At 58.5% G+C, this 50,417-nt stretch carries 64 protein-coding genes and 1 pseudogene; 44 read left to right on the forward strand and 21 right to left on the reverse strand.

Going from position 1 to position 50,417, the window contains the following annotated elements; translation table 11 throughout:
• Nucleotides 1–185 precede the first annotated feature (185 nt).
• The 4 genes from BJF87_RS11315 to BJF87_RS11330 form a co-directional block, all read right to left on the reverse strand.
• Complete coding sequence (locus BJF87_RS11315) at nucleotides 186–479, reverse strand: hypothetical protein (protein WP_075863128.1); 294 nt, start codon at nucleotides 477–479, stop codon at nucleotides 186–188.
• Nucleotides 476–1,069, reverse strand: a complete 594-nt coding sequence (locus BJF87_RS11320; protein ID WP_075863129.1) for a DnaJ domain-containing protein — start codon at nucleotides 1,067–1,069, stop codon at nucleotides 476–478. Before BJF87_RS11320 ends, BJF87_RS11315 begins: the two co-directional genes overlap by 4 nt.
• On the reverse strand, nucleotides 1,066–1,263 hold the full coding sequence (locus tag BJF87_RS11325; RefSeq protein ID WP_075863130.1) for a hypothetical protein: 198 nt from the start codon (nucleotides 1,261–1,263) through the stop codon (nucleotides 1,066–1,068). Before BJF87_RS11325 ends, BJF87_RS11320 begins: the two co-directional genes overlap by 4 nt.
• Before the next feature lie 970 nt (nucleotides 1,264–2,233).
• On the reverse strand, nucleotides 2,234–3,235 hold the full coding sequence (locus BJF87_RS11330; protein WP_075863131.1) for a hypothetical protein: 1,002 nt from the start codon (nucleotides 3,233–3,235) through the stop codon (nucleotides 2,234–2,236).
• Between the two features lie 201 nt (nucleotides 3,236–3,436).
• Between BJF87_RS11330 and BJF87_RS11335 the strand changes: the two genes are divergently transcribed.
• The gene (locus BJF87_RS11335) at nucleotides 3,437–4,156 is read left to right on the forward strand and encodes a hypothetical protein (RefSeq protein ID WP_075863132.1); all 720 of its coding nucleotides are present in this window, start codon (nucleotides 3,437–3,439) and stop codon (nucleotides 4,154–4,156) included.
• Between the two features lie 117 nt (nucleotides 4,157–4,273).
• On the opposite strand, the gene BJF87_RS11340 is transcribed toward BJF87_RS11335, so the two are convergent.
• From BJF87_RS11340 to BJF87_RS11355, 4 genes are read right to left on the reverse strand one after another with little or no spacing between them, the layout of a single operon-like run.
• Nucleotides 4,274–4,507, reverse strand: coding sequence for a helix-turn-helix domain-containing protein (locus BJF87_RS11340; RefSeq protein WP_075863133.1), 234 nt, complete (start codon nucleotides 4,505–4,507; stop codon nucleotides 4,274–4,276).
• Nucleotides 4,504–4,785: a hypothetical protein gene (locus BJF87_RS11345; protein WP_075863134.1), complete on the reverse strand. Its 282-nt coding sequence runs from the start codon at nucleotides 4,783–4,785 to the stop codon at nucleotides 4,504–4,506. Before BJF87_RS11345 ends, BJF87_RS11340 begins: the two co-directional genes overlap by 4 nt.
• A complete protein-coding gene (locus BJF87_RS11350; RefSeq protein WP_075863135.1) occupies nucleotides 4,782–4,994 on the reverse strand; it encodes a hypothetical protein in 213 nt (70 codons plus the stop codon). Before BJF87_RS11350 ends, BJF87_RS11345 begins: the two co-directional genes overlap by 4 nt.
• Entirely contained in the window at nucleotides 4,991–5,947 is a 957-nt protein-coding gene (locus BJF87_RS11355) for a hypothetical protein (protein ID WP_075863136.1), read from the reverse strand. The genes BJF87_RS11350 and BJF87_RS11355 overlap by 4 nt, the downstream gene beginning before the upstream one ends.
• A gap of 702 nt (nucleotides 5,948–6,649) precedes the next feature.
• On the opposite strand from BJF87_RS11355, the gene BJF87_RS26085 reads away from it, so the two are divergent.
• Nucleotides 6,650–6,805: a hypothetical protein gene (locus BJF87_RS26085; RefSeq protein WP_158037496.1), complete on the forward strand. Its 156-nt coding sequence runs from the start codon at nucleotides 6,650–6,652 to the stop codon at nucleotides 6,803–6,805.
• A 35-nt stretch (nucleotides 6,806–6,840) separates the two neighbouring features.
• Here the strand turns inward: BJF87_RS26085 and BJF87_RS11365 are convergent, their stop codons facing one another.
• The 5 genes from BJF87_RS11365 to BJF87_RS11390 all read right to left on the reverse strand — a co-directional run bounded on the left by BJF87_RS11365 (nucleotide 6,841) and on the right by BJF87_RS11390 (nucleotide 9,976).
• The gene (locus BJF87_RS11365) at nucleotides 6,841–7,260 is read right to left on the reverse strand and encodes a hypothetical protein (protein WP_075863138.1); all 420 of its coding nucleotides are present in this window, start codon (nucleotides 7,258–7,260) and stop codon (nucleotides 6,841–6,843) included.
• Nucleotides 7,261–7,815 (reverse strand): hypothetical protein, encoded by a 555-nt coding sequence (locus BJF87_RS25750; RefSeq protein ID WP_139319456.1) that lies wholly within the window; start codon nucleotides 7,813–7,815, stop codon nucleotides 7,261–7,263.
• A gap of 3 nt (nucleotides 7,816–7,818) precedes the next feature.
• Nucleotides 7,819–8,058 carry a hypothetical protein gene (locus BJF87_RS11375; protein ID WP_075863140.1) on the reverse strand — a complete coding sequence of 80 codons (240 nt, stop codon included), beginning with the start codon at nucleotides 8,056–8,058 and terminating at the stop codon, nucleotides 7,819–7,821.
• Nucleotides 8,059–8,289: 231 nt separating this feature from the next.
• Entirely contained in the window at nucleotides 8,290–8,880 is a 591-nt protein-coding gene (locus tag BJF87_RS11385) for a hypothetical protein (protein WP_075863142.1), read from the reverse strand.
• A gap of 166 nt (nucleotides 8,881–9,046) precedes the next feature.
• Nucleotides 9,047–9,976, reverse strand: a complete 930-nt coding sequence (locus tag BJF87_RS11390; RefSeq protein WP_075863143.1) for a hypothetical protein — start codon at nucleotides 9,974–9,976, stop codon at nucleotides 9,047–9,049.
• Nucleotides 9,977–10,504: 528 nt separating this feature from the next.
• Here BJF87_RS11390 and BJF87_RS11395 point away from each other — a divergent pair.
• Nucleotides 10,505–11,218 carry a replication-relaxation family protein gene (locus BJF87_RS11395; protein WP_075863144.1) on the forward strand — a complete coding sequence of 238 codons (714 nt, stop codon included), beginning with the start codon at nucleotides 10,505–10,507 and terminating at the stop codon, nucleotides 11,216–11,218.
• A gap of 124 nt (nucleotides 11,219–11,342) precedes the next feature.
• On the forward strand, nucleotides 11,343–11,837 hold the full coding sequence (locus tag BJF87_RS11400) for a hypothetical protein (RefSeq protein ID WP_139319457.1): 495 nt from the start codon (nucleotides 11,343–11,345) through the stop codon (nucleotides 11,835–11,837).
• A 25-nt stretch (nucleotides 11,838–11,862) separates the two neighbouring features.
• Here BJF87_RS11400 and BJF87_RS11405 read toward each other — a convergent pair whose 3' ends face one another.
• From BJF87_RS11405 to BJF87_RS11415, 3 genes are all read right to left on the reverse strand, one after another.
• Nucleotides 11,863–12,099 carry a hypothetical protein gene (locus BJF87_RS11405; RefSeq protein WP_075863146.1) on the reverse strand — a complete coding sequence of 79 codons (237 nt, stop codon included), beginning with the start codon at nucleotides 12,097–12,099 and terminating at the stop codon, nucleotides 11,863–11,865.
• A 786-nt stretch (nucleotides 12,100–12,885) separates the two neighbouring features.
• A complete protein-coding gene (locus BJF87_RS11410; protein ID WP_139319458.1) occupies nucleotides 12,886–13,455 on the reverse strand; it encodes a hypothetical protein in 570 nt (189 codons plus the stop codon).
• A gap of 392 nt (nucleotides 13,456–13,847) precedes the next feature.
• Nucleotides 13,848–14,420 (reverse strand): hypothetical protein, encoded by a 573-nt coding sequence (locus BJF87_RS11415; RefSeq protein WP_139319459.1) that lies wholly within the window; start codon nucleotides 14,418–14,420, stop codon nucleotides 13,848–13,850.
• A gap of 131 nt (nucleotides 14,421–14,551) precedes the next feature.
• Here BJF87_RS11415 and BJF87_RS11420 point away from each other — a divergent pair, with 131 nt between their 5' ends.
• From BJF87_RS11420 to BJF87_RS11465, 12 genes are all read left to right on the forward strand, one after another.
• Nucleotides 14,552–15,181 (forward strand): hypothetical protein, encoded by a 630-nt coding sequence (locus BJF87_RS11420; protein WP_075863149.1) that lies wholly within the window; start codon nucleotides 14,552–14,554, stop codon nucleotides 15,179–15,181.
• A gap of 223 nt (nucleotides 15,182–15,404) precedes the next feature.
• Nucleotides 15,405–15,644 carry a hypothetical protein gene (locus BJF87_RS25755; protein WP_139319460.1) on the forward strand — a complete coding sequence of 80 codons (240 nt, stop codon included), beginning with the start codon at nucleotides 15,405–15,407 and terminating at the stop codon, nucleotides 15,642–15,644.
• Nucleotides 15,645–15,678: 34 nt separating this feature from the next.
• Nucleotides 15,679–16,416 (forward strand): restriction endonuclease, encoded by a 738-nt coding sequence (locus tag BJF87_RS11430; protein ID WP_075863151.1) that lies wholly within the window; start codon nucleotides 15,679–15,681, stop codon nucleotides 16,414–16,416.
• Nucleotides 16,417–16,574: 158 nt separating this feature from the next.
• Nucleotides 16,575–16,871, forward strand: coding sequence for a hypothetical protein (locus BJF87_RS11435; RefSeq protein WP_075863152.1), 297 nt, complete (start codon nucleotides 16,575–16,577; stop codon nucleotides 16,869–16,871).
• A 2-nt stretch (nucleotides 16,872–16,873) separates the two neighbouring features.
• Nucleotides 16,874–17,233, forward strand: coding sequence for a hypothetical protein (locus BJF87_RS25760; protein WP_139319461.1), 360 nt, complete (start codon nucleotides 16,874–16,876; stop codon nucleotides 17,231–17,233).
• A complete protein-coding gene (locus BJF87_RS26090) occupies nucleotides 17,230–17,376 on the forward strand; it encodes a hypothetical protein (RefSeq protein WP_158037498.1) in 147 nt (48 codons plus the stop codon). The genes BJF87_RS25760 and BJF87_RS26090 overlap by 4 nt, the downstream gene beginning before the upstream one ends.
• A 47-nt stretch (nucleotides 17,377–17,423) precedes the next feature.
• Complete coding sequence (locus BJF87_RS25765) at nucleotides 17,424–17,687, forward strand: hypothetical protein (protein ID WP_139319462.1); 264 nt, start codon at nucleotides 17,424–17,426, stop codon at nucleotides 17,685–17,687.
• Nucleotides 17,645–18,025: a hypothetical protein gene (locus BJF87_RS11445; protein WP_075863154.1), complete on the forward strand. Its 381-nt coding sequence runs from the start codon at nucleotides 17,645–17,647 to the stop codon at nucleotides 18,023–18,025. Before BJF87_RS25765 ends, BJF87_RS11445 begins: the two co-directional genes overlap by 43 nt.
• Entirely contained in the window at nucleotides 18,025–18,678 is a 654-nt protein-coding gene (locus BJF87_RS27205) for an HNH endonuclease (protein ID WP_396246699.1), read from the forward strand. The genes BJF87_RS11445 and BJF87_RS27205 overlap by 1 nt, the downstream gene beginning before the upstream one ends.
• 677 nt (nucleotides 18,679–19,355) lie before the next feature.
• On the forward strand, nucleotides 19,356–20,096 hold the full coding sequence (locus BJF87_RS11455; RefSeq protein ID WP_084813182.1) for a hypothetical protein: 741 nt from the start codon (nucleotides 19,356–19,358) through the stop codon (nucleotides 20,094–20,096).
• On the forward strand, nucleotides 20,093–20,398 hold the full coding sequence (locus tag BJF87_RS11460; protein WP_139319463.1) for a hypothetical protein: 306 nt from the start codon (nucleotides 20,093–20,095) through the stop codon (nucleotides 20,396–20,398). The genes BJF87_RS11455 and BJF87_RS11460 overlap by 4 nt, the downstream gene beginning before the upstream one ends.
• Before the next feature lie 371 nt (nucleotides 20,399–20,769).
• Nucleotides 20,770–21,009: a hypothetical protein gene (locus tag BJF87_RS11465; protein WP_075863158.1), complete on the forward strand. Its 240-nt coding sequence runs from the start codon at nucleotides 20,770–20,772 to the stop codon at nucleotides 21,007–21,009.
• Nucleotide 21,010: 1 nt separating this feature from the next.
• Here BJF87_RS11465 and BJF87_RS11470 read toward each other — a convergent pair whose 3' ends face one another.
• Together BJF87_RS11470 and BJF87_RS27210 are read right to left on the reverse strand one after the other, a co-directional pair.
• The gene (locus BJF87_RS11470; protein ID WP_139319464.1) at nucleotides 21,011–21,247 is read right to left on the reverse strand and encodes a hypothetical protein; all 237 of its coding nucleotides are present in this window, start codon (nucleotides 21,245–21,247) and stop codon (nucleotides 21,011–21,013) included.
• Nucleotides 21,248–21,845: 598 nt separating this feature from the next.
• Nucleotides 21,846–21,963, reverse strand: a pseudogene (locus BJF87_RS27210) (DnaA ATPase domain-containing protein); the annotation flags it as partial.
• A gap of 165 nt (nucleotides 21,964–22,128) precedes the next feature.
• Here BJF87_RS27210 and BJF87_RS11480 point away from each other — a divergent pair.
• Nucleotides 22,129–24,903, forward strand: a complete 2,775-nt coding sequence (locus tag BJF87_RS11480) for an Eco57I restriction-modification methylase domain-containing protein (RefSeq protein ID WP_139319465.1) — start codon at nucleotides 22,129–22,131, stop codon at nucleotides 24,901–24,903.
• Nucleotides 24,900–25,223, forward strand: coding sequence for a hypothetical protein (locus BJF87_RS11485; RefSeq protein WP_139319466.1), 324 nt, complete (start codon nucleotides 24,900–24,902; stop codon nucleotides 25,221–25,223). The genes BJF87_RS11480 and BJF87_RS11485 overlap by 4 nt, the downstream gene beginning before the upstream one ends.
• Before the next feature lie 68 nt (nucleotides 25,224–25,291).
• On the opposite strand, the gene BJF87_RS11490 is transcribed toward BJF87_RS11485, so the two are convergent.
• The gene (locus tag BJF87_RS11490; protein ID WP_075863163.1) at nucleotides 25,292–25,495 is read right to left on the reverse strand and encodes a hypothetical protein; all 204 of its coding nucleotides are present in this window, start codon (nucleotides 25,493–25,495) and stop codon (nucleotides 25,292–25,294) included.
• Between the two features lie 319 nt (nucleotides 25,496–25,814).
• On the opposite strand from BJF87_RS11490, the gene BJF87_RS11495 reads away from it, so the two are divergent.
• The 4 genes from BJF87_RS11495 to BJF87_RS11510 are packed head-to-tail and all read left to right on the forward strand — an operon-like array spanning nucleotide 25,815 to nucleotide 29,762.
• A complete protein-coding gene (locus BJF87_RS11495) occupies nucleotides 25,815–26,384 on the forward strand; it encodes a terminase small subunit (protein WP_075863164.1) in 570 nt (189 codons plus the stop codon).
• Nucleotides 26,338–27,567 (forward strand): PBSX family phage terminase large subunit, encoded by a 1,230-nt coding sequence (locus BJF87_RS11500; RefSeq protein ID WP_075863165.1) that lies wholly within the window; start codon nucleotides 26,338–26,340, stop codon nucleotides 27,565–27,567. Before BJF87_RS11495 ends, BJF87_RS11500 begins: the two co-directional genes overlap by 47 nt.
• Nucleotides 27,568–27,586: 19 nt before the next feature.
• Entirely contained in the window at nucleotides 27,587–28,969 is a 1,383-nt protein-coding gene (locus BJF87_RS11505) for a DUF935 family protein (RefSeq protein WP_075863166.1), read from the forward strand.
• Entirely contained in the window at nucleotides 28,944–29,762 is an 819-nt protein-coding gene (locus BJF87_RS11510) for a phage minor head protein (protein WP_075863167.1), read from the forward strand. The genes BJF87_RS11505 and BJF87_RS11510 overlap by 26 nt, the downstream gene beginning before the upstream one ends.
• Here BJF87_RS11510 and BJF87_RS11515 read toward each other — a convergent pair.
• Entirely contained in the window at nucleotides 29,759–30,934 is a 1,176-nt protein-coding gene (locus BJF87_RS11515; RefSeq protein WP_075863168.1) for a hypothetical protein, read from the reverse strand. The genes BJF87_RS11510 and BJF87_RS11515 overlap by 4 nt on opposite strands.
• 154 nt (nucleotides 30,935–31,088) lie before the next feature.
• On the opposite strand from BJF87_RS11515, the gene BJF87_RS11520 reads away from it, so the two are divergent.
• The 5 genes from BJF87_RS11520 to BJF87_RS11540 are packed head-to-tail and all read left to right on the forward strand — an operon-like array spanning nucleotide 31,089 to nucleotide 34,290.
• On the forward strand, nucleotides 31,089–32,303 hold the full coding sequence (locus tag BJF87_RS11520; protein ID WP_075863169.1) for a phage protease: 1,215 nt from the start codon (nucleotides 31,089–31,091) through the stop codon (nucleotides 32,301–32,303).
• Nucleotides 32,304–32,678: a DUF2190 family protein gene (locus BJF87_RS11525; protein WP_075863170.1), complete on the forward strand. Its 375-nt coding sequence runs from the start codon at nucleotides 32,304–32,306 to the stop codon at nucleotides 32,676–32,678.
• 19 nt (nucleotides 32,679–32,697) lie between these two features.
• Entirely contained in the window at nucleotides 32,698–33,624 is a 927-nt protein-coding gene (locus tag BJF87_RS11530; protein ID WP_075863171.1) for a major capsid protein, read from the forward strand.
• Nucleotides 33,625–33,636: 12 nt separating this feature from the next.
• Entirely contained in the window at nucleotides 33,637–33,915 is a 279-nt protein-coding gene (locus BJF87_RS11535; RefSeq protein ID WP_075863172.1) for a hypothetical protein, read from the forward strand.
• 12 nt (nucleotides 33,916–33,927) lie between these two features.
• The gene (locus BJF87_RS11540; protein WP_075863173.1) at nucleotides 33,928–34,290 is read left to right on the forward strand and encodes a hypothetical protein; all 363 of its coding nucleotides are present in this window, start codon (nucleotides 33,928–33,930) and stop codon (nucleotides 34,288–34,290) included.
• Nucleotides 34,291–34,317: 27 nt separating this feature from the next.
• Here BJF87_RS11540 and BJF87_RS11545 read toward each other — a convergent pair whose 3' ends face one another.
• Nucleotides 34,318–35,073 (reverse strand): hypothetical protein, encoded by a 756-nt coding sequence (locus BJF87_RS11545; protein WP_075863174.1) that lies wholly within the window; start codon nucleotides 35,071–35,073, stop codon nucleotides 34,318–34,320.
• 70 nt (nucleotides 35,074–35,143) lie between these two features.
• Between BJF87_RS11545 and BJF87_RS11550 the strand changes: the two genes are divergently transcribed.
• From BJF87_RS11550 to BJF87_RS11620, 17 genes are all read left to right on the forward strand, one after another.
• The gene (locus tag BJF87_RS11550; RefSeq protein ID WP_139319467.1) at nucleotides 35,144–35,620 is read left to right on the forward strand and encodes a restriction endonuclease; all 477 of its coding nucleotides are present in this window, start codon (nucleotides 35,144–35,146) and stop codon (nucleotides 35,618–35,620) included.
• Between the two features lie 114 nt (nucleotides 35,621–35,734).
• A complete protein-coding gene (locus BJF87_RS25770) occupies nucleotides 35,735–36,349 on the forward strand; it encodes a hypothetical protein (RefSeq protein ID WP_139319468.1) in 615 nt (204 codons plus the stop codon).
• A 73-nt stretch (nucleotides 36,350–36,422) separates the two neighbouring features.
• Nucleotides 36,423–38,816 (forward strand): glycosyl hydrolase family 28-related protein, encoded by a 2,394-nt coding sequence (locus tag BJF87_RS11560; protein WP_075863177.1) that lies wholly within the window; start codon nucleotides 36,423–36,425, stop codon nucleotides 38,814–38,816.
• 172 nt (nucleotides 38,817–38,988) lie between these two features.
• Nucleotides 38,989–39,888, forward strand: coding sequence for a DUF1320 family protein (locus tag BJF87_RS11565; protein WP_075863178.1), 900 nt, complete (start codon nucleotides 38,989–38,991; stop codon nucleotides 39,886–39,888).
• 1 nt (nucleotide 39,889) lies between these two features.
• Nucleotides 39,890–40,360: a phage virion morphogenesis protein gene (locus BJF87_RS11570; RefSeq protein ID WP_075863179.1), complete on the forward strand. Its 471-nt coding sequence runs from the start codon at nucleotides 39,890–39,892 to the stop codon at nucleotides 40,358–40,360.
• The gene (locus tag BJF87_RS11575) at nucleotides 40,357–40,848 is read left to right on the forward strand and encodes a hypothetical protein (protein WP_075863180.1); all 492 of its coding nucleotides are present in this window, start codon (nucleotides 40,357–40,359) and stop codon (nucleotides 40,846–40,848) included. Before BJF87_RS11570 ends, BJF87_RS11575 begins: the two co-directional genes overlap by 4 nt.
• A 203-nt stretch (nucleotides 40,849–41,051) precedes the next feature.
• The gene (locus BJF87_RS25775; protein WP_139319470.1) at nucleotides 41,052–41,567 is read left to right on the forward strand and encodes a hypothetical protein; all 516 of its coding nucleotides are present in this window, start codon (nucleotides 41,052–41,054) and stop codon (nucleotides 41,565–41,567) included.
• Nucleotides 41,568–41,945: 378 nt separating this feature from the next.
• Nucleotides 41,946–43,133 carry a hypothetical protein gene (locus tag BJF87_RS11580; protein WP_075863181.1) on the forward strand — a complete coding sequence of 396 codons (1,188 nt, stop codon included), beginning with the start codon at nucleotides 41,946–41,948 and terminating at the stop codon, nucleotides 43,131–43,133.
• Between the two features lie 11 nt (nucleotides 43,134–43,144).
• Nucleotides 43,145–43,486, forward strand: coding sequence for a hypothetical protein (locus tag BJF87_RS11585; protein WP_139319471.1), 342 nt, complete (start codon nucleotides 43,145–43,147; stop codon nucleotides 43,484–43,486).
• Nucleotides 43,487–43,762: 276 nt separating this feature from the next.
• The gene (locus tag BJF87_RS11595; RefSeq protein ID WP_158037502.1) at nucleotides 43,763–45,592 is read left to right on the forward strand and encodes a tape measure protein; all 1,830 of its coding nucleotides are present in this window, start codon (nucleotides 43,763–43,765) and stop codon (nucleotides 45,590–45,592) included.
• A gap of 311 nt (nucleotides 45,593–45,903) precedes the next feature.
• Nucleotides 45,904–46,449: a phage distal tail protein gene (locus tag BJF87_RS11600; RefSeq protein WP_396246700.1), complete on the forward strand. Its 546-nt coding sequence runs from the start codon at nucleotides 45,904–45,906 to the stop codon at nucleotides 46,447–46,449.
• A gap of 2 nt (nucleotides 46,450–46,451) precedes the next feature.
• On the forward strand, nucleotides 46,452–47,558 hold the full coding sequence (locus BJF87_RS11605; protein WP_075863185.1) for a hypothetical protein: 1,107 nt from the start codon (nucleotides 46,452–46,454) through the stop codon (nucleotides 47,556–47,558).
• Nucleotides 47,549–48,055 (forward strand): hypothetical protein, encoded by a 507-nt coding sequence (locus BJF87_RS11610; RefSeq protein WP_075863186.1) that lies wholly within the window; start codon nucleotides 47,549–47,551, stop codon nucleotides 48,053–48,055. Before BJF87_RS11605 ends, BJF87_RS11610 begins: the two co-directional genes overlap by 10 nt.
• 12 nt (nucleotides 48,056–48,067) lie before the next feature.
• Nucleotides 48,068–48,316 carry a hypothetical protein gene (locus BJF87_RS25780; RefSeq protein ID WP_139319473.1) on the forward strand — a complete coding sequence of 83 codons (249 nt, stop codon included), beginning with the start codon at nucleotides 48,068–48,070 and terminating at the stop codon, nucleotides 48,314–48,316.
• Nucleotides 48,317–48,430: 114 nt separating this feature from the next.
• Nucleotides 48,431–49,405, forward strand: coding sequence for a hypothetical protein (locus BJF87_RS25785; protein ID WP_139319474.1), 975 nt, complete (start codon nucleotides 48,431–48,433; stop codon nucleotides 49,403–49,405).
• Between the two features lies 1 nt (nucleotide 49,406).
• Nucleotides 49,407–49,829, forward strand: coding sequence for a hypothetical protein (locus BJF87_RS11615; RefSeq protein WP_139319475.1), 423 nt, complete (start codon nucleotides 49,407–49,409; stop codon nucleotides 49,827–49,829).
• Nucleotides 49,814–50,176 carry a hypothetical protein gene (locus BJF87_RS11620; protein ID WP_075863188.1) on the forward strand — a complete coding sequence of 121 codons (363 nt, stop codon included), beginning with the start codon at nucleotides 49,814–49,816 and terminating at the stop codon, nucleotides 50,174–50,176. The genes BJF87_RS11615 and BJF87_RS11620 overlap by 16 nt, the downstream gene beginning before the upstream one ends.
• The last annotated feature ends 241 nt before the right edge of the window (nucleotides 50,177–50,417 follow it).

Genomic DNA, 50,417 nt, shown 5'->3' on the forward strand with positions numbered 1-50,417 from the left:
CTACCACCGCCGCAGACGACAGGACCGCCTCGGCAGATTGACCCCCATTGAATTCGAGACCATCATCAACCACGAGGCCCCTCAGGCCGCGTGACTAACCCTGTCACCTATCCGTGCACCAGGCCCCGACGTCCGCGTCGTCGAATACGTATGCCTCTTCCAGCCGATACTTTTTGCCATCAAGTTCAAGCATGTCCGTCTACTCCCTCCGGCAAAAGATCAGGCACCGCGTGCAGTAGGTCCGGTCGCTTACGTCGCGTGGCCGGCACTTCGTCCCAGTCCTGGAGTACCTCTCGCGCCTCGTAGGCGAGGTTCAGGAGTCTGGTCGCGGCAATCAACGCACGCGCACCTATCTCGCGGACGTAGGACGCTTCCTGTAGCTCCAGGAAGGCTCGCTCGTCACCGATCACCAGCTGCTCGTCGGAGTCGTCCGTCTCAGGGACGGTGAGGTCGATGTGGAGGCGGTCGAAGGAGGTCATGAGCGTGCCCCGGTCGACTGCTCGTAAGCCCGCTGCACCGCGATGAGGTCAGCTTCACGCCCGCCATAATCTGGATGATGCTTCTTCAACTGTGCTCGGTACGCCGCTTTGATCGTCTCTGGTGACGCGGTGGGGGAGACTTCTAAGACCTCGTGCCACGGCTTCGCTGTGAACGGCGTGACTATCACTTCGGACGGAAGGGCCTTGAAGCCCCGGAACGCCGCGTGCACCATCTCCTTCGCACCCCAGCGATCGAGGCCGCGGAGTGCTTCGATGGTCAGGATGATCGCGCGCAGGTTGTGCTCCACGGTGGTCCATTTGTCGCACGGTATGCATTGGTCCTCGCCGTTGAGCTTGAAGTAGACCGCGATACCGGTGTCCTCTGGTTGACGTTGGCCGGAGTAGGGGAAACCGTCCTGGCGGAGGCGCAGGTTGCTCGAAATGACGACTTCGGTCGCCTTGAGAAGTCGAAGCTGACGCAGCACCTCGGTGCGCACTTGCTCGAAGGTGAAGCGCCCGAAACTTGATCGTGTTGGTGACGCTGCGCGCGGCCAGGCCGGCGGCCACTGAAGAGGGTAGGCGTCGATCATGCCTCTTCCCCCAGAATCATCGGCCGGAGCTGCAGGATCGTCTGTCCCGCGTTCTCCACCGACCGCTTACCTGCCAGCGCCTCGTCCAGCATGTCGTTGCACATCAGCTGGAACGCCAGACGGGCGATGCCTTGGCGGCGCTGCTCACTCGCAACTTCGAGCGGTCCTGCTGTGTCGAATGTTCCTCTCTCCATACATGTTGTCTCCGTTTACGTTTGCTAGTGAGATCAGCTCACTGCATCTTCTCCGAGTAGCGAGGTTTTGGAGAAGATGCGGCAAGCTGATGCCGTGAAGAGCGGACGAGCGAAGAGTTGCGGAGACAACTACTTGGGTGATGGCTCGTCCGCCCACACTCGCGCACGGTGGGTTGAACAGTGCGCAAGTGTGGATGGTTGTGCAGAGTTGCGGAGTCGACACGTCAGCCGTACGCCTAATACATGGTTAAGGCACCGGCGCCCTTGTCTGTTACGTTCGGCGGCTTAGGACTATCGTGCGCCCATCGACGTCAGCCAGGCGAGCCGATGGCAGCGACCCATCTAGCCTCTCCTCAAGGTGCAACCTCGACTGGGCTACTCGTCTGGCCGCAACTCGGCACAACCGTTGAGCACAAGCGATAGACCACCTGAAGCGGCATTCATCCTAACTGTGCGAGCAAGTAGCCGCCACCGTCGTTCCAGAGGACAGGCGTTATCGCGATTCAGCCTGACGTACTTGCACCCTGTGGGCGGTCTATTGGTTGCGCTCAACTCAAAATGTAAAGGTCCCGCGCCCGCTCCCAGGTGCTCGCAGTCACCAAGGAGCGGGTAGATGCCAAGTTCTGGGTTGCCGATGGTGAGAGGCCATCACGGACGTCTGCTTTCGCAGGGGCGGGCAACGCTCTTGACTGCCTATCTACGTCTACGCTTCACCCGCGCCGGCATCGAGAGAGCCAGGGCGGCGATCGGTCGCTGTATGTGCTCGCGCATCAACTGCGCGGTGGTGCGCCGAATGAGCTGGCGCCAGTACGAGGCTTCGTGGATGTCCTCGTAGTAGAGCTTGAACTTGGATAATTCGCTATTGCTATTCACTTATGTTGTCTCCGCTTAGTGATGTATCTAGTATGCGTTTAATGAAAATCATTTGCAATAGTAAAATGTCGCGAAGTGGCTTCCTGGCTGTGGATAACTAGTCTTCGGCCTCATCGTCTCCCTTATCGAGCGGGACCACTTTGCTAGCGACCTTCTTGGAGACGCTATCGGCGTTAAGTAGTCCAGACGCGGAATACACTGCACCAATCACCGCTGCTAAACCGGCCGGCCCAAACATAATGCCGCAGAATATGCCAGTGAAAACTGTCATCCACACGAGTACTCTCACGGCGTTATGTGCCGCTTCCCGGCTCATCTTGAATCGGTCGATCAGGCGTCGTTCGACAACTTCGACCACGTCGGCGAGCGCTTCATCTTCGTCCAGGAGGGCGTTGACCCGCTCGGCGTAGTCCGCCACGAGATTGATCTTGGAGAGTGTCAGCGCATCTATGCTGCGGAGCGCCTCGGAAGAAGCGAAAATCGCGCGAGCCATGTCGGAGGTGATCAGAGATTGTTTGAGCTTCAGTGACTCGTTGAGGCCGGCCAACGCTTGGCTTGCACCAAACAGTGCAGATGAGTTCGCAACAGTGAAGGCGTGAGTGATCTTATAGGTGGAGGCGAGATTCGCGTTGAGCTGTTCCATCACCGGTCTCATGCTGGCGAGCATGTCGGTCTGCTGTGATACCGCGAACCCCGCAGTAATCGCGGCGACGGTTTCGCTCATCTGTGCAGAGACGCCATAGTCGAACGGTCGATACCACCTCATCGACTCAGCCAGCGCTTTCATACCCGGCGAGGTTGCGAGCTGCCTCGTCCCGAAGTTCAGGTTCGACATGGTCGCGGCAACCTGAACCAGCTGCGGAGCTAGCACATTTATTTTGTACTGGTCGAATTGGTTGAAGGCCGCAAGGGTTGGTCCGAGCTGCTTCGTGATGCTGTCTCGCACGGCGTCGAGCGCGGGCGTCATCGATGTGAGGTAGTTCAGCGAACGGATGGTCTCGGGCGGGAGTTTGAACTGAGGACCTGCCTGCACGAACCTACGGACAGCAGCCTTCGTTTCTGGGTCGAGATCGAAGTTGCCTTGGTCAGACGAACTCATGTCCGCCCCCTCCTGTTGCTGTGTGTCCGATTCTATCGGCGTGGTAGGACAGCAATCAGAACGCACAGCACCGCCCGCGCGTCGCGGCGTGCCAACGAGCGCGTTCCCCCGTTCGGCCTAATTCGTGATCTCCCCGTTGCCGGTTCGTTGCCGTGAATGTACTGTTCGACCGACTCTCAAACTGGATAAAGGGGTGGGCGAGTGGGCAACTGGTGGAAATCCATCGTCGTAGTCGTCGCTGTAATGGCGACCAGCTTGGCGTTGGCGGTCACTGTGCCGTCCCAGGCGCGAGCAGACTCTGTAGCCAGCTACACGTCAGACGGCTCGGTCAAGTTCACCTCGAAATCAGGTGGATTTCTCAGCGTGAGTGCAAGCGGGCTCCGTCCGACAGGCAACTTCAACGGCCAGACGTATGGCGCGGAGTGCCTGTTCACTGGACAGTCCGATAACGCTCGCAACGGTGAAGGATTCAACTTCATCAGTGGGTTCGTACCCGTGAAGGCTAACGGGACGTGGAGCACGAAGCCGTTTGGCCCCGACGACCCGAATCCAATTCCTAATGGGGACTATGTCGTGACGGTCACCTGTACTGGACAGGTCCCCGGTTCGGCGCAGTGGCTAGAGATGACTTCACCGTCTCCCGTTGGCTTGAAGATCGACGGAACCGGGATGTCGAGTAACCCTGACAGTGGCGGAGTCAAGGTCGACTGGGGCAAGCTGCTCGCGGATGTCGGCAGCTACCTCCTCTGTCTCGGCGGGTTCGCGATCCTCGCCTTCCCGGCGATCGTTACGTTCCGTATCGGAGGTTGGACCGCCATGCGAAAGTTCTTCACCGACATCGAGCGGCTACCACTCTTTGGTGGCGTAGCTTCTGACACGCTGGAGCAGTGCTCGGCTGCTTGGATCGACATCCCCTCGTAGCCCGGACAGAGCAGCACCCGCCGTGCTCGCCGTCGGTTGCGGAAGCTCAATGTCGATGATCGCTCGGCTTGAACGGCCGGTCCTCGCTGCATCGAAGAGCAGCGAGGACCGGCCGTTTTAATCTTCGTCGCGAAGTCCGACCAACACGAACTCGAACAGCCCGCGGTGTACCCGGTTGGTGACGATGATCCAACCCTCATCCCGGAGATCTTTGATCCGAGCACTGCCGCGGAAAATGCCCATGCTGATCAGCTGACGGTTGGTGATGCGGCGGTGCTTCTTGAGGTGCTTGAGGAGTCGAGCGCACTGGCTGGAGGGGTCGTGGGTGGGCGTGTGGTCGGTGGCGCTCATGATTCAACCTCCACGAACTTGTACGGCACCACGTGATACTCCGCGTTCTGCACGTCGCCGCTGACCTTCGTGTACCAACTGCCCCCATCGATCGAGAGCTTCCCGCATTTGCAGCGGCGCATGTCGTGCCGGTTGCGGCTTCTGATGTACCAGCCGCACGTAGTGTGGCGTACCTGGTTGATGTAGATGTCGCCCACGTCGAGCTTGCGGCGCTCCGCAACCGGCATGTCGTAGGGAGCGAAGTCGATGTAGTCGGTGACCTCAAGTGCCGCGGTCATGACGCGCCCCTCCTCTTGATCTCGTCCACCACCGTCTGGCCCATCTGAGTCAGCGTCGACATCGAGTCTTCGATCATGCCGTGCAGGTCGGTTAGCTCTGTGTTCGAGAGGGATTCAGGGTCGGGGAGTAGCTCCAAGGCGCGGTTGAGCGTGAAGCGTGCGGAGGAGAGAAGGTTCTCATGGGGAGGGCGGATGGGGCGTTCGGTCATAGCTTTGACGCCCGCTCGGTAATCATGTTCTGCATCGCCACTAGGTCGCGGTCAATCTTGTCGATGACGCCGCGAGCTTCCTCTGACGCGACTTCTGGCAGCTTCTCAGTGCGGATCACTTCGAGTGCGCGGGAGAAGCTGAGCAGTTTGTCGCGGTCAGGGGCCAGGCGCTCTCTTCGCTGGCGCTCCCACTCGGCGCGTCTCTCGGCTTCCTCAGCTTCTCGCCGTTCGCGTTCTGCCCGCTCCAACTCTTCGCGCTTCGCCCGTTCGGCGTTGATACGTTCACGAGACTGGCGCTCCAGTTCCGCGCGTTCAAGTCGCTCGACCTCAGCCTGTTTGCGCAGCGCTTCGTTCTCGGCGCGGATGCGCTCCCGCTCCAGCCGCTCCGCCTCCGCCCGGGCCGCCGCTTCTGCTTTCGCCTTTTCCTCGGCGGCAAGGCTATCGTCGCGTTCCTGCTTTAGTCTCGTGATGAGGGATTCAAAGTCGTCGTCCGACATGGCGTCCAGGTCGTACACCGAGGTGTTGTTTGTGAGCGGCGAGAGTGCTTCAATGCGATGTGCCAGTCGAGCAACCTTATGCTCCGCTTCTTTGATCTTGGCGAAGTCCTCTTGCGCCTGGAGGTACTCCTCGGCTGGGGTGATCACTTCTTTGACGAAGCGTGCCACACCGTCGATAGCGTTGCCGCGCTTCACGATGTCGGCTTTGAGTTCCTTGCGTTTGTTCTCCACGCCGATGCGCACCTGGCGCAGCTTTAGACGATGCGCACGGGCGAGCTTCATTGTGGCTTTATCGTCCTCGTCTTTGACCTGGATGGTCTCGAAGGTCGTGAGGATTTCGCCGGCCTCGGTAAACGGTGCGCCGTACTCCACGAGCAGAGCTTGGGCGTCAGCTGGGTCGACTCGGTAAGCCGGGAGCTTGGCTTGCAGGCTGGCGGGTACGAGTTGGTTGTCCATATTTAGTTATCCTTTTCGCCAGGTTGGCGATATTATGTAATTGCTAGGTTTCGTTGTGCCTGTGGAAAACTCGATGTTTGGTGCTGCTGTTGACGTCGCTTTGACGTACCGGCGTGTTTATGGCGTAATGCCAAATGCGTGCTAGCAAGACAATTTTCTTATGCATCTCGTCAAGTAGCGAAGTCCCGAAACCTATGGTCTAGCTGGCTTTCTGAACCTCCACCTCTGTTGGCCTATTGACAGATGGGTCTGAAAATGTGCCTTATGCGATTCGTACAAATACGAACTATGCGATAATGGTCGTAAGTTATGCGACGCCCCTCCTACGACATAGACGAACTCATCATGTGCGCCGAGGCCGGCCTCTCTGCCGCTGAGATCATCGAGCAGCTTGGTTTGAAGGTCGGGGAGCGAGCAGTCCAGCGAGCGGTGCGTCGACATGTCGGCCCGCGGCCGAAGCGCGCGTATGCGACTCGTGACGATCCGCTCCGTCGCCGTGTTGTCGCCTGGATGGAGGCCAACGGTCTCGACCGGCGCTACTGCTACCAGTGCAACCGCGTCTACGTGAGACCCCTCTACATTCGTCAGCTCAAGCACGACGATGACCTAGGGACGTTGGTGTTCGTCTGTCATCGATGCAAACGCTGTGGGGATCTGTGAGAGTTTGCTGCTAGGCTGCGTCCACTCTCGAGGAGGTGGGCGATGGCCAGTCGCAAGCAGCTGGTGTTCCTGATCGCCAAGTATCAGGACAACCCGGACGCCGCTCTGTCGAACAGGATTTGTGAGATAGCGAACGAACTGGTCGAGGCCGGCGAGCTCAGTCCGAAGGAAGCCTCAGAGTACCTGAGCGAATTCTGAGCTACGCCTGGTCCCGGTACAGGCCGAGCCAGGTTCTAGTTCAGTACTCGCACCTTCTCGTCCACGGTCTCGAACACGCGGACCCACCGGTCGCATGTCGACACCGTGTGGTCCTCTCCGTGCTCATCTATGAGCGAGCCCATGTTGTTCCAGCGGTGGACGTACCGACCGCGAACGAGCTTGTACACGTCGGAGCCGACTTCGGCGCTCTTCCTGCGGTCCTTCAGCATGAACTCGACGGTGGCGTAGTTGGGTGGCATCCCGAACCCGTTTGGCCCTGGCCCGTGGTGGCAGAACTCCCGCACACCCTGGTGGTTGGGACTGTCGAGCCAGTCCTCGTACGTCCTGCCGAAGATGCCCCAGAAGCTGCGGATCATGTCACCGGTCAGCTGCGGTACCCACTCGGGGAACGAGTACTCACCGAACGTGTTGGGTTGTTCGTAGTCCCGCGTCATCTATGCCGCCTTCTTGGTCTTCCGCGCAACGCGCTTCGCCGCCGGCTTCGTGACTCGGACTTTCGCCTGGCTCTTCTGGAAAGCCTCCCACAGGTCCAGCTCTTCACGAGTCTGGTACTCGGGGCTCACCTTGAAGACTTCGGCGAAGTTCTTGGGGTCGTTTTCAACGAGTGAGCGGTCGTAGATGCGCTGCGTCTGGCGAGGGTCGCGGTTGAAAGCGGAGTCGAGGAGCACATACTCCTGGTCGCCGTCGTCACAGGCTTCCTGCCAGAGCGCGCCCTTCTTGACGGTCACGCTGTCTTTGAGTTGTTTGTAGGTCTTGCGTTGGTATGGTTTCACCTCTTCTCCTTTGGTTATTAGTTCAAGAAGCACGTCAGTCTCGTGTCCGATACTCCACACGACGCCATCGTCTGTCTCTACTCGGAGTCCGTAATTGACTCCGCTGGTTGATCGCTTATTTGTGAGGACCCCTTGGCGCCCGTTCATACCAAGAGCGCCACTCACCGCCTTGACCACCCTCACGCGGTCGCCCACCTCAAACTTTGATTCTGCCATATATCACCTCGCTTCCTTCTGGTGCTTATTAATTAGTGAGTTGAGCTGCGCTACCTCTAGCTTCTGTGCAGTCTCGCTCAACTTCTTCGTGAACTTCGGAATCTGCACGCCGCGTTTGCGTAGCTCGGTGGCCTTCGCCGCGACGGCGCCCTTTGACCGGCCGAATGCTTTCGCGACCTCCTCGATACTTTCACTGTTCAGCCAGGTGACCACGAACTCTCTGTTGTCGATGCGCTTACTCATCACTCACCTCTTTGGTCGACCCGCGCCGGCTCTTCCTACCGCCCTTGAGGCCAGCGCACTGGGCGACGTGGTGACCGTGCTTGATGAGCTTGCAGGAGCAAGACCGGTAGGCGGCGAACCCACCAGTTCGGCCGACCTTGCCTCCCATGGCGCCGATGCGGGCATAGAAATCTTTGCCGTGTTTGGCCTTGTTTGTGGCGGCAGCTTTCAGCCCTCCTTCAAGTGTCCCGCTCAAGACCGGAACCCCTGGCGGATGCCATCGACGAACCGCTGCCAGCGGGACTTCGTAGCCTTATCGGCGAGCAGTATGTCCGCCTGGCGGTAGGCCGCGTCCTCTTTGGTCAGCCCCCGCACCTCTTTGCCGAGCTTGCCCACCAGCTCCAGTGCACGGTTAATGAGCTGCGCCTGATTGCGGAGGTCACGGTCGTGCTGTTCACGAGTGACGAAGAACTGGTCTCGGCCCTGCTGAGTAGCCGGGCGGTGCGATACCGACCGCTGCGGGGCAACGCGCCCATGGCCTGGCTTCTTAATCTCTGGTGATGTCACGGACTGGGTCTGCGCGACCGGTTGAATGGCCTGAGCCTTTTGAATGGCCTGAGCCTTCTCTACCGGCTGTATCGGAGTGCCGGTCGATTTGCGCTTCGACTGCTGAGCGCGACGCTTCGTGCGCCAGCTGGTGTAGTCCGCCGCGCTCTTAAGTGAGCGGATGGTCGCCGCGGAGTAGCCGTACTTCTCCTCTGCTGCCTTCGCTCCATTAGTGTCGATGTACTTCTTGATCTGAGCGAAGCTCGTCTCATTGATCTTCTTGATGCCCTGCGGCATGTGTTCCTCCGGTGCTGAGCACCGCGTTAGTTTCGATGTGCACGTCGTTGGCGCTCACCAGGCGAGTACCAGGTCGTACGTGTCTCGGTTGATGTACTGACATCTCCCGCATACCCCGTTGGCGTCGTGGTCGTGCTGCTCAGGGCTCATACAGACGACGCAGCGGCTACTCACCGTTCATCATCTTGTCTATCTGCGTCGTACGGAGCTTGGAGTAAACCTGCTCCGCATCAGCTTCGGTTCTTATGAGGGTCGAGACGTGGACGAACCAATCCGGGCCGTGACCAAGCTCCTCCGCTAGCTCGGCAATCTCGTCGAGTTTCTCCTGAAGGGGATCTGTAGCGACTCCCTCGGTTGGCTCGTCACCAACAGCGACTTCTGTGGTCTCCACAATCTCACCCTCGACGGGTTCTGGCTGCGTGGCCTCGATGTCATCTGCAGGCGGTGTAGGGCTCTCGTCGGCCTTCGCCTCGAAGTCCCCACTGATCTCACCCTCCACGTACACAGGCGCGCCGTAGAAGACGTCTGGCGTGTAGATGCGGACGCCGTTGCTGATAGCGCGGGCGAAGTACATATTGCGTGGGAACTTGCGCCAGGTCTGATTGCTCATGAGGCCAGCTGCTTCAGCGTCCGCCTTCTTGAAGCTGGAAACTCCGAGCTTGTCCCACTCTGCGCGTGGTACGCCTGGACGGGGGATCTCGTAGAACTCAATGACGCATCCGTCGTTCTCCCAGTAGGTGACACGGTAGTCGTACTTCGGATGTTTCTTGACCTTCGCGGCCATGAGGTTTGCAGACATCTCGGCGTTGCCGTTGATGATGTTGATACCTCTGATGGCAGCGAACGGCTGAATGCCGAACTCGACACCTGCAATGATCTTGACGCCCGCTTGGTACACCTGCTGAGCCTGACTGACTCCACGGTCACCCTTGAACATTCCGCTCTGGATGAAGATCTTCGACAGACGGCTGATGTCGTCTAGGGAGCGTATAGCGATAGCCGAGCTATTCTCCGCTTCGTACCGGTCTACCGCCTTGTCGCTGATGGACTCTTTGCCCACCTCGTCAAGATGCTCGTCTGTCGTGGTCTCGCTCACCCCGTCTCTCCCGTTTAATGCTTGCTATCTCTTTGCGGACTACCTCCAGGCGTCGGACGCCGGTATAGATGACCATGCTGCCATTGATGCCGTCTCGAGCGGCTACGCGCTCGATGGCTTGGTCAGTAAGTTCGTCAAACCGAGAAGTCCTAATGCGAGTGGCGCGTCCCCATTTGCCGATCAGCTTGAGCCAGGCGATGCCGGTGCTCTTGCCAATCACTTTGATGGACTGTCTACCCATACTGCTTCATAAACGCTTTCTCTCCGCTTATGGTTGCTATACCCAAACTCACAACTCTGTGCTGCGTGCTGTAATGCTGCCCCGCGCCGGTTGTATGTGAATAGTATGCGCTTATTGAAAATAATTTGCAATACTAATATGTTGCGGTCTGTGGATAAGTACGTGCAGTTACAGAGCCACGTTGATCGCTACGGTCGAACCATGGGTCTCGATCCGGTCGCGCGTGCGCACTGACCAGCGGCGACGCGGGGTTGACGGCGCGGGCTGGCTCGCCTCACACTGTAGTTATGATCATCTCGCCACGCGACGGGAGGATTCTGCGTCTCGTAGGGCGGTTCGGACAAGTCACTTCCGGTCATGTCAGAACCATCGAGTTCTCGCAGAACAAGGCGAAGTCACGATGTGGCGAGGTATTAGCGCGTCTCGCGGCAAACGGCTTGCTGCGCACGGTGGAACGGCGGACGGTCGGGGGATGGGCTGGGGGCTCGGGTCAGTACATCTACCAACTTGGACCGAAGGGTTGGCTTTATCTTCGCCGCGAGGGCAAGTACACACCCTTTCGGTCTATCGACCCGCACCGCCTGGCCATCGTCGACGCATACGTCATGACTATCGAGGCGGAGCGGGCAGGCTCTATCCGTATCAATGAGGTTGTGAACGAACCGGACTGCCACGTGCAAATCGCTGGCGTCACTGTGACTCCAGACTTGTATGTGAACGCCGACGTTTTATCTGCACAGACTCGCCGTCGTATATGGGTCGAGGTGGATATGGGTACGGAGCGCCGCAAGCAGATCATCGACAAGATCACCCGCTACAGGCACGCGTATAGGGCTTGGGGTGATGAGCGACCGGGCCAGCCGTTCCCGCGCGTCGTGTTCGTGGCGGTAGACGAGGAGCGCAAGCGCGAGCTAGAGACGATATTGGGGGAGATGCCGGAGAGCGGCCGGCTGTTGTTTGCGGTGTGTACGGGTGGAGGTTTTCCACAAGTGTGGGGATAAGTGGCGGGTTTTCCACGGATAAGCGTTGTGTATTCCGCAACCTTTTCGCTCATATTGATGTTTAAATAACGGGAGTTAAGGCGCATACTAATAAAGTAGTAAAGATAAAAGGAGACAACTGCATATGAATTATCAACCACTTACAAAGAAACAAGTCGGAGCGCTACTGAAGGTGCTGTCGTCCGATATCTCCCGTGAGGTGCTTACTGAGCTGTCGGTATCAAAGGATGAGTCCGGGCACACTGTACTGGTAGCCACTGACGGCTACGTGCTAGCAGTTTTGCCCGCAGGCGACTTCTCTGACATAGCAGACAAGACGATCTCACGTGACGCACTGACACGCTGGTACAAGCTGGCGAGCACCAAGGACCTTCTGACGTCGGAGGAACTCCACGAGTTGGCTGGCGAACCGGCCGGTGTCTATCCGAATTGGCTTCGACAGATCCGTGACGCAACGCCTGGCGCGATTGAGCAAGTGATTTTGAACCCCGACTACCTAGTGACCATGGAGAAGTTGGCTGGCGACGGTCTTGCCTACACTACGCATGGCCAGCTCGGTGCGCTGGTGGCCAGTCGTGAAGGTGCGCGCTACGTGGTGATGCCGAAGAAGGCCGCTTGATCTAACTGAATAGCCCCACGCCGTGCTACGACGCCGCTCCCTCTTCGGAGCGGCGTTTTTTCATCTCTTCGAACTCCCGGCGCCTTTGCGCGCTCCAGCTCATGTCCTTCTCATCCGACAGGCGGCGCAGGTACCGCGTGCGGCCTTCGCTGTCCTTGCGCTCCTTCTGGAGGTCGCTCAGCACGCGGGGGATGGTGTAGTCGGGCACCTGAAGGGTCCGGTTCAGGAGTAAGGAGGGAGAGTCGTGATCGTTGATGCCCATATCTGCCGTAAGTTAATCATGAAACCGGGATATTGTGAATACTGTTTCATCCTGCTATGACTAAGGCAGAAGCACGCTCCGCGGGCTTGGCACCTTCCATCGGTACATACAAACTCCCAACTCCACCTCACATAGGTATCGCATGGCGTCGTACACTGCGCCGTGCGCTTGTAAAATATACATCACTCAACACAGTTGCCGCCCTAATCCTGAAAAGGAGGGGCGGCTTCGCTATTGAAGGAACCGTGTGTTCGTGTTTGAATAGTGAATAGCAAGCTTCTACTTCAAAGTCGCTTGCTCCTAGGATGGATAACCTACGGAGGGTCTTGAATCTTTTTCGCGTTGCTATATAATAGTTAGTGAAGTAGAAGCTGTGGCGCTCCGTAAGGGGCGCCTTCTTTGTAGTCTCGGGGAGTCCCTGACCGTGGCTTCTGGTGGAGACCCTAAACCGCACCAGTAAATCGGCTCAACCTTCTAGGGCGTGGTAAGCCCTGCGTTGCACTGATGATGCACCTTAACAAGAAGTCTAAATCTATACTCTGATCACCTGCGGCACTCGAAGCTATGAAGCTATGAAGCTATGCAGGTGACAGCGTGCCCGAGACTAGCTATCGCCCTAACGGACAGCCGCCGGCCTCCAGGATAGACTCACCGCCGAACCCATCAGGGATCGCTTGACTACCAACTCCCCCCGTAGTTATACGGCTGAAAGAAGGGAGTGCTTAGGGTGCCATCAGACATGTAAAAAGGAAACCAACTAACAGGGGGCCAGAAGCAGCTCGGTGTTCAACCCCAAAGGATTCTCCAACTACCACGCTCAATTACGAAGGTGTATCGCTGGTCTATCTTGTTGTCGTAGTTGACGGTCGGGCCGTATTGCACAACGGTCTGCACCTCGAGTACTGCGGTGTCGCCGTCGCGGCTATGTTCAGTGACGCCGACGAAGTGATAGATGTTGTAGGTTGTGCCGTCCGAGATTGATCGCTGAAAGTTCTCGAACTCTCGTTGATTCTGGTAACCACCTATGCTGCGAGACTTGGTGCTGTATTGGTCACAGAACACGTTCCAATTTAGAGTAGGTATTTCGCTGGCCTTATTGGACTTCTGGACAACTTCGCTCGCGATCGCGACGTAGTCGCTGTGCAGCGTCTCCTTCGGAATGTCGGACGTGGTCAGTTTGCACCCGCGATCTGGAATGTTCGCACCGACAGGTGCGGCAGATTTTTGTGCATCGCTGGACTCGTCGTCTAGGACGACAACGGCCGACATGATCAGCAAAGCCAAGACGACTACCGCGGCCAGCACGCTTAGGACCAGCACGCGAGTGTTTGGTTGCTTGGCGGCACCGTCGCTCACCCACAGCTGCCACCCATTAGGCGCAGGTGGCCAATCCGCAGGCGGCGTCCAGCCGGAGGGGGTGTCCATCCAGGGGGAGCAGGAGGCCAATTTGGTGGAGGGTTGTAGCGCATGAATGGTCCGTTCGCTGAGGTGACAGACAGAACCTATCGGTCACTGGGGCGGTGCGCCTTCGGAGTCGACTCGGTACAGCTGAACGGGTGAACTGGAGTAACAGTGCAGGGAGCGGAGGCGATGCCGTCGGACGGCCGAAACGGCGGTCTATCGCTCATCTGGCGGTAGCGGCCAGTCCCGCCCCCAGTCGTCATCCCAGGCTGGGTTGCCCGCCCGCATGGCCGACCGAGGCGCTTCCGGGGGCATCGTGCCGGCCAGGTCGGTTATCTCGTCGCCCTCTATGTAGACGCGCTGCATCGGCGGGGGCGAGTATCGAAGGAGCCGCTCGGCTTTGCTGAACGCTTGGCTAGCTCGCGCTCATATTGGTCGATCTGCGCCTGGTTGTTGTTCTTCGGATTCACCAGCTCGAACCCGAGACTCCAAGTCTGAATGGGGTTGTGGCGCTCGTACACGCGGGGAAAGCTGTTCTGGATCGTGATGTTCCACATGTCCTTGGCCTCGCGACCGTGGAGCATGATGACGCGGAGTTCGGGCATCATCTCGATTACCCGCGCGAGGGCTTGGGCGCCCCTGAAGACCTCGTTGCTGTCGTCGAAATCAGCGCCTACCCATGGGATGGCGTTCCACGACAGTACGTCGCTGAACTCAATGCCTGCTTCGCGTAGGTACCGCGAGTGCCGCTTCGCTCCTTGGTCACGGTTGTCGAAGTCGAGGAACCCGCTTCCACCCTTCTTTGGGTCAGTCTTGACCCCCGGGGTCTTGTTCACCGCGAGAAGCCTGGCCTTGACGCCCCCGTAGCGTGGCGAGACGCGCGGCACGAACCGTTGTTGCTTGGCTCGCAGCTCCTGCACATACTCGTTGAACGGTCGAACGTGCGGGTCGTCCGCGTGATCCTCAAGCCGATCTAGCCGGGTCTGCCGCGTCCTATGTCCCCACATCTAAGCCTCCCACGGTCGTCGGTCATCTATGTAACTATCGGGCCATGACAACGTCAGACGAAGTCCAGCTTCTACTCGACCACGTCAAGGTCGCCGGCCTCGAGCCCAAGGAGTCCGCCCGCGGGTGGCACCACATCGGCGCAATCATCTGTGACGCGGCGCTCCAGCGGCAGGCGAAGTACAAGACGCACGTGCGTCCCCGTGTAGTCCGACTGATTGAACTTTGGCCCGACGCTGACACTCTCAGTGGGTTCAAACGCCGTATGAAGTCGGAGTCGATCTCTGAGGCACTCGATTGGAAGGGGCCACAGAAGCTCGCCGTCATCGACGCGCTCACCGAGACATTTGAAGAGGCAGGTGTCGAGACCGTCGCGGATCTGGCTGGCACGCTGGCAGACGAGACGCGTGGCCGGGAGTTGCGCAGTGCGCTTCGCCGGATCGCGTACGTCGGCCCGAAGACCGTCGACTACATCGCCGTCCTGGCCGGCTCCGCTGAGCACGTGGCCGTGGACATGCACATCAAGGGCTTCGCCAGGGAGGCCGGCGTTTCGTACTGGAATGACTACAGCCGGGTCTCGCAGCTCGTGAAGGACTCCGCTGAGGCTGGGGGATGGAGCACAGGTGCGTTGGATGCGGCGATCTGGAGCTACATGAGCGAGCGGGGGAACGGCTGAGATGGCGAGAAACGCATGGCCGATCATGCGTCCGGGCCAACGCATGTTCGTAGGTCGACCGGCCGCCGAGGACTGGCGCGATGGCCTGGACGACTTCTGGACTGTCATGGAGGGAGGGACTCCCCGATACGCATGGGATGTACCTAACTGGGACTTCCGGAGAGGAGACATCCTGATTACTTACTTCCAAGCTCGACCCGCGATGGTCGTACTAATTGACCGCTTGACCCAGGACGCGAAGCAGACGCACATCTACATCCCAAGCAGCGGGATGACGCGCTTGAAGCACGGCGTCCCGGTTGGAGTCGTGCTTGACCAGACGACGATCGACCTGCGCGACTACGCAGTGGACGGAAAGTATCTCGACCACCTGCAAGGCCAGTCGGTTCTTGATGCCCTACAGGCTGAGGTACGGCGCGACGTCGGCGTGTTCGGCGACAGCCGTATGTCTAAGTTGATCTAACGATCTTGTCGTCCGGTTTGTCTACACTCATCCTGTGTTCGGAAAGAAGACCGCCTACCTTACCCCTGAGGACGCCGAGTATCTTGCGGCGACGGTCATGCGGAAGCGCCTCGGATTCAGGGATGCAAAGGTCACGGTTGCGAGCGGCGACGGCGGAGTCGACGTGATCTCGAAGCGTGGACTCGCGCAGGTAAAACACTGGAACTCGCAGATCGGCCGGCCAGCGCTCCAGCAGCTTTACGGAGCCCGCGGCAAGGAAGTGAAGAAGCAGCTCCTCTTCTTCAGCTCGGGTGGCTACAGTCCGTTGGCGGTTGAGTACGCCGACAAGCACGACATAGCCCTCTTCGGGTTCGCGGACGACTCGACGTGGTGGGCAGTCAACAAGGCCGGCAAGAAACTGACTCGCAGCACCCAACAGAAGCGCGAGGACAAGATCGATGACATCGCGAAGCAGACAGTGCAGGTCTCCAAGGGGTTGTGGGCCGTTAGTCAAGAGATCAGAGCTGAGGTGGCTCGTCCCGTTCCGGAGCATAAGCTAAAGCGGATAGAGACGAAGCCGATTGAAGACGTAAGTGCGCCAGTATGGTGGCGAACCGGACTCGGACTACTATTCATCCTTATTTCGACCTTTCCCTTCTACCTATGGGATCACGAGACGACCTCACCAGGGTCGCGCATCGCATGGACTGTCATCTGGGCCATCCTTGGAGTTCTGCTTCTCGTTTGGGATTTCTACCTGAGGCGTAAGGCTGAGGACATATTCCCTACTTAGTTATCTACGCCCCTCTGCACTTTACTATTGCATTTATCCGCGATTGCGCGCATACTAAAAGCGTCAATATAAGCGGAGATAACTAAATAATGACAACTGAATACAAGGAATCGAACATTCGGGATGTAGCCCGGAGTCATCCACGCACCACCAAATGGGTGGTCTTCTCACTCGTCTTCGGCCTGGGCTTCGCCCTTGCTGCCACCATCTACGCCAAGCCGTACCCGGTCGACAAAGTCGTGACCAAGCAGGTCGAGGTCCCCGTCGAGAAGCGGGTGACCCAGACGGTTCACAAGACTCCGGATGCGTGTCGCCAGGCGCTCGAGATCGACAACGCCCTGTTCGTGCGTATTGCTGACTCACTGCAATCGCTCGAGTTCGCCGGCCTCGCAGAGGACATCGAAGCTAAGACTCCAGGACGCACCGCGCTGTACTTGGAGTGTGTGGGGGCGTAGGCATGCCGCAAGCCGACTACAAGGTGGAAGTAAAGCCGACGCTATGGGAAGTCGTGCTGGAACAAGGTGCCTACAGCGATAGAGATGAAGAACATCACTTCATTCGAGCCAACGATCGCGAAGAGGCGTGGGCGCTGTTCAAGAGATACTGGGCAGATCAGGTCGATAACCACGGTGCGGGTGAGTGGACGCGCGGCAGCCTCTTGGTCTATGTAGATCAAGATGATCACGAGGTCGAACGATTTGCTCCCAAGAAGTGGGGCGGCTACTCGAACGAAGATGAGCCGAACTACGACTACTCCTACGGCAATGCCTGGCGCGTAACGCTGCATCAACTATCAGTGGTGGAGTTCCTGCGATGACCCGCACCATCCACCTCACCGACCAAGAAGCCATCGACATAGCGAAGCTCTATGCCTGCATCACCGCTGGGGGAACAGACGGCCTCGAAGCCGAGAGCGAGGTGGTGACGTTCTTTGGCGAGAAGCTGGGGGGTGAGGGATGAGTAACCTGCTTAATCTCCCCTACGTGTGTGACTGTGGTTGCAATTATGTGAACGGTGACATGTTCTGCGACTACTTTCAATCTGTAGGTAAAGAACCGGACGAAGCAGATAAGAAGCTGTTCAAAGCTGCCCGTGCAATTTTTGATGCACAACGAGAAGCAAAAGTGCAGAGCTTTGAGCTGGAACGCCTAGAACGAGTGAAGCGTTTGAAAAAGCGCAGCCGCAAATATGTTAAAAAGAGTGACTACTGGGTGAAAAAGGAGGTGATGTGGAACGACCAGACAACAAACAGTCGCAAGACGAACAGATAGAAGACCAACCCCGCTACTCCGACGAGGAACTAATAGAGCGATCCATAGACCGTGCACTCGAGACCGAGCAGCGCATCGACGATGCCACCGCCAAGGTCATTGCATCTATGCTGCACAGCGGCCAGTTCACCGCGCTCTACGCGCTTTCATCATCCGGCGCTATCTCTCACCGCCTAGCCGACGAACTCGACCTAGAGCACCGGCTCTCGATCCAACAGGACGCACCCGAGATACGCCGATGGGTTGAACAGCTCCAGGCGTACGTACAAGGCCGCGAGAGCCACGATCCGGTCGAAGGATGGCCTCAACTATGGCTACAGCAGCCGGAGGATCAGTGATGGCTACAGCAACGGATTCGACGATTGCTGTGTGTCGATGGTGTGGCACACAGTTCGTTCCGTCGAGGTCGTCAGTGCGCGGCAGGGTCCGGACGCAGTGCTCTTTGACGTGTGACAAGGCCATAGCAGCAAAAGCCAATGGGGATCGCTACAGGCAACGGCGTTTGAGTGCCATAACTCAACCCAAGGATCACAAGCTACTCCCCGTGGGCAAAGGTTTGACAGCTCAAGTGGACACCTCGCTTTTCACACAAGCTGCTCAATATTCCTGGCATGTGAGGAGTGACGGCTACGTTTACAGCGCGAAGGCTGGATATCTACACCGTTTTGTGCTTCGAGAGGCTGGACGGTTGTTGGATGGTCGCCTGGATGTTGACCACGTCAACCGGAACCCACTGGATAATCGGTCTGCAAATCTACGCGCTGCTACTAGATCTCAAAATCTGATGAACCGTCTGAACGCGCGCAAATTTGTGGGTGTACACAAGAAGTCGAACAAATGGCAAGCTCGAATCATGGTCGAGCGGCAGACCATATGCGTTGGCTCATTCTCAAACGAGCTAGAGGCGGCCTGGATGCGCGACCAATGGGCTATCGCGCTACACCGCGACTTTGCCTGCTTGAACTTTGAGTATGTGGAGGCAACTACGTAAGTGGCTGATCGTCGTAAACCAGCCGAGCTACCCGAGAACGTCGCCAACCCTGCGTGGGACGAACGATCACGCTCGATCCTGACGTTCATGGAGACGACTTCGGAGAAGGACACCACTGGTCGGTTTAAGAGCCGGTTCCAGTGTGCCTGTGGAAACACCATACTCGCGGCCAGATCAACAGTGCAGGGCAAGAACTACAAGCTCTCGTGCGGATGCCTTAAGTCAGCTGCGAGCCGTAAGAACGCCGCAATCGCTCGTTCACATATTACCCAAGAGTCTTGGCGGAAGCTCACTACTCACGGAATGACTAACACTCGCTTCTATCGTGTATGGCGAGGAATGAAGAACAGGTGTGAAAATCCCAACGTCAAGAGCTACAGACACTATGGCGCTCGCGGGATCAAGGTGTGCGAGCGTTGGCAACGATTCGAGAACTTCGTAGCAGATATGTACCCCGCTTACTGCGCCCATCTAAAGTTGAATACAACGACGACAATCGAACGAGTTGACGTTGACGGGGACTATGACCCAGGTAACTGCACGTGGGCGACCCGAATTGAGCAAGCACATAACCGGCGACCAGCCAGGAGACCAGCTTGATGGCTGGGCGGCGGCGACCACCGGCTGAGCTACCTCCCGAGGTAGCAAACCCAGACTGGAACGAATTGCTTCATCAGATGCTGACGGTAGAGGGAAGCTTGCAGAACGTTTACAGGCGGTTCTACCAGTACAGCACCTCAAACTGCGCCTTCCTTCTCATGCAAGGCTGCCCGATAGAGCCCATCGCCACGTATGAGGGATGGAAAAAGGTCAACCGCCAGGTCGTGATGAAGGGCGCGTACTACATCCGTCGGCCTATCAAGGTGAAGACCGGCGAGAAGGATGAGGAAACGGGCGAAGACAAGTTGATCCAGCGATTCAAGCCGGTCAAGAGCATCTTCCCCGTGAGCATGACCGAGGGTGAGCCGCTGCCTGAACTGGAACTACCTGAGTGGAATCGGAGCCGCGCACTCGCTGCGCTGTCCATTCGCGAAGTGGCGTTCGAGGACTTCCGGGGCAACATGCAGGGCTATTCGGTCAACCGCGACATCGCGATCAACCCCGCCGCCGTCTATCCAGAGAAGACGTTCTTCCACGAGACCGGGCACGTCATGCTCGGCCACACCAGGCCAGAGGATCACTCGGACTACATGGAGCACCGGGGGATGCGTGAGCTGGGCGCGGAGGCAGTGGCGCACATCGTCACTAAGGAGCTGGGACTACTCACGCCTGAGTCCGCGAGTGTGAGCCGTGCGTATATCCAGAGCTGGAGCGCGGGCGAGAAGCCGGAACGATCCGACGTGCTCGCGATCTTCAAGGCCGCAGACCAGGTACTCGAGGCCGGCAGGGAACCAGTCGAGCAGGAGGTCGTGTCATGACCGAGCGCTCTAACATCATCCACTTCCCACTAGAACGTCGTGGAGTACGCCCAAAGCCTCCGAGGTCTCCGAGCGCCATTGAGTTCGATTACTCGATGCAGATGCTCCGTGAGGCGATCGAGCGAGCCGGTGAGCCGTTCCCGGACGCAGACCCCCGCCGCGCTGCACTGGCAACGCTCGCGATGCGGGTGTGCGACCTAGTGATCGAAGCGAAGGGTGCACCGAGCCATGAGCGTGGACGGCTGAGTTTAGAGAGCCAGGCAACGCTGGCTGAGTATTACAAGTTAAGAGAGGAGGAATGATGACTAACCCTACTAAACCCAACAAACCTCTATGTGCTGGTGCGTGGGCAGTACCACCCTCGCCATTGATGGTGAGTAACGGCAACAACTACCACACTTGTAGTGTTTGCGGTGAGCCGTGTGATGCACCCATGGCATCTACACCCAACACAAAGCAAGGAGAGCAACAGTGCCGACACAAGTAGGAGGCGCTAAGCCGCATCCGTCAACTGCACCAGCTGGTACGCCAGCAGTGAAAGGAGCATAGAAATGAGTGACACAAAGCAAGTATACCCCGCTTCACTTAACAAGTCAGGCGGAGATGTAAAGCAAGAGCTGCGAGATAACACGAGAGAGCAACTCCCTAATAAGGAGAATAAGGACAAAGCGGCGTGATCGACTACGACGCCCACCGCCTCAAGCTACAGTCCATCATCTTCGCCAAGGGTGAGCGCAAAGCCCAGGAGCAAGAGGCCAAGGTCGAGACGCCCCAATGCACCCACCATCGCCAACGGTTCACGCAGACCATCCGCCCGGACAACCCGAACTTCAGGGGTGAGGCTCACTTCATCGTGAGTGCCTGCGTCCCGTGCAAGCTCAAGACGTACCTGGAGCTGGTGGTGACGCCGTAGTTCAGAGCCATTCCTCGCCGAACTGGATCATGTCGATCATCTCTTTGACGTTGGCGAAGTTGATCTCGCGCTGCTGCTTGCGGCAGAGGCTGATCGACATTCGCATGTACAGGTCTCGCGTGAAGCGATCACTCGCCCGCCCCGCGACCAGCTGAGCCACGGCATCATCAATCTCGACCTTGCACCCACCGGCCACGTACTTCACGTGCGCTATCCGGCCCTCTTGCGTTTCATCCACGACACCAATTCTCCTGTGCCGCAATTAGGTTGGCAACCAGTGGCATCTAGCTCGCGAAGACAGCCACGGAGCCGTGCGGACAGTAATCGTGAACACGGGGGAGGGGGGCGCGGCGAACTAGTGGTTCACGAAGAACTCGTCGACCGCCTGCACTACCCGTGGGCCGTGATCGTGGATCATCTGCTTCGCGTTGACGATGAGGGTTTGTTTCAGATCTATCTTGGTTTCGCGTGTAACTTTAATCATTTACTGGTTCAGTATACCACATATTGATACAATAGTCAATACAAAGTGCAGCCAGTTGATACTTCAACGAATAGTGACCAGGGCAGTTCGCTCAGGCGATGCTCGCAGCACTCGGTGTGCATGTCCTGGTAGTCCACCTGGCTCGCCGCGACCACCTGCTTGCCGCTGGAGACCATCTGCAGCACCAGCTCATCAACGGCGGTGAAGGCTTCGCAGTCGTGTCGAAGCATCTCCGCGTCGTCGAGCAGCAGGACGTCGGCGTCGGTCATAAGGCCGGCCGGCACCTGATCCAGCAGGCTCTGGTGCTGGACTCGGAGCCACCGCTTCCGGGCGATCTCCGCGGCGATGCTGCTCAGGAGGAGTGACTTGCCGGTGCCGGAAGCTCCGAAGATCCAGAGCGGGTTGTAGGCGCGTGCTGGCGCCTCGGCTACTGCTTGCGCCGCTGCGTGGGCGAAGCGGTTGGATCTGTGGACGTAAAAGGCTGCGAACGCGTCTCTCATGGCCCGATCAAACCGCCTAGAGGCCTCCTCGGGCGGCCCGCCATCCACAGGGCCAGGCATCCGGTCGACGCTTGCCGTGTAGCCCGTTCGGGTGAGTCCCAGAGGCCACCAGCGCTGGGTACTAGTGTGATCTGGGTGGCAAGCCTGTTTGGACGGAGCGCACTGGCTGAGCGTGCGCAGCAGATCAAGACCGAAGACATACTCGAACATGTCGCCCTCGTTCAAACGTGGCTCGATGACTACGAGACCGGGTCGCTCAAGAAGGACAAAGAGACGTCCCGCGAGCAGGACTACAACCAGGACTTCTTCAAGACGATCCTCGGGTACAAGGCGAAGCCGCACAACCCGTACACCTTCGAGCCGAAGGACACGACGGAGAAGAAGCAGTACCCGGATGCCGTATTGCGCTACACGGATCTGACCGATTCGCTGGTAAATAGCGTCTCGGCTGTCGTCGAACTCAAGGGCGCGAGTGTTCCTCTCGACCGACCTCAGCAGCGCGAAGGCAACATGAGTCCGGTGCAGCAGGCTTTCAAGTACAAGCCGCAGTACTCGTCGTGTCCGTTCGTAGTGGTCAGCAACTTCTACGAGTTCCGCCTCTACAACGACAACCTGCTCGACTACGAGCGATGGACCCTGCATGACCTAGTCGATCCGGCCAACGACTACCTCGCGTTCAAGAAGTGGTACGTCCTGCTGCACGCCGACAACATGACGGCTCGCGAGGGGAAGTCCGCGACCGAGAAGCTTCTGAGCGATATCCGTCAGAAGCAGAAGGACATCAGCGAGGAGTTCTACGCGGAGTACAAGCAGGTGCGGCTCGCACTGTTACAGGACGTATGGACCAATAATGAGAAAACGCGATTTCAGTTTGAGGTCGCGATCCAGAAGGTTCAGACAATCATTGACCGTGTTATGTTCGCTTGCTTCGCCGAGGACTGCGGGTTGCTCCCAGACGACACCTTGGGGCGGGTCATCAAGAGCGCGGAGAATTCGGCCTACTCTGAATCGCTGTGGGAAGAGATGAAACTCTTCTTCACCATGGTCGACAAGGGAAGCGGCAAGCTCGGTATCCCGAACGGCTACAACGGCGGTCTGTTCGCTGAAGACTCACTCGTCGACAGCCTGGTCATCTCTGATGCACCCCTGCGCCGCCTGCTTGGGTTTGGGGGGTACGACTTCAAAGAAGACCTGCGAGTTAACGTGCTTGGTCACATCTTCGAGCAGTCCATCACGGACTTGGAAGAGATCAGGCGCCTGGTGTGGGAGCAGAACCACCCACTCGAGCCGCCCCTGCCGGCGCCGAAGCGTGGCAAGCGCAAGCAAGACGCGATCTTCTACACACCCGACTACGTAGTCCGGTACATCGTGGATCACAGCGTCGGAGCGTACCTGCGCGAGAAGGAAGCTGAACTTATCAAAGAGCATCGTCTCAACGAGCGCGTAGGTGAGGCGAACTACCAGAAGCGAGAGCGCAAAGCTTATCTCCAGTATCAGTACGTGCTCCAGACCATCAAGGTCATTGACCCAGCATGTGGGTCGGGTGCGTTCCTGGTGAACGTCTTCGACTACCTACTCGCGGAGAATCAACGTGTGGCGGACATCCTTGGTGAAGACAGCCTGTTGTCGACGGATGACTACGTCCGACTGATCTTGACCGACAACATCTTTGGTGTTGACCTCAACAACGAGTCTGTCGAGATCACGAAGCTAAGCCTCTGGTTGAAGACAGCTGAGCGGCACAAGCATTTGACGAGTCTCGATGACAACATTCGTGTGGGCAACAGTATCTTCGATGACCCTGGTCTGGCCGGTGGCAAGGCGTTCGACTGGAAGGCCGAGTTCCCGGCAATCTTCGCCGCCGGTGGTTTCGACGTGATAGTCGGTAACCCGCCGTATGGCGTGAACTTCAGTGCGGCAGAAAAGAAGTACCTGCTCAAGTACGATGCGCTTGCTCCGGACTTTGAGATCTATGTCTACTTCATTTCGCTATATCGGCGCATCCTGCGCGAGGGTGGCTATCTGTCTTACGTCTTCCCAAACACCTTTCTAGTCAACGTCTATGGACTGCCGTATCGGACCAGACTCTTCGAAACCGCGTCCATCACGGGGATGCTCGACCTGTCCAACGACCCAACCTTCGCTGACGCCTCGGTTCGGACGATCGTGCTGGCGTTGGCCAACCGTGCCAGTGACTATGAGACCGAGATGAACGTGATCGACCCGGTTGACAAGACCATCAGCCCGTTCCAAACGGTGACGAAGCAACAGCTCAAAGACTCGCTCGACAACGTTCTTGCGCTGTTCACGCGTACGCCCGAAGAAACTGTGGTCATTCAGAAGATCCGCAGTGTATCGACACCCCTGGTCGAGATGATGGATGTATCCCAGGGGTACATCCCGTACCGCCGCTCTGACTTGGTGAAGACGTACGGCAAGGTCGCGGGCGAATCGATCGTCGATAACCGAGAGTGGCACTCGCCAACGAAGCTCGACGACACGTACAAGCGTGACCTGGCCGGCAGGGAGCTCTACCGCTACTCGATCCGGAAAATGCCCACCGCTCAGTACGTGAAGTACGGGAAGCACGTTGCGTCCTACGTCGACCCGAAGTTCTTTACGGTCCCACGCATCCTGGTCCGCGAGATCACATCGACTCACCTGTATGCCGCTTTCACGGACGAGGAGTTGTACACAAACCCCTCGGTCATCAACGCGATCCCGATCAACCCTGATCTCGACCTCTATGCCGTACTGGCGGTTGTCAACTCACGCCTGATGGGTTGGTACCACACGAAGACTTCACCGAAAGCGAAGAAGGGACTGTTCCCCAAGATTCTTGTAGGTGACGTTCGTAATCTCCCGATCGTCCTTCCGGAGGCACGTCTGAACTGCACGACCTCGCTGTGACCATGACTGAGACATGGCGTGAGATCCAGAACTGGTCTGACAACTTCAAGACGCTGATCATGTCTGATCTGAAACTGCCCAGCTGGCCACAGAACCTCGGCGAGTGGTGGGCCGTCGACTTCGATGAGTTCATCACCCGTCTGATCAAGAGAAAGCTCACGCTCGCAAAGAAGAACGATGTGATGGTCGTCTTCAACCAGTACCGCGCGGACGTTCAACCCTTGGTAGAGACGTTCAACCGCGCGGACGGGCGGATAGACACCATCGTCTATGACTTGTACGGCCTGAACAGCGACGATATCGCGGTGATCAGTGGCTGACTAGTTCAGGCCAGAGCCTCCGGTGGGCCAAGCGCGGCGCTTCGCGTTGGCCCACCGGAGGGTTGGGGCTACTTCGGCTTACCGGCGCCGTTCTTGGTCGGGTCAACGACCACAACCTTCTGTCCTGGCTTCTGGGTAGGCGGCACGCGATGCCCCTGGATCAGCGTGACCTCGTGACCGGTACGACCGCCGCGAGGTCCGACAACTTCACCCTGTCCTGAGACGGGCGACTTCTGACCTGGTTTGAGCGGTTCGCTCTTCTTGGGAGCCATGTTGGTCTCCGACTTCTCGCGCGATCGCCGTGCAGATCCGGCGACATGGCGCGTCGATTTGTTGGTAGACGTGCCGGAGCTTAGGGTTAGGTTCCTTCCACGGAACACCAGCCCGAAGCCTCGTAGCGTCTTATGCCCGAGGTTTCGGGCACTTCTGCATCTCCAGAGTAAGCGTGAGCACTGACAATCTAGGCGCGACACGCCGGAATGAACACTAGATGTTCCACTTGAACAGTGCGGTAACCACTAGATGTAGCCTCACGGTGAGGCTACTTGGTTATTTACAAAATGCGATTGACGTGGGTAAATAGTGGCATCTATGCCAGACGCACAAGACCCCACACCCAACCTCGGCGGACGGCCACTCAAGTTCGAGACGGTCGCTGAACTGAAGCTCAAGATCAGCGAGTACTTCGATCGGTGCGATCCGCACACAGAGATGCGTCGAGTCGTTGACGGCCACGGCAGGGAGGGCAACGCCCTGTGGGTCGAGCGCGAGGTGCTGACACAAGCTGTCCCGTATACGATCACGGGTCTTGCTAGGGCGTTGAAAACATCTCGTGAGACTCTGCTCGATTATGAGAGCGGTAAGTACGACGACAAAGCGGGCGACATCGACGCCGCGGGGGACAGGTTTTCTGACGTTATAAAAGACGCGAAACTCCGAGTCCAACAGAATGCCGAAGAGTTCCTCCTCTCCGGTGCGCCGGCTACCGGTGCGATCTTCTGGCTGAAGAACAACGCTGGCTGGCGCGATCGCCAAGAGGTCGACCACACCACGAAGGATCAGCCGATGCCTCTCCTCGCTGGCCTGGCCCCCGCGAAGCTAGAGGTGGATGACGATGCTGCTCAAACAGACGACAGCTCTCACGAAGATCAGCCAGCTTAGGCGTCGCCTTCGCATCATCCAGGGCGGTACCTCCGCGAGCAAGACGTTCTCGATCCTTGCCTACCTGATCCATACCGCCCAAGCGAACGACGACCTGCTCATCAGTGTTGTCTCCGAATCGCTTCCGCACCTGAAGCTCGGTGCCATCCGTGACTTCAAGTCGATCATGAAGGCGCAGCACTACTGGAACGAAGACTCGTGGAGCAAGGGCGAGTTCATCTACACTTTCTCCAACGGGTCGGTCATCGAGTTCTTCTCCGTCGACAGCGGTAAGGCGCACGGGCCACGCCGCGACATCCTCTTCCTCAACGAGTGCAACAACGTGACCTACGAGGTGTACACCCAGCTCGAGACGCGTACCCGCAAGGTGGTCATCCTCGACTTCAACCCGGTTGCTTCGTTCTGGGTGCACGAAGAGGTCATGCCATATGTGCCGCATGAGTTCCTGAAGCTGACCTACCGGGACAACGAGGCGCTGGAACCGGCCATCGTCCGGTCCATCGAGAGCCGCAAGCACAACAAGAACTACTGGCGTGTCTACGGGCTTGGCGAGGTGGGCGTGCTGGAAGGGCAGATCTACCCGGACTGGCTACAGATCGATGGTGTCCCCGCAGAGGCGCGTCTACGCCGCCGCGGGCTCGACTTCGGCTACACCAACCACCCGACCGGGTTGGTCGACGTCTACGAGTGGAACGGCGCGTACATTCTGGACGAGCAGCTCTACCGGACGGGCATGAAGAACCCGCAGATCGCCACGTTCATCCAGGGACTGCCCGACCCGGACGCCCTCGTGGTCGCGGACAGCGCCGAGCCGAAGTCCATCGACGACATCTCCGACCACGGCGTGCCGATCATCGGTGCGGAGAAGGGCGCGGACTCAATCCGCAACGGCATCGACACAGTGCAGTTCGTCAAGGTCTACATGACCAAGCGGAGCCTCAACCTCATCAAGGAGCAACGGAACTACGTCTGGAAGACAGACCGGACCGGCAAGGCGTTGAACGAACCGATCGACCTCTGGAACCACCTTCTCGACGGTGCCCGCTACGCGCTTGTCGACCTGATCGGCAACCCGCTCCAGGCGTTCCCCGATGGCGGTGCTGCGGACGAAGATGATGTGTCGTCTGCCTTCGGCGGTGGCGCCGACCCGGTCTTCGGAGGCTTGTCCAACTCACGCATCTGAGTTATGACTAGAAGTACGTATGGCAAGCCAGAATCGCAGAAAGACAACGCAATACAGTACGGAGTTCGGCGACTCTGGCGTAGCCATCTTCTCGGGGATCATCTCGGACAGCGACGAGTACATCTCCACCCTCCGTGGCCCCGCGCTCATGCGCACCATCGAGGAGATGCGCCGCGGCGACGCCACGGTCAAGGCCGGCCTAATTGCTGCGAAGGCCCCACTGATCGCTGCCGATTGGTACGCCCAAGCGGCCGGCGAGGAGAGGGTAGACCTCGAGACCAAGGCGCTCACCGACTACACCATGGTCAAGGTGCTGCACTGGAAGCAACGCCTGCTCCCCGAGATCCTCACCATGCTCGATTTTGGCTTCTCGGTCTTCGAGATCGTTGTGGACTGGGTGGAGTTCAACGGCAAGGAGTACCTGGTCCCGGTCAAGGCCGCCTACCGCAAGCAGACCACTATCCAGTCGTGGGAGACCGCGGACAAGAAGCCCGGCATCCAGCAGCTGACCGCGGCCGGGAAGATCGTCTCGATCCCCGACGAGAAGATGGCCTCGTTCACCTTCCAGCAGGAGGGCGACAACTGGCAGGGTCTCTCGATCCTGCGACCTGCCTATGGCTCTTGGTATTACAAGAAGAACCTCGAACGCATCGAAGCTTTGCAGCAGGAGCGCCAGGGGCTCGGCGTCGTGAAGATCAAGCACCCGAGAAGCGCTTCCGACACAATGAAACAGACCGCTCGCAACGCCGCCCGCAACATCCGAGCCAACGAACAGGCCTACATCGAGGAGCCTGAGGGTTGGGAGATCGAGTTCATGGACATGAAGGCCAACACTGTGGCCGACCCGACCAAAGCCATCGCACGTCACGACCGCAGCATCCTCAAGTCAATGCAGGTGCAGTACCTAGACATCGGCGCATCCGAGTCGTCCGGCTCGTACTCGGCCAGCGATACCCAGAAGGAACTCCTGCAGCAGACCAACCAGGCGCTGGGCTCGCAGATCGCCGCTCGCATCAACGAGAAGCTCGTCAAGCTGATCGTGGACCTCAACTTCACCAACGCCGACTACCCAGAGTGGACGTGCGGCGAGATTGCCAAGAGCAACGTCAAGGAGTTTGCCGAGGTCTACAAGACCCTCACCGACGCCAAGGCCATCACGCCGAGCGACGCTGACGAGGACCACATCCGCACGATGCTCGACCTGCCCGACCGTGTCGACGAAGACGCAGACGATGACGAAACCACAACGAAGTCGAAGAAGACGAAGGACAAGGACCGCGAGGCCGACGAGGAGATTAAGGACCAAGACGAGGTGAAAGCCGCTCGCGTCCTAGCCGACGCCCGCAAGAACAAGGCTGAACTGGAGCAGCTGATCTATGGCCGATCGGCTCTCGCTGCGTAGTGCCCACGCCGAGCTGACCGCCACGATCCGCGCCTCCGAGGAGTGGCACCCGAGCTACAAGGCGACCCCGAAACAGTTCCGCGCGTTGGTGAAGACCGAGGCCGAGCTGCAGAGCCAGGCGGGGGAGTACCTGTACAACCTCTCGCTCCGAGCGGATCGGTATATCGACTGGACTGAGTACGCCAGCGAGCTGGCGAAGCTGCCGAGCGTTCAGGCGTCGATCCACGCCGACGCAGTCGCCAGCGGCAGTGCCGAGGTGTGGAAGGGCGAAGCCGTCGACCTGACGAAGTACATCGTCGAGGCCATCAACATCATCATGGCGATCGGGGTGGATGCAGCGATCGAGCGCTACGGACTCCCGATCTACGTCGACAGCATTCAGGACTTCGTTACCCGCGCAGCTGAGAAGCACGTTGCCGGCCTCGTGAGCGGCGTGACCGAGACGACGCGAGACAAGCTCCGTCTCAGCATCAAACAGTCGCTCTCGCGCGGCGAGACGACGTCGCAGGCCATCGAGCGCATCCAGCGGACGATCAACAACCCGGTGCGGGCGGAGATGATCGCGCAGACCGAGAGCGTGAACGCGTGGAGCCAAGGACAGCTCGGCTACGCCCAGGAAACCGGGGCAAAGTCGAAGGTGTGGGAGGCGTTGGCTGGCGCGTGCAAGATCTGCGCACCGTTGGACGGCAAGAAGGTTGCGCTCGACGAGGACTTCGTGCTGGGCAACGGAAGTGTCCGGTCGGTTCCTTCTGCGCACCCGAGATGTCGATGCTCGGTGTACTACGAGTACTAGTTGAACATCTCGTATAGGCGAGCGACGTCTGGTGATAGGTGACCTCGCAGGTTTGCTCCGAGTCCGCCGCGAAGGACGATCTCAGCGTCAGAGACTGTGATACCTGCGGCCTGTGCTAGTTCTTGTGGGTTGGTGCTGTGCTTTCCGTCTCTGATGATCTCGCCGAGTTTACGGCCGCCCATCGGCGCGAACCCGCCGCTGACATCGGGAATGGTTGAGCGCCCGAGGTAGTTCGCGTCGCGCTCGGCAGACCAGAACGCAGAGGCGTCTCGCTCCGAATTATTTCTCCGATCGAATCTATCCTTATTCTTTCGGAACTCGTCGTACGCTTGATTTCGCCTTGCGTCCGAAATTCTCCGCGACATCGCTTGTGCAGACTTGGGTGCGATAGGCGCCATTACGGGCCAGTACACCCGGTCGAAGTACTCGTTCGCTCTGCGAAGTACCGCGAGGTACTCGCGGGACCTCCAGATCGCGAGGCATCCCGCGGCCAAGCAAACGAATCCCGTTGCCAGCGTCCAGTACTTGACCGCGTAGATAACTCCGAGGCCGTTTAGGAAGCAGACGGCGACAGTAAATATTGCAGTGATGGAGCCGACAAGAGGGAGCTTCCTCAGCGGAAGAAACACAGCGAACATCGCTACGCCGAGCAGAATGGCGGGCGAATAAGACAGGAAGGAAACTATCGGGAATGGCTCGACCCTGAACACGATATCTGGGACCAGCCAACTGAAACTGCTTCGGCGATCAGTATTCCAAGAGCCAAGGATGCTGATGACGGCAGACATTTCCTCTTCGCTGTACTTGACCATGGACTGTCGTAACGCGCGAAGTACGATGTCTACAGCTGTAATTATCCCGAAACCAATCAACGCCATCGTTATGACTACCCGTGCTTCGCGGACGAAGTACGGCAAGCGATGGGCCGCGTACCCCTGAACGTTGCTGCCACTTCCCGTGGCAATAAAGAACTCTCTTCGACCGAACAGCCAGGTCGGCGCCCAGGTCTTCAAAAGTTTCGGATACTTAGAGTTGTCTCTGCCGTCTATGTAGTCGGTGACGACTGGTTGCTTCACGAGGTCCTGTTCGAGTGCCTGTATGCGCTTCACTGGGTCGTTGGAGTTCGAGAACTCTTCCCGCAGCGCGGGGTCGAAGGGCGGTGTGCCAGCCATTTTGCCTCCTAGGCGTCAGCGGATGCTAACACGCCAATCGACCTGTCGCGCAGCACAATCCTCGGTTGTCGGGTGGGAATCTCGCTCGGCACGACGGGTTTCGTCCGAGTGGACTCTTGACAAACCATGACTGCTTCCGCATGTTCAGAAGCAGATGAGAAGCTTCGTCACCAAAGCACCAATCAAGGCTGATCAGAACGGCAACGCTCCGACCACAATCAACTTGCTCAAAGCGGGTACGTGGAACACGCCGTGGCACGGTGACTTCGAGTTGACAGGCGAAGACCTCGAAGAGATGGTCTCCCACTTCAGCGAGGGCGTCGGCCTGGTCGCGGAGGACCAACCTCGCGCCCCGGTCAACGAAGGCCACAACATGGGCGGCAAGGCCTCCGGCTGGATCACTCGCCTCTACGTCGATGCGGTCAACGGGACAGCCGCGCTCATGGGCGACGTCCAGTGGACGCCCGCCGCCGTCCAGGCGATCAAGGACCGGGAGTGGTCCTACATCAGTCCCGAGTTCAACCCCCGGGGCTACCCGTGGGAGGACCCCGAGCAGGAGTTCACCTTCGTGGACAACGTGCTGACCGGGGCAGCACTTACCAATATCCCCCTCTTCAAGAAGCTTAAGCCGATCACGGCATCGCGCGTCCCGCCTAGCAAGGCAGTGAAGGCGAGCCAGGGCTCGGACGAGAGCGACAAACATAACCAAGGAGAACGCATGAACGTAGAAGATCTACGCACCAAGGAGGTGAAAGACCTCAACGACGAACAGAAACAGTTTCTCTCGGACAACAAGTCTGAGCTAACCGACGACGAGCGCGCGAAGTTCGGCCTCGAAGACAAACCGGCCGAGACCGCTGCGCCTGAGACTCAGGCTCCAGAGACGCAAGCACCTGCACCGTCAGGTGACGATCCATCGAAGATCGAAGCTAGCGCGATCGCCGGTCGTGTGACCGAGCTAGAGAAGCAGCTCAAAGCATCACGCGACGAGAACGAAGCACTGCGCACGAAGATCGAGACCAAGGAAGTTGACGCGTTCCTCGAAGCCCGCGTGAAAGCCGGCCAGATCAAACGGGACGCGAAGGACTCATGGTCCAAGACGCTGCTCGCTTCTCGCGGTGATGCACGCACGGCACTCGAGACACAGCTCGCTGCACTGCCAGCCAACGAGAACATCGGCAAAGAACTTGGCGACGCAGGCACTGACGCGAAGATCGAAGCCAGCCAGGAGCTGCACAACCAGGTCACCGCGAAGCTGCAGGCGTCACGCGAGGCCGGCAAACAGCTGTCCTACGCAGCCGCACGTAAAGAAATTCTCGCCAGCGACACCGCCCTTGCTGAACGAGTTAAAGAAGAGGAGGAGGCATAGATGTCATACCAACCAGGCGATCGATACACCGAAGTAGCTGGCGCTGATCTCAGCACCAAGCGCTACCACCTAGTCAAACTGAACACCGATGGTCAGGTCGTACTTGCCGCTGCCGCAACCGATGCGATCATCGGCGTCCTCGACAACGAGCCGAAGCAGGGCGAAGTCGCCGAAGTCGTGACCATCAACGGCCAGGGCACGTTCCGCGTAAAAGCAGCCAACGCGACCATCGCGAAGGACGCGTTCATCACCAGCGATGCGAACGGCAAAGCGGTCGCTACGACGACCACCGGCAACCGCGTCATCGGTCGAGCCGTCCGTGCGTTCGCTGCGAACGAGATCGGTGAATATATCAAATCAAACGAAAAGTATTAGAAAGTAGAGACAACTGAATATGGCAAACCGACCAGTATTCCAAGATCAACGGCTGACCAACGTCAGCACGGCTTGGCAGAACGCAGACAGCGACTTCATCTCTGACATCATCTTTCCCGAGGTGATCGTTAAGAAACCAACCTTCGAAGTCGGTAAGTACCTCAAGGACTCGCTGATCATCCCGACTAGCTCTGTCCGTGCCGGTGAAGCGAAAGCGAAGCGCGTGTCGCTCAACCGCGGTGTCGATGTCTTCGGTCCGCTCAACGAACACGCACTGAGCGACTTCGTGACTCGCGCCGACTACCAGCTCACGGACGATCCGTTCGAACCGGAAGCTGACGCAGTCGAGAACCTGCACACCAAGATGGCTCTCATCGACGAGAACGCCCTGGCTACGCAGCTTGCTGACACCAGCGTCATCACTCAGAACACAACCCTCAGCGGTACCAGCCAGTGGAACGACTCGAACTCGAATCCGTTCCAGGATCTGAAGACTGCGGCGCAGACAGCGAGCTTCAAGAAGTACAACACGCTGTTCATGGGCTCGGAGGTCTACGACAACCTGATCCTTCACCCAGAGCTGCTCGACCGCATCAAGTGGAGCCAGACAGGTGTGATCACCGAGGAAGCGATGCTCGCACTCTTCCGTCCGTTTGGCATCACCCGCATCGTCGTAGGACGTGCGCAAGCCAACACCGGCAAGGAAGGCGTCAACGACGTGTTCACCAGCGTGTGGGGTAAGAACGCGTGGCTCGGCTACATCACTCCACGCCCAGGCCGCAAGGAAGTCAACGGTGGCTACAAATTCCGCCTCGAGAACGCTCGTGAGGTGACCAAAGAGGCATTCAACAACCCTCCAGGCACAGAGATCGTGGTCCGCGACCAGTACGACCACATCATCATGAACACCGAGTGCTTCTATCTAATCCGCAACGCGGTGGCGTAGGAGGCCTGGCTCATGGCACGTAACGAACCAGCATTCCGCGGCGCGAAGCTCGTCGGCGCCAAGATCGACGCGACCACCAGCGTTGTGACCAAGACCGTCACGGTCGCTAGCTCGGCAACGAGCGGCACCGCGACGGTGGTCGCGGGCTCGGTAGTCCTCGGTGTCTACCCGGCCGGCAACCAGGACCAGTTCGTGGACAACGTCGCGATCAGCGGCACCACGCTCACGATCACACTGGCGGCCGCTGCTACTGCGACAAACTCGTACAAAGTAACTCTGATCGAACCGTAAGGAGGTCACCCGATGGCACAAGCGAAGGTAATCAACAACATCAACCACGACGGCGTCGCCTACAAGAAGGGTGACACCTTCGAGGGCGATAAGGAGACCGTGAACCAGCTGATCGAAGCTGGCGCGCTCCGCGACCCGAACGCTCCGAAAGAGGATCAGTCCACCGACTCGGCAGCCGAGGACAAGGCGAAAGCGCTCGTAGCTCAGGCTGAGAAGGCGCTCGCTGATGCGAAGGATGAGGCGGAGAAGATCCGCAACGACGCCAAGACTGATGCCGACAAGGTGGCTGAGGCTGCCAAGCAGGACGCAGTGAAAGTCGTTGCCGACGCGAAAGCTGAGGCGGAGAAGATCAAAAAGGCTGCGCAGAGCAAGTAGACAGCGATGCTGGAACGAAGGACCCGCTCAAGATTGAGGGCGGGTCCTTCGCGTTGAAGAGCCGTAAGGGTTGTGTACGCGGCCTTCAGACATGTCACGACGAGCCTCGTCTAGGTACTCGTCGACCTGCTTCTTCAGGTTCTCCATGAAGCTCGCTGTCTCACGCTGTGCTTCTTCAGCGCCGTATGGGTCGAGCCCAAGCTCTGCCCGTACGGCCTCCACGAAGTCATCGAGCGCTTTGCCGAACTGCTGCTGCATGTGGCCCTTGGCGAGCGGATTGGTGATCGCTTTCAAGACTGTCATCGCCGCGAGATTTAGATCCATCGCGCGGTCCATGATCGGCTTCGAAGCCACGAGTCGGAGCTGGTTGTAAGAATCAGAGATTCTCATGGTCGACTCGGCTTGCTCCTGGGCATAGGCAAACTTGTCGTCGGCTTTCGGGTCTGGCAGATCAGCGTTGTTGTAGAACTGATCCCGCAGGAGGTTGAAGACTCCCTCGATGTCGGCCGACTTGTTGAAGATGTCGGTACATACTGCAACGAACTCACCGGCTCGTTCGCGTGTCAGCTGATCACTTCGTATTTTGGCATCACGTGCCGCCCGGTCAGCGTCGAGTTGCTTCTCGTGCTCCTCTTTGCGCCCTTGAACCTTGTCCTCCTGAGCCGCCTTGCGCTTGTCGCTGGCTCGCAGCGACAGCGCACCGCCACCTGCGGTGACGACCGCACCCGAAATTACACCCCACCAGTAGGAACCCTGGGTCAGGAAGTCTGACAACCCGCTCATAGGTTGGATTCTAAGTGCACCACCGACAGCTCTAGTCGGACGCGCTGAGTTGTGTTTCATTAGGCAGCAGATGCACTACATCACCACACCGCACCAAGCCGAACTGAACGCCCAGGATCAGATGCGCTCGTGGGGCTTCGTCGATGCCGTCGCAACAACCGGCGGCTCGGACGGTGGCATCGACGTCCGCTCCTCCCGTGCCCTCGCTCAGGTGAAGTGGAAGGGTGGAGTCACCGGTCGTCCAGACGTGCAGAATCTCTACGGGGCGAGGGGTGCAGGGACCGAGCAGCTTCTCTTCTTCAGCGCTTCTGGTTACAGCGACCAGGCGACCACCTACGCAGACCAAGTCGGCATCTTGCTCATGACCTACGATCCGCTCGGGGCGGTAGAAGGCGTGAACCCGGCAGCGCGACGGTTCCTCGCGGCGGTGGTGGCGGAGCCGGCCACATTGGAAGCTCCGACCGACTGGCGTCTAGTGAGCATCTTGACGGCGGTATTGATCTTGGTGATCAGCGCAGCGATCCTACTTTCGTGGCCTTCGCAGTAGATACTCCGGAAGCAGCACCGAGCGGGCGCGGTCAGGCATAGGCTGCTGCCACTCATTCCTTACCGTGGGGGCGCCATTATGACCGTAGTTATTTGGCAGGTCGACTCTAGCGACTTGGAACAACAAGTCTCGTTAGAGCGTGCGGGCTGGTCCTTAACAAACCTAAAACTTAGGGGCGCTAACTCAGACTCACTTCTGTTTGCTAAAGAATTTGGGTCGCAGCAGGCAGCTGAACAGCTGGTTTCCGCGGTGCCCACGGCGGACTTCGTTCGGGATAGTCAGTTCATGCACGCACTCCATAGTGAGCCCAGCGGAATCGGCGAACTCTGGCCGAAAGATATTGCAGTAGAAAAGCTATCTCCAGCCGATGCTGCGGTGCGCAGGCGGTACTTAAGGGCGGTAGCGGAGATGGCCGAGGAGATGGTGAGTCAGGTCAAGGTCTGGAAAGCACTAGCATGGGTCGCGGTGCTGATCGTGGCGCTCACACTCACCTTCGCTGCGGTTCAAGTCTCGCATGTAGTCGGAAAGGTGACGTCAAGCGACGCAACAGGTTACCAACTGATCGGCATTATCTTCGGTCTGGCTGTGTTTGTTGCTTCGCCCGGCGTCCTGTTCCTGCTGGGGCGGCCTCTCAAGGGCATCGACGAGTGGACCCCCGATGGTGTTCTCAAGAGCGAGAAAGAGGGGGATGACGGCGGCGACGGCGAAGGGGAAGACCCAAAGACCTAGCAAGCCTGGCGCTGCCTAGCCCACCGTGCCGCCGCCTTGACCTGCTAGTCCTCGCGGTTCATATTGAGGGCAGATGCCCTTTGATCCACACATCAATCTCCTCTCGGGGATCATCCAGGTCCCACCCACTCCCGCACTGACCGGCGAGACCTTCGTGCTGCGCGAGGGTCAGGGGAGTCGCTTCGAGCCTGACGTCCCCGTGACCATCTGTCACCCTGCAGCTGAGCCAACGCCGGACACCGCTGAGATCGGTTACGTCGCGGATGTGGCCGGCGATGTGCTGACGATCAAGCGAGCGCAAGAAGGCAGCGCAGCGCAGCATGTCGTGGCCGGCTGGAGGATCTCGGCGACCATCACCGCGAAGGTCCTCACCGACATTGAAGAGGCCATTGAGACGAAGGCCGACGCTGAGTCTATGCCCGACATCAGTGGGAAAGCAGACACGACCTACGTGGATGAGCAGCTCACCGAGGTGTCTGCGAATGCGCACGCTGCGCTCCAGCAGGAGACCATCTCGCGGGTTGATGCGGACACCGAACTGTTCACGCAGATCGACGAGGTGACCGCCGCAATCGAGACCAAGGTCGATCAGGAGGCTGGGAAAGGCCTCAGCTCCAACGACTACACGACGGGCGAGAAGACGAAGCTGTCCGGTGTGGCGCCAGGAGCCACGCAGAACGCGTCTGACAACGCTTTACGGGACAGAGCGAATCATACAGGCACTCAACCGGTCTCGACCGTCACAGGGCTTCAGGGGGCGCTAGACGCGAAGCAGACGAACATGATGTTCAACGTCCGCGATTATGGAGCGATAGGCGACGGGACCACCGACGACACCGCACCTATCCAGGCGGCGGTTGATGCAGCGGCGATCGGTGGGGGATCAGTCTTCGTACCTCGTGGCACCTACCTCGTCAACGGGACCGTAAACATCCTGTCTTCGGTAAGACTCACTGGGGCGGGGATGGACAACGGCAGTACCGTTGTCGGCACGACCTTCAAACGCACGACTTCTACCGGCTCGCCTTTGTTCTCGGTGACAGGCGGTGTGCCTGGATCTGGCGATGCGGTCTCGACGAGCCCGGTCAAACGGGTGGTCCTCAGCGACTTCACGCTCCGGGCCTCGGGCAGCTCGGACACGCTCCTGCGGATGTTCTACACCAACCGCAATCACGTGGCACGGGTCCGCTTTATCGGTACAACCGGTCACGCCGTGCACGGCGTGGAGTTCTGGGACACGACCTTCGACGCATGCACCTTCGATTTCACTGGGAGTGCAACGAAAGCGTCTGTGTTTCTACAAAATCGGTCGACAAGCACCGCCGGACAGATCGGGTTCTCCAACGACAACTGCAACAGACTCAGCTTCCGAAGCTGTACATGGGAGTCGTTCGCCTCGAAGTGCATCGAGATGGACGGGGCAAGCAATGGCAGCACCCACCTGATGAACAACATCACTATCGACGACTGCAAGTTCGAGACGAGCACGTTTGAGCGGCCGTTCATCCAGACTGGCGCGAGCGTCGCGTCGGTCTATATCAAGGACAGCTACTTCGCGTCCAATGCGGGCGGCGCACCCGCTGCGCAGATCGCGCTTGGTGGCTCCAGCGCATCGGTGAAGGACTGCCGCTTCTACCAGGGGGCCGCGGGCGTTGTTGAGTGCGCGATCAAGCTCGACGGGCACGCGGGGCAGAACACCGTGGATAGCATCACCTGCAACTGGCTCGGCTCGGCACCGACCAGCGGAGCAGCGGTTGTAATCGGGACGCCGGTCACGCCATCCGAGGACTCGATGAGCAACGTCAAGGCCAACACTGGCAAGAAGGTGGTCGACGCTACTGCGTACAGCTCGTTCCGTGCAGCGCAAGCGATCACCGCCACTGCCGACCAGGAGCCGAAGCTGCTCCTCGAACAGACCGGTGCGAACCCGAAGAAGTTCAGCCTCGGCATCTCGCCGAGTGGGAACCTCTCGCTCCAGCCGGACATCGGTGCTCTCTGGACCGTCAAGAAGCCGGACGGAGCCAACTTCGCGGTCTTCGACATGAGTAACGGCCGACTGGGAGTGAACAACGTCAGTCCGTCCGTGACGCTCGACGTCACAGGTGAAGCAAGAGTTTCTGTCGCCGGTACGAACACATCGAGCGTCGTGACTGTAGGTGGGGCCCAGGCCCTGACGAACAAGTCGCTGACGTCCCCGACCCTGACCGGGACGCCGGTTCTGCCGGCCACGATCACTGCGAACTCGTTCAACGTGACGTTCCCGGGTGCGGCGACCACTATCGTCGGGCGCTCAACTGTCGACACCATGAGCAACAAGACACTGACCTCGCCCAAGCTCACCTCAGGCAATGCTCCCGCAACATCAACATCACCTGGCGCGGCGGGTCAGGTCGAGTGGGACGCGAACTACCTCTACGTGTGCACTGCTACCAACGTCTGGAAGCGCGCTGCGCTGGGGACCTGGTGATGTTTGGAGCCTTCAGTATCGGCTCAGTATCGCTTGGATCGCCGGTCGGGCGGTTGATAGGCGTGATCGCCACTCGTGCAACCGTTCTCCTTGCTCCGGGGCAGTCGTCGACGCCCTTGACCGCAGTGGCCGACGAAGTCATATTGAGGGGTAAGTAACTGGAACACATTGCATGGCAACGCTCAACATCGAATCATTCAGCGACATCAACATCAAGGAACGCACTGAGCTGCTCGAGCCCGCGGCTGCTGGCGACTCCGTGATCAAGGTGCTCAGCACGGATGACTATGCGACCGGCGACATCCTGTATGTGGGCTCGCTGTCGCGTGAAGGCTGCGAGAGAGCTGTCGTCGCGTCAGTAGACACTCCAACTCAGCTGGCGCTCGTAGCTGCACTACAACACGCTCATATCGCTTATGACTCGGTGTGTTCCGTTCTCGGTGACACCATACGGATCTACCGGGCTCCGAACATAGACGGCTCCATTCCACCCACCGGCAGCTTCGTCGCCCTCGCCACCCGGAAAATCGACTCGGAACAGATCAGCACGTACCACCGGGATAGCACCGGATCATCGGCGTACTGGTACCGCTTCACCTATACGAACCTAGACACGGGCGACGAGACGGCGCTGACTGACTCGACCGCTGCTCGCGGCGAAGACTTCGGCAATTACTGCTCCCTGCGCGAGATCCGTGAAGAGGCAGGAGCGCTCAACGCGTACACCTTGCCCGACACCACCGTCGCTCAGTGTCGCAGCAACGCACAGAACGAGATCAACGCTTCACTGCGCAACGTCTACGGCAAGAACGTGCCGTTCAACCCGGTCCCCGGTGCCGTCAAGACGCTGACGATCCAGTTGGCTGCGGCTCTGCTTCGCAAGATCCGGTTCCCGGGACAGAAGTCTCTCTGGGAAGACGACCTCGATGCAGCCAGGGAGTCTCTCGAAGCGCTCCAGAACAAGGACTCATCACTGACGGACGATGAGGGCGAGGAGATCATCGACTCGTCGATCGGCTTCTACCCAGGTGACAACGACTATCGCGCCTTCCGCATGGACATGGAGATCTAGCGTGGCGAACTCTCTCGACATGCGGCTAGAGGTCGACGGTGACGCCCAGTTGAAGGCGATGCTGTCCGGTCTGAGCTTGGATCTACGGAACCTACGGCCAGCAATGGACGAAGTAGGTCGCGGCGCTGTACGGATGTTCAGCGGCCCCGTCTTCGCTTCGCGTGGACAGCGTCTCGGTGAGTCGTGGCCTCGCTTGAGTACGGACTACGCAGCCCAGAAAGCGAAGCGCTACGCGGGTCGACCGGTCTTGGTTCGTACAGGTCAGATGCAATCGAGGTTCGCCCACCAAGCAGCGGCAACCAGTGTGACGATCTACAACCCCGACCCCAAGTTCAAGTTCCACCAGTCGAGCGCCCCACGCTCGAAGATCCCACGCCGCGCGATGATCGGCATCTACCAAGGGCTTGATAACGATGTTCGCAACACTGTCGCTGCAGTCATCGCTCGCAAGATCAAGGAGCGCTCGACATGAACGACCCCACCGCGGCCATAGTTCAATTCCTCCGCCGCGAGTTCGTCGGCAAGTCCGAGATCAAGGCGGTCTACGACTCAGACCCTGATCTCATCCCAACAGACGCGCTGCCCTGCATCACGGTGGACAAGCAGGGGGATCGGTCTCAGTACGGCGCTACCGGCTACCTCGATGTCACCGAGGAAATCGTCGTCAAGGTCATCCTGGATAAGCAGGTGGACTGGAAGGACGATGTTGACCACGAGCAGCACGTGAAGAAGCATCTGCGCCGGCTGGTCGAACGTCGGACTGATGACGGGCGCGCTTACGCGCCGGGGACGATTCGCTTCGCGCTCGCGAACCGCCTGGAGATCGAGAGGGTGGTGGTCAGTGCGGCCATCGGTGTGGACTACGGCATCGCCGCTAGGAACGCGGAAAGCATGGTAACGGCAGAAGCGCATCTGGCGATCTCGTGCACGTACAGCATGAGGGCACGCACCGGGAGCTGAGCTTCAGTCGAACGGGTGACGCTAAAATCGTCAAATTGCGTGTTACGGTCAGCGATTCGACGATGGAGGGACTACAGATGACTTACCAAGGGCCGCCCGGCGCTTACCAGCCCAACCAGCCTCCGCACGGTGGGTGGGACCCGCGGTACCCTCTGCCCCCGCAGCCTCCCCGCAAGAAGTCCCGGAAGGGCCTATGGATCGCCTTGGGCAGTTCGCTTACTACACTGCTGCTCTTGTTTGGTGGCTACACCGTGTACAAACTTTTCGAAAGCGATGGCGTAATCGGGAGGGCAGATGCACTTTCACCTTCTGAGTGTTATGAGCAGGTTACGAAGGATGGTGGAAAATGGTCAAGAATGGGTGCTACCTCCCTCAATGCCACAGAAAGTCTACAAGATCCTCTTTTCGCAAGTGTTATGGATATTGATAACGCAACGATTATAAACACGTACACGCCTGAACAAATTGAGCTTGCTCAAGAAAGTATGAATCTGCTTGTAAGCCAGATCAATGCACCAGAGAGTTTTAAGATAGAAGAACTTGCGCGATATAGGTGGGGTGTATATGGTGAGGAGAGCGGCGAACGAAGCGACGGTGCACTTGGTGATCAACAGAACGTATGTGCCTCTTTCGTAACGGATGACTTTGAGTTCTATGAGAATAAAGACCCTAATTACAAACGAGGTGATATACCGGCTCAATATCGCAGTCAAGGGTAGCTGCTAGCTTTACTCTGGATTTTGCATCTCTCGATTTGCTGCGTCGAGTACCTCTACTGGTATGGTTGGGTACTCGGGTGCACCAAGGGTAGTTGCTGGTGGCATTGTAATGGGTATGGGTACAGCAAGAGATTAAAGCAATGTTGGCCGTAGCGCCTTGACCGTTCGCGTCGACTCTGCGAAGTTGAGGATATAAGCAGGAACCAACAATCGATGTCGACAACTACATACAAGAACGTCTCTGAAGCCGACCAGACTCTGGTCGCTTCGGTGTTATCGGGGCCGGTGACACTGTCGAGACGGACCGAGAGATCAACCACCCTGCATTCGAGCAGGTTGAAGCCGAGGAGGTGAAGGGCAAGAAGGAGGTGAAGACGGATGAACAACGGAATTAGTGGCAACAGCGGCTATCTCACGCTCGGCCGAGAGGCTGACAACGCCAAGGGCGTGCCGGTCGCCGCGACCCATGTCGTCCCCATGACGGACGAGTCCCTGACCTCGGAGCTGAACTCAAACGGCGAATCGCTGGTCTTCGGCTCCAAGGCAGCACGGCTTCTCACCACACCCGGCATCCGCTCTCACGGCGGCGACATCACGGTGCTCGCGGAGCCGACCAGCACGGCGCTTCTCTTCGATGCACTGCTTCCACGCACCAGCATCACCAGCCTGGGCGGAGGCTTCTACCAGTGGCTCTTCAACTCCACCGACTGGACCTCGACAGGCTCGTACACGGTGGACATCAGCAAGGGCATCGCGGTCTCCCGATTCACGGGTGTTCAGGCCAGCGAGATCTCTCCGAGCTGGAGCGACAACCGGCAGAGCTGGAAGGTCAAGGTCTCGGCGCTCAAAGCCTTCCACGGTGCCGTCATTACTAGCCAATCGACGGCAACCCTGACTCTCGACAGCACGAACAACCCGAAGCCAACCGAGCTGCTCCGAACCGGCGACACAGTCGGAATCCGTCACGCCAACGGCACGACTGAGAACAACACGGTTCTCTCAAAGACCGACACGACGGTCACGCTCACGACTACGCCTGGCGCAACAGCCAACGGTGATGTCCTGTATATCCGGCCCACTACACCGACGCTCGAAGACCTAGCGCCGTTCCTTTGGAGCCGTACGGAGTTCCGCTTCGGAGCAGACGCTACGGCGGCGTTGACGGCGACTCACACACCAGCCGAAGACGGCAGCGAGTACTCGGTCACCCACGAGTTCGAGGACGACAAGGGCGCGCAATCTAGCGGATCATTCGGTCCGTCACGACTCGTTCGATCCAAGACCATCGACGCGACTGCGAAGGTCAAGGAGTACTACGAGAACGACGCTGAGGCAGCGAAGTACAACGCCCTCTCTAAGAAGGCCCTCGTGATCCGCTCGTTCAGTGAGGGACAGTGCGAGGTTCGCGTCACGCTCAACAACCTTGCGTGCATCAAGGGTGGCGACAAGCCGATGGTGAAGTCGGACGAGGCGCTCTTCTACGAGCGTGAGTACCAGCCGAACTATGACCGTGTGGACGGCCAAATGCTCTCGGTGACAGTGATTAACAAACTCGCTTCGGCGTAAGGAGGTGATAGATGCCGCAACTACAGAAGTCAAACATTCAGGAGCTGACGTGTCCGTCTCCTGACCCGAAAGATCCGATCAAAGTGACGATCGACCTGGCGCCCTACGGAGGGCTAGCCGAAGACATCCTCGATCCGGTGACACAGACGGTGCGTGTAAGCAGCGGACCTATCGCCGCCGCGATCCTTGACTGGAACCTCATCGACGACGCGGGCAAGAAGGAAGCAATTACATCCGCCAACGTGCGCAGGCTGCCGAAAGAGGCGCTGGAGTTCCTCGCGAACAAACTGTTCGGCGAGTTCCAGGTGGCCGTCGAAGCCAAACCGGTTGGGCCGGACGAAAAAAAAGACTGATCCTGATGCTGTCGGCGGCGTACGACGGGCACGAGAGTCAACACACACCGACCCTTGCCTACATGTCGTACCGATGGCGGAAGGAGATGCACGCTACCCCGGAGGACTTCAGGAAGACGCCGATCGACGTGGTCCGCCGGGACCTTGAGTACATAGCAATTGAACGGACGATCGAAAGGTCCAAATCACAACAGAATTAGGATGCCTAGCCTCTCTGCCAACGAACTAACACTGACGATCAGAGCGACCGACGAAGCCTCGGCCACCTTGAAGCGTGTGCAGAAGGAGTTGGACGCCACCGCAGGCGCAAGCGCGAGGAGCGGCAGAGAAGCAGGCGGACTATCGCGCTTCTGGGGCTCGGCAACCGAGTCGAGCAGCATGCTGGCGAAGGGCGCCGGCCTCGCGACCGTTGCAGTGGGCGCTCTGGGCTCGGTGGGGTTCGGCGGTCTCATGTCCTACGCGATCACCTCCACCCGTGAGGTGCAGGGCTACGTCGCTGGCATCAAGAGTCTCTCCGCCAACTCAGAAGAAGCGAGCGGTGTTCTGAAGTCGATGATCGACTACGTACAGGGCAAGCCGTTCGATCGGATTGAAGTGCTGGGCGCGGCGCGGAACCTGATGACCTTCGGTCGCACAGCGACTCAGACCAAGTCCGACATTGAACTCCTCGGGCGAGCATCGATCGTATCCGGCAAGGACATCGGGTCACTGTCTGAGATCTATGGCCGCGTGGCCTCGTCGGGTCGCCTGATGAACGATGACTTCAACCAGCTCATGTACGCGGGCGTGAACGTCGGCAAGACACTGTCTAGCAACCTTGGTGTGTCGATGGATGAGCTGCGGCAGCGGATGGCCGAGGGTGAAGTCTCCTTCCAGGACTTTCGTACTGCGATGGAGCAAGCACTGCCCGCAGACGCTGTCGAGCAGAACTCGAACACTATCGACAACAAGCTACTCACCCTTCAGTCGTCGTTCCGCAACCTCGGCTTTTCTATCCTCGGAGTGGACTTCTCGAAGGTCGACGGCAACGGACAACCGCTCGTGAAAGAGGGCGGCCTTCTAGATCGCGGCATCAAGCTGATCGACAGGCTCACGACACTCCTCAAGGACCCAGCGATCCAGGCTGGCTTCCAGCTGATCGGGGATGCAGCTGCTAAGGCCGCTGAGGCCGGGCTCACGGCCTTCGGGTGGGCGCTCGAGAAGCTCCCTGGTGTGCTCGGCTGGATCAAAGACAACGCACCGGCCGTTGCGGGTGGTGTCCTGGGTGCTTTGATCCCGGCGTTCATCGCTTGGGGAACCGCCGCGTGGGGCGCAGCTGCGGGGATGATCGCGGCGACGTGGCCGATTCTGCTGCTCATTGGTCTAGGCGCACTGCTCGGTGTCGCCATCAACGAGGTCGTCAAGCACTTCGGTGGCTGGGGCACGGTGATGGAGTGGCTGCGAGGCGTCGGCGACACTCTGTACAAGTTCTTCACCGAAACCGTGCCGGCGGGCTTCACGCAGGCCTTCCAGTGGATCTCGGATCGGGCCACGTGGCTGAAGGACAACTTCTGGGAGACAGTCGGTTTTATCATCGGCTTCTTCGCGACGCTGCCAATCAAGTTGCCTGTGTTCGTCTTCAATGCGATCGGCGCGATCATCGCGTGGCTTGCGAGCATCGACTGGGGCGCAGTATTCCGGTCGATCGGTGATGCCTTCGGCCGGGGCTGGGACGCCGTGAAGAACGGAGCGATCGCAGTCTGGGAGTGGCTGAAGAAGCTGGACTGGGGCGCTATCGGACGCGGAGTCGGTAACGCAATCATCGGCGTGCTCGAAGGCGCGATCAACGGTGCACTCAGTGGTCTACCCGGCAACCTCAAGGTCTCTATCCCTCGCTTCGCCACTGGAACGAACTACGCACCAGGTGGCATGGCGTGGGTGGGCGAGCGCGGTCCCGAGTTGGTCAACCTACCGCGGGGCTCGCAGGTCTACACGAACTCGCAGAGCCGCCAGATGACGGGCAAAGCACAGAGCCGCGGCGACATCCACGTAGAGCAGCACATTCACAACCAGGTCGACTACGACCGGGGCATCGCGGAGCTTGGCTTCATGTTGAGGGCCGCGTAATGCAGGAGTTCAACATCGGTTCGCTGACGATCATGAGCGGGGGAGTACCGGCGCCTGGCTTCACCTTGTCGATACCGATCGAGGGTCTGGATGGCCCGAAACACCGAACGAGCAGCTACTCGAAGCCTGGTCGGCACGGCGTGGAGGTCTCCGCTCAGTTCTACGACGAGCGTCTGGTGACCTTCACTGGGCTGATCTACGGAGAGTCTCTCGAAGAGTTCGAGGCCAACCGACGCGCGCTCATCACTGCGGTCGCGATCAAGAAGGATGACGACGGTTACCCCGAACCGACACGTGTTAGCTTCACGACTTTGGCCGGCGACAGCTACATCGTCGACATCTACTTCGATAAGCCGCTCATGAACATGGAGTCGCCGATCCACGCGACCTACCAAGTCACTGGAGTGTGTGCCGATCCGTTCATCTTCGGAGCTTCGACCGTGACCAGCGCACAGATTCGTCCGCCTTCAGGTGGGGGTTACGCGGTTCCGATGATCGTCCCGTACATCTCGGACGCCTCGGTGGGTGGTTCGATCACCCTCACGAACGACGGAACCGAGACCGCGATGCCGGTCATCACACTGACGGGGCTGCTGACACAGCCGGTTCTGAGCAATCAGACGACGGGCAAGCGACTGGAACTGAACTACGTCCTTCCAGAGGGTGAGCCTCTGACCATCGATATGGAGAACCAGCTCATCATCCGAAGCGGTGCCAGCCAGATTGGCGCCAAGACAATCGCTTCCGACTGGTGGGGCCTCGCACCTGGTCCGAACGCGATCTCGCTCACGACGATGAGTTCGTCCGACACCGGGTATGCACTGTTGACATTTAACCCGCCCTACATGGGGGTCTAGTCGTGGCCTGGTCAAGCAAGTACACCATCGAACTCTGGAGCAAGAACGGCGTCATGCTCGCGGACTTCAGTGGACGGGCAACGGGGCGGAAGATCGTCGAGAGCAGAAACTATCCCGAGTCCATCGAGTTCGCGCTGGATCTCAACGCCTTCGAGAAGTACTGCCGTGACTCAGGCATTGATCCGAAGCAACTGTTGATCACCAACAGCACCGAGGTCCGGGTGCGCCGAGCTGGTACCTACCTCACGGGCGGGCAACTGGTCTACAAGAACGCCAGCATCAGGGCGGAAGCGCAGGGCGTGGTCTGCCGGGTGCATGGGTTCCTGGCCCTGTTTAACAAGCGGCGCACCGGCGACTCGCCCGCGGGATTCGTCTCCGAGGTCTACACGCACGCTGAGGGCACAGCGAAGTCCCGCAAGGATCTCGCATGGCACCTGATCAACGCGACCCAGCAGCTGACGAACGGCAACTTCGGGGTGACCAGAGGACTTACTGGTGGTTCGGACGCGCTCTACGACAAGACCTACAGCCGCACCAATCTGCAAGACGCGCTTCAGGCGATGACGACGTATAAGACCGACCCGATCGACATCGAGTTCACCTACGACAAAGTCTTCAATACCTATGCCCAGATCGGGTCCGACCGGCCCGACATCGTCTTCGAGTACCCCGGCAACATCTTCGAGCTTGACGCCCCTGACGACGGCACCGACGTAACTAATGAGGTGATCGCACTGGGCCAGGGAGCAGCGGACGGAACCCAGAAGCCGGAGTTCGCGCAGGACATTCCTTCGCAGCTGGAATATCAGCTGCGCCAGGACATCGTGCAGTCCAACGGTACGGACAACTCAAGTGGAGGTATCACCGACGCTGCCGAGTCGGCGAAGGATGCGAAGAGCCGGCCGATCAAGATCCCCGCGCTGACAGTGAACGGCAACGTTGCACCCTTCGTCACGGACTACCGGATCGGGGACCGGGTCAGAGTGAAAGTCAACGGGCATCCCCTGATCGATGACATCAACGGAGTGTACCGGCTAGAAAAGCGGACCATCACGATCGACGACAACGATAATGAATCAGTGAAATTGGAGGTGAGTGCATGGGAGTAAATAACGCAGAGAACGGGATTGACCGCGCATTGATCAGTAAGATCAACCAGCTAGAGCAGGACTTCAACGACTTCCGGACTACGCCGCAGAAGATTGGGACTGGCTCGATCGAGTTTGCGATCTTCGGCTCAGACACTTCTATAGATTCCATCCGGTGGAACAGCTTCACCATCGTCGACGGCCAGACTGTCAACCTGTACATGGAGATCGACTATTCGTCTTACGGCGGACTACCGGCAATCCCGGCTCAATCGGTAATGGATGTGTTCGTCGACGTTCGCATTGACACCGACGACGAGGCACACCACTACCCGTTCGGGTCGAACGCTACGACCCGGATCTCCGTGTGGAACAGCCTGACCAAGTCGCACCCGTGGAGCACTGTAGACAAGATCCGGCGTGTGTATATCCAGCTCACTAATGTCTCCGGCGCGAGTCACGTCTATTTCGTACGCGCTAACCTCTTCTGGCCACGTCCACCGCTCAAGAAACTATAACGCTAGGAACTGATGAAGATGAAAATGATTGAAGACGAACCCAATGTAACCGTGCAGGTCACCAAGAGCGGGGAACAGATCGTTATGATGCATCCCTCCGGGGTGGTCTTAGGTATTGAAACGGGACCAGATGATCCAGTCGCGAGTTCGATAACAGTGCCGATGTCGACAGGTGCCAGTGAGTATTTGGCACGTAAGGCCATGACAAATGATATATCTGCTGCTATGTTGAAAAACATAGAGAAGAAGATAGCTAAATAAGAAAGAGGATAGTCTACGACAAGTTTCACCGCGGTACTGAACGACTCCCAGACGGACGTAGAGGGGCACTCTAAGTTCCTGAACCGCCTGTATGGTCCTGGTGTTGCAACTGCGGTGAATGCCGATTCGCTCAAAATTGCGCAGCGTGCGGCTGGTGCGAATATCTCAGTCGATGTCGCAGCTGGCGACGCGCTGCTGGAGCTCCCTTCAAAGCATTACAGCTTCTGGGCTTGGACTGACACCGTCACGAACGTGCCAATGAACGCTGCAAGCTTCACGAATCCACGCTACGACTCTGTGGTTGCTTGGGTTGATACATCAGTCGTCACCACTACTACGCCCAACTCGCCGGGGTCGTTCAAGTTCAAGGTGATCGCCGGGACGGCTGCCGGTTCTCCTGTCGCTGTCAGCGACGCAACAATTCAGTCCGCTCTAGGTGCTTCCATCGCCTGGATACGCCTAGCGGATGTACTCCGCCCAACCGGTGTGGACAACGTCACCAATGCGAACATAGTTGACCGACGCTCTGCTCTTACATCGAAGACACCACTTGCTCCGGCATCTGTGAAGGCTACCAACGTCGACTGGACTTCGACAGGTGGTATTTGGTGGCAAGAAATCGGCCGTGCTACCGCCAATGGCGCGGTGACTTCACTAAGTGTTGACATATCTTCTAATCGTAAGCGCCACTATCAGATAATCGCTAACGGAGTCAGTTCTGCGGCTTCGGACTCGTATTTTCTTCTGCGTATCAATGGGTTGAGCTCTGGGTATCGAAAGATTGGCTATGGCGTCGCGAACGGGGGTTCGGGTGTAATGCCGTTCGACGCCTCTGAAACTGACTCACTGAATACCATGACGGTAACTGGGAACGGCGGCCTGTTCAATATTGAGCAGACCCTTCTCGATACCGGTTCGGGATATGTGCGCGGCATGTGTCAATCGGGCCATCTCGGTTATATGTCAAACTCGTTATCCACCTGGAAACGCTCTGGTTCGTCGCCGCTTATGAACACTATCGACTTAGTCTCAACCGTCGCGAACGGTGTTGGTGTAGGTAGCGAACTAATTGTGCTGGGGCGTGACTAGGATGGCTGCCCTAGGTACTGAACTCAAACAATTATCACCGCTCATCGCGGCTCACTACCGGGGGTTTATCCTACTGAACCTTCTGCTGGGTCCTGGGCTGATTATCGGCATCGCTCGGACCAATGAGTTCTTCATCATCAACGGAGTTCTGACCTACCAGTTTTGGGGTGCGCTGTTTCTGATACTAGGACTCGCTCAGCTTGCAGCGTATGTACGTAACTCCCTGCAGCTTATGCGAATCTTCCTGCTTTGTGGTCTCGGATTGCAAATGCTCTGGTGCGCAGCGCTGACAGTGCGCCAAGTTGAGGAGCTAGACGCGAACGTATTTCTGCTTTTGTTTTTCTCGCTGATTGCCTACTTCAAGTTCTTCGTCTACCTGCATTTCCCCAATAAGCCAGCGAGTCAACCATGGACTCGTCGCTAGCGGGGGTACTGGTCGCGGTGGTCGGCGTCCTTGGTCCGATCTTCGCCGTAGTAATCAAGAAACGGTTACCTCACAAGAAGGATCGTGTGGAGCTGTTCTTTGAGCGATACGACAAAGATAGGGAGACAGACCGTCAAGATATCAAAGACCTACGGGACCGGGTAGAGGAAGTGGAGAAGAAGAATGTGAAGCTACAGACGGAACTCACTCAGGCGTTGAAGTCGTTGGACGACAAAGACGCAAAAATCAAGAAACTCGAGAAGCGCGTCAAAGCGGAGGCCGAGAAGTACGCCCGTCTGCTCAAGCGATTCAACGCGCTTAAAGCGAAGTACGAGGCGAGCGAATGAGCTGGCGTGTAGCAGGTAGCCTGTTAAAACTGCGGGATCAGATCAACGCGGCGTCTCCCGGCAGGAACCGCGCTAGCGATGGCACTATCGGCGACACTGCACACCAGGCACAAGTGAGGTGGGCCCTTCGTAGTGGTCCAGTTGTTGTGCGACTCTGTTGCCCGAGTGTTTGGGCAGGAAGAATCGACGACGACATGGCAGGTAGCAAGCGCCGGCGGCATACGCCGGATCAGATCATCCG

The organism is Gordonia sp. CNJ-863 (assembly GCF_001942325.1).
Lineage (GTDB): Bacteria > Actinomycetota > Actinomycetes > Mycobacteriales > Mycobacteriaceae > Gordonia > Gordonia alkanivorans.

Bases quoted from the DNA above. Each gene is read 5' to 3' on its own strand.
- BJF87_RS11315 (WP_075863128.1), bottom strand. From the start codon at position 479: ATGACCTCCTTCGACCGCCTCCACATCGACCTCACCGTCCCTGAGACG.
- BJF87_RS11320 (WP_075863129.1), bottom strand. From the start codon at position 1,069: ATGATCGACGCCTACCCTCTTCAGTGGCCGCCGGCCTGGCCGCGCGCA.
- BJF87_RS11325 (WP_075863130.1), bottom strand. From the start codon at position 1,263: ATGGAGAGAGGAACATTCGACACAGCAGGACCGCTCGAAGTTGCGAGT.
- BJF87_RS11330 (WP_075863131.1), bottom strand. From the start codon at position 3,235: ATGAGTTCGTCTGACCAAGGCAACTTCGATCTCGACCCAGAAACGAAG.
- BJF87_RS11340 (WP_075863133.1), bottom strand. From the start codon at position 4,507: ATGAGCGCCACCGACCACACGCCCACCCACGACCCCTCCAGCCAGTGC.
- BJF87_RS11345 (WP_075863134.1), bottom strand. From the start codon at position 4,785: ATGACCGCGGCACTTGAGGTCACCGACTACATCGACTTCGCTCCCTAC.
- BJF87_RS11350 (WP_075863135.1), bottom strand. From the start codon at position 4,994: ATGACCGAACGCCCCATCCGCCCTCCCCATGAGAACCTTCTCTCCTCC.
- BJF87_RS11355 (WP_075863136.1), bottom strand. From the start codon at position 5,947: ATGGACAACCAACTCGTACCCGCCAGCCTGCAAGCCAAGCTCCCGGCT.
- BJF87_RS26085 (WP_158037496.1), top strand. From the start codon at position 6,650: ATGGCCAGTCGCAAGCAGCTGGTGTTCCTGATCGCCAAGTATCAGGAC.
- BJF87_RS11365 (WP_075863138.1), bottom strand. From the start codon at position 7,260: ATGACGCGGGACTACGAACAACCCAACACGTTCGGTGAGTACTCGTTC.
- BJF87_RS25750 (WP_139319456.1), bottom strand. From the start codon at position 7,815: ATGGCAGAATCAAAGTTTGAGGTGGGCGACCGCGTGAGGGTGGTCAAG.
- BJF87_RS11375 (WP_075863140.1), bottom strand. From the start codon at position 8,058: ATGAGTAAGCGCATCGACAACAGAGAGTTCGTGGTCACCTGGCTGAAC.
- BJF87_RS11385 (WP_075863142.1), bottom strand. From the start codon at position 8,880: ATGCCGCAGGGCATCAAGAAGATCAATGAGACGAGCTTCGCTCAGATC.
- BJF87_RS11395 (WP_075863144.1), top strand. From the start codon at position 10,505: ATGATCATCTCGCCACGCGACGGGAGGATTCTGCGTCTCGTAGGGCGG.
- BJF87_RS11400 (WP_139319457.1), top strand. From the start codon at position 11,343: ATGAATTATCAACCACTTACAAAGAAACAAGTCGGAGCGCTACTGAAG.
- BJF87_RS11405 (WP_075863146.1), bottom strand. From the start codon at position 12,099: ATGGGCATCAACGATCACGACTCTCCCTCCTTACTCCTGAACCGGACC.
- BJF87_RS11420 (WP_075863149.1), top strand. From the start codon at position 14,552: ATGACAACGTCAGACGAAGTCCAGCTTCTACTCGACCACGTCAAGGTC.
- BJF87_RS25760 (WP_139319461.1), top strand. From the start codon at position 16,874: ATGCCGCAAGCCGACTACAAGGTGGAAGTAAAGCCGACGCTATGGGAA.
- BJF87_RS26090 (WP_158037498.1), top strand. From the start codon at position 17,230: ATGACCCGCACCATCCACCTCACCGACCAAGAAGCCATCGACATAGCG.
- BJF87_RS27205 (WP_396246699.1), top strand. From the start codon at position 18,025: ATGGCTACAGCAACGGATTCGACGATTGCTGTGTGTCGATGGTGTGGC.
- BJF87_RS11455 (WP_084813182.1), top strand. From the start codon at position 19,356: ATGCTGACGGTAGAGGGAAGCTTGCAGAACGTTTACAGGCGGTTCTAC.
- BJF87_RS11460 (WP_139319463.1), top strand. From the start codon at position 20,093: ATGACCGAGCGCTCTAACATCATCCACTTCCCACTAGAACGTCGTGGA.
- BJF87_RS11490 (WP_075863163.1), bottom strand. From the start codon at position 25,495: ATGGCTCCCAAGAAGAGCGAACCGCTCAAACCAGGTCAGAAGTCGCCC.
- BJF87_RS11495 (WP_075863164.1), top strand. From the start codon at position 25,815: ATGCCAGACGCACAAGACCCCACACCCAACCTCGGCGGACGGCCACTC.
- BJF87_RS11500 (WP_075863165.1), top strand. From the start codon at position 26,338: ATGCTGCTCAAACAGACGACAGCTCTCACGAAGATCAGCCAGCTTAGG.
- BJF87_RS11505 (WP_075863166.1), top strand. From the start codon at position 27,587: ATGGCAAGCCAGAATCGCAGAAAGACAACGCAATACAGTACGGAGTTC.
- BJF87_RS11510 (WP_075863167.1), top strand. From the start codon at position 28,944: ATGGCCGATCGGCTCTCGCTGCGTAGTGCCCACGCCGAGCTGACCGCC.
- BJF87_RS11515 (WP_075863168.1), bottom strand. From the start codon at position 30,934: ATGGCTGGCACACCGCCCTTCGACCCCGCGCTGCGGGAAGAGTTCTCG.
- BJF87_RS11520 (WP_075863169.1), top strand. From the start codon at position 31,089: ATGAGAAGCTTCGTCACCAAAGCACCAATCAAGGCTGATCAGAACGGC.
- BJF87_RS11525 (WP_075863170.1), top strand. From the start codon at position 32,304: ATGTCATACCAACCAGGCGATCGATACACCGAAGTAGCTGGCGCTGAT.
- BJF87_RS11530 (WP_075863171.1), top strand. From the start codon at position 32,698: ATGGCAAACCGACCAGTATTCCAAGATCAACGGCTGACCAACGTCAGC.
- BJF87_RS11535 (WP_075863172.1), top strand. From the start codon at position 33,637: ATGGCACGTAACGAACCAGCATTCCGCGGCGCGAAGCTCGTCGGCGCC.
- BJF87_RS11540 (WP_075863173.1), top strand. From the start codon at position 33,928: ATGGCACAAGCGAAGGTAATCAACAACATCAACCACGACGGCGTCGCC.
- BJF87_RS11545 (WP_075863174.1), bottom strand. From the start codon at position 35,073: ATGAGCGGGTTGTCAGACTTCCTGACCCAGGGTTCCTACTGGTGGGGT.
- BJF87_RS11550 (WP_139319467.1), top strand. From the start codon at position 35,144: ATGCACTACATCACCACACCGCACCAAGCCGAACTGAACGCCCAGGAT.
- BJF87_RS11560 (WP_075863177.1), top strand. From the start codon at position 36,423: ATGCCCTTTGATCCACACATCAATCTCCTCTCGGGGATCATCCAGGTC.
- BJF87_RS11565 (WP_075863178.1), top strand. From the start codon at position 38,989: ATGGCAACGCTCAACATCGAATCATTCAGCGACATCAACATCAAGGAA.
- BJF87_RS11575 (WP_075863180.1), top strand. From the start codon at position 40,357: ATGAACGACCCCACCGCGGCCATAGTTCAATTCCTCCGCCGCGAGTTC.
- BJF87_RS11580 (WP_075863181.1), top strand. From the start codon at position 41,946: ATGAACAACGGAATTAGTGGCAACAGCGGCTATCTCACGCTCGGCCGA.
- BJF87_RS11585 (WP_139319471.1), top strand. From the start codon at position 43,145: ATGCCGCAACTACAGAAGTCAAACATTCAGGAGCTGACGTGTCCGTCT.
- BJF87_RS11610 (WP_075863186.1), top strand. From the start codon at position 47,549: ATGGGAGTAAATAACGCAGAGAACGGGATTGACCGCGCATTGATCAGT.
- BJF87_RS25780 (WP_139319473.1), top strand. From the start codon at position 48,068: ATGAAGATGAAAATGATTGAAGACGAACCCAATGTAACCGTGCAGGTC.
- BJF87_RS11615 (WP_139319475.1), top strand. From the start codon at position 49,407: ATGGCTGCCCTAGGTACTGAACTCAAACAATTATCACCGCTCATCGCG.
- BJF87_RS11620 (WP_075863188.1), top strand. From the start codon at position 49,814: ATGGACTCGTCGCTAGCGGGGGTACTGGTCGCGGTGGTCGGCGTCCTT.